The 45910-nt window shown below is 44.7% G+C and carries 45 protein-coding genes, 1 tRNA gene and 1 riboswitch; of the genes, 4 read left to right on the plus strand and 42 right to left on the minus strand.

Going from position 1 to position 45910, the window contains the following annotated elements:
• The 20 genes from RT269_RS17775 to RT269_RS17870 form a co-directional block, all read right to left on the minus strand.
• The coding region (locus tag RT269_RS17775) for an iron chelate uptake ABC transporter family permease subunit (protein WP_313184570.1) at positions 1-467 on the minus strand (467 nt) is incomplete at its 3' end.
• Positions 442-1080: a nucleoside-triphosphatase gene (locus RT269_RS17780; protein WP_313184572.1), complete on the minus strand. Its 639-nt coding sequence runs from the start codon at positions 1078-1080 to the stop codon at positions 442-444. The genes RT269_RS17775 and RT269_RS17780, both read right to left, overlap by 26 nt.
• A complete protein-coding gene (locus tag RT269_RS17785) occupies positions 1080-2111 on the minus strand; it encodes an XdhC family protein (protein ID WP_313184573.1) in 1032 nt (343 codons plus the stop codon). The genes RT269_RS17780 and RT269_RS17785 overlap by 1 nt, the downstream gene beginning before the upstream one ends.
• Positions 2108-3037 (minus strand): NTP transferase domain-containing protein, encoded by a 930-nt coding sequence (locus RT269_RS17790; protein ID WP_313184575.1) that lies wholly within the window; start codon positions 3035-3037, stop codon positions 2108-2110. Before RT269_RS17790 ends, RT269_RS17785 begins: the two co-directional genes overlap by 4 nt.
• A gap of 161 nt (positions 3038-3198) precedes the next feature.
• Complete coding sequence (locus RT269_RS17795; RefSeq protein ID WP_313184577.1) at positions 3199-4797, minus strand: C40 family peptidase; 1599 nt, start codon at positions 4795-4797, stop codon at positions 3199-3201.
• Between the two features lie 252 nt (positions 4798-5049).
• Complete coding sequence (locus tag RT269_RS17800; RefSeq protein WP_313184579.1) at positions 5050-5847, minus strand: ABC transporter ATP-binding protein; 798 nt, start codon at positions 5845-5847, stop codon at positions 5050-5052.
• Between the two features lie 2 nt (positions 5848-5849).
• On the minus strand, positions 5850-6764 hold the full coding sequence (locus RT269_RS17805) for an ABC transporter permease (RefSeq protein WP_313184580.1): 915 nt from the start codon (positions 6762-6764) through the stop codon (positions 5850-5852).
• A 175-nt stretch (positions 6765-6939) separates the two neighbouring features.
• Entirely contained in the window at positions 6940-7977 is a 1038-nt protein-coding gene (locus RT269_RS17810; protein WP_313184582.1) for an ABC transporter substrate-binding protein, read from the minus strand.
• Between the two features lie 212 nt (positions 7978-8189).
• Entirely contained in the window at positions 8190-9053 is an 864-nt protein-coding gene (locus RT269_RS17815) for a YitT family protein (protein ID WP_313184584.1), read from the minus strand.
• Positions 9054-9200: 147 nt separating this feature from the next.
• Entirely contained in the window at positions 9201-10718 is a 1518-nt protein-coding gene (gene galT / locus RT269_RS17820; protein ID WP_313184585.1) for a UDP-glucose--hexose-1-phosphate uridylyltransferase, read from the minus strand.
• Between the two features lie 105 nt (positions 10719-10823).
• Positions 10824-11339, minus strand: a complete 516-nt coding sequence (locus RT269_RS17825) for a Gx transporter family protein (RefSeq protein ID WP_313184587.1) — start codon at positions 11337-11339, stop codon at positions 10824-10826.
• 113 nt (positions 11340-11452) lie between these two features.
• Positions 11453-12340 (minus strand): DegV family protein, encoded by an 888-nt coding sequence (locus RT269_RS17830; RefSeq protein ID WP_313184589.1) that lies wholly within the window; start codon positions 12338-12340, stop codon positions 11453-11455.
• Positions 12341-12374: 34 nt separating this feature from the next.
• Positions 12375-13778, minus strand: a complete 1404-nt coding sequence (locus tag RT269_RS17835) for a sensor histidine kinase (RefSeq protein ID WP_313184591.1) — start codon at positions 13776-13778, stop codon at positions 12375-12377.
• A 42-nt stretch (positions 13779-13820) separates the two neighbouring features.
• Positions 13821-14510, minus strand: a complete 690-nt coding sequence (locus tag RT269_RS17840; protein ID WP_186422964.1) for a response regulator transcription factor — start codon at positions 14508-14510, stop codon at positions 13821-13823.
• A 36-nt stretch (positions 14511-14546) separates the two neighbouring features.
• On the minus strand, positions 14547-16202 hold the full coding sequence (locus RT269_RS17845) for a Na/Pi cotransporter family protein (protein WP_313184592.1): 1656 nt from the start codon (positions 16200-16202) through the stop codon (positions 14547-14549).
• 101 nt (positions 16203-16303) lie between these two features.
• Entirely contained in the window at positions 16304-17296 is a 993-nt protein-coding gene (locus RT269_RS17850; protein ID WP_313184594.1) for a dipeptidase, read from the minus strand.
• Between the two features lie 132 nt (positions 17297-17428).
• A complete protein-coding gene (locus RT269_RS17855) occupies positions 17429-18607 on the minus strand; it encodes an ABC transporter permease (protein ID WP_313184630.1) in 1179 nt (392 codons plus the stop codon).
• Positions 18591-19250, minus strand: coding sequence for an ABC transporter ATP-binding protein (locus tag RT269_RS17860; RefSeq protein WP_313184631.1), 660 nt, complete (start codon positions 19248-19250; stop codon positions 18591-18593). Before RT269_RS17860 ends, RT269_RS17855 begins: the two co-directional genes overlap by 17 nt.
• 71 nt (positions 19251-19321) lie before the next feature.
• Positions 19322-21127 carry an efflux RND transporter periplasmic adaptor subunit gene (locus RT269_RS17865; RefSeq protein WP_313184595.1) on the minus strand — a complete coding sequence of 602 codons (1806 nt, stop codon included), beginning with the start codon at positions 21125-21127 and terminating at the stop codon, positions 19322-19324.
• Between the two features lie 22 nt (positions 21128-21149).
• Positions 21150-22238, minus strand: a complete 1089-nt coding sequence (locus RT269_RS17870) for an S-layer homology domain-containing protein (RefSeq protein WP_313184597.1) — start codon at positions 22236-22238, stop codon at positions 21150-21152.
• A gap of 294 nt (positions 22239-22532) precedes the next feature.
• Here RT269_RS17870 and RT269_RS17875 point away from each other — a divergent pair, with 294 nt between their 5' ends.
• Positions 22533-23207 carry a response regulator transcription factor gene (locus tag RT269_RS17875; RefSeq protein WP_313184598.1) on the plus strand — a complete coding sequence of 225 codons (675 nt, stop codon included), beginning with the start codon at positions 22533-22535 and terminating at the stop codon, positions 23205-23207.
• Positions 23204-24472 carry a sensor histidine kinase gene (locus RT269_RS17880; RefSeq protein WP_313184600.1) on the plus strand — a complete coding sequence of 423 codons (1269 nt, stop codon included), beginning with the start codon at positions 23204-23206 and terminating at the stop codon, positions 24470-24472. The genes RT269_RS17875 and RT269_RS17880 overlap by 4 nt, the downstream gene beginning before the upstream one ends.
• A 48-nt stretch (positions 24473-24520) precedes the next feature.
• Here RT269_RS17880 and RT269_RS17885 read toward each other — a convergent pair whose 3' ends face one another.
• From RT269_RS17885 to RT269_RS17905, 5 genes are all read right to left on the minus strand, one after another.
• Positions 24521-25231: a GTP pyrophosphokinase gene (locus RT269_RS17885; RefSeq protein WP_092250145.1), complete on the minus strand. Its 711-nt coding sequence runs from the start codon at positions 25229-25231 to the stop codon at positions 24521-24523.
• Between the two features lie 26 nt (positions 25232-25257).
• Positions 25258-26094, minus strand: a complete 837-nt coding sequence (locus RT269_RS17890) for an Mrp/NBP35 family ATP-binding protein (RefSeq protein ID WP_313184602.1) — start codon at positions 26092-26094, stop codon at positions 25258-25260.
• On the minus strand, positions 26087-26905 hold the full coding sequence (locus tag RT269_RS17895) for a Cof-type HAD-IIB family hydrolase (protein ID WP_313184604.1): 819 nt from the start codon (positions 26903-26905) through the stop codon (positions 26087-26089). Before RT269_RS17895 ends, RT269_RS17890 begins: the two co-directional genes overlap by 8 nt.
• A gap of 272 nt (positions 26906-27177) precedes the next feature.
• Complete coding sequence (locus tag RT269_RS17900) at positions 27178-27750, minus strand: folate family ECF transporter S component (protein ID WP_313184606.1); 573 nt, start codon at positions 27748-27750, stop codon at positions 27178-27180.
• A 60-nt stretch (positions 27751-27810) separates the two neighbouring features.
• Positions 27811-27908: riboswitch (THF riboswitch) on the minus strand.
• Between the two features lie 35 nt (positions 27909-27943).
• Positions 27944-28492, minus strand: coding sequence for a phosphatase PAP2 family protein (locus RT269_RS17905; protein WP_313184632.1), 549 nt, complete (start codon positions 28490-28492; stop codon positions 27944-27946).
• Positions 28493-28736: 244 nt separating this feature from the next.
• On the opposite strand from RT269_RS17905, the gene RT269_RS17910 reads away from it, so the two are divergent.
• Both RT269_RS17910 and RT269_RS17915 read left to right on the plus strand, forming a co-directional pair.
• A complete protein-coding gene (locus RT269_RS17910) occupies positions 28737-29108 on the plus strand; it encodes a CidA/LrgA family protein (protein ID WP_313184607.1) in 372 nt (123 codons plus the stop codon).
• On the plus strand, positions 29101-29793 hold the full coding sequence (locus RT269_RS17915; RefSeq protein ID WP_313184608.1) for an LrgB family protein: 693 nt from the start codon (positions 29101-29103) through the stop codon (positions 29791-29793). Before RT269_RS17910 ends, RT269_RS17915 begins: the two co-directional genes overlap by 8 nt.
• A gap of 169 nt (positions 29794-29962) precedes the next feature.
• Here the strand turns inward: RT269_RS17915 and RT269_RS17920 are convergent, their stop codons facing one another.
• From RT269_RS17920 to RT269_RS18000, 17 genes are all read right to left on the minus strand, one after another.
• Complete coding sequence (locus tag RT269_RS17920; RefSeq protein WP_313184609.1) at positions 29963-31219, minus strand: metal-dependent hydrolase family protein; 1257 nt, start codon at positions 31217-31219, stop codon at positions 29963-29965.
• Positions 31220-31223: 4 nt separating this feature from the next.
• Positions 31224-31928, minus strand: coding sequence for an amino acid ABC transporter permease (locus RT269_RS17925; RefSeq protein ID WP_313184610.1), 705 nt, complete (start codon positions 31926-31928; stop codon positions 31224-31226).
• Between the two features lie 5 nt (positions 31929-31933).
• Positions 31934-32641, minus strand: coding sequence for an amino acid ABC transporter permease (locus RT269_RS17930; protein ID WP_313184611.1), 708 nt, complete (start codon positions 32639-32641; stop codon positions 31934-31936).
• Positions 32642-32662: 21 nt separating this feature from the next.
• On the minus strand, positions 32663-33565 hold the full coding sequence (locus tag RT269_RS17935) for a transporter substrate-binding domain-containing protein (protein ID WP_313184612.1): 903 nt from the start codon (positions 33563-33565) through the stop codon (positions 32663-32665).
• Between the two features lie 62 nt (positions 33566-33627).
• A tRNA-Cys gene (locus RT269_RS17940) sits at positions 33628-33699 on the minus strand.
• A gap of 550 nt (positions 33700-34249) precedes the next feature.
• The gene (fliB, locus tag RT269_RS17945; RefSeq protein ID WP_313184613.1) at positions 34250-35410 is read right to left on the minus strand and encodes a flagellin lysine-N-methylase; all 1161 of its coding nucleotides are present in this window, start codon (positions 35408-35410) and stop codon (positions 34250-34252) included.
• Between the two features lie 94 nt (positions 35411-35504).
• The gene (locus RT269_RS17950) at positions 35505-36125 is read right to left on the minus strand and encodes a manganese efflux pump (protein WP_313184615.1); all 621 of its coding nucleotides are present in this window, start codon (positions 36123-36125) and stop codon (positions 35505-35507) included.
• A gap of 136 nt (positions 36126-36261) precedes the next feature.
• Entirely contained in the window at positions 36262-37695 is a 1434-nt protein-coding gene (nagE, locus tag RT269_RS17955; protein WP_313184616.1) for an N-acetylglucosamine-specific PTS transporter subunit IIBC, read from the minus strand.
• Between the two features lie 71 nt (positions 37696-37766).
• Positions 37767-38009: an HPr family phosphocarrier protein gene (locus RT269_RS17960; RefSeq protein WP_313184617.1), complete on the minus strand. Its 243-nt coding sequence runs from the start codon at positions 38007-38009 to the stop codon at positions 37767-37769.
• 20 nt (positions 38010-38029) lie between these two features.
• Positions 38030-38524 (minus strand): PTS sugar transporter subunit IIA, encoded by a 495-nt coding sequence (locus RT269_RS17965; protein WP_313184618.1) that lies wholly within the window; start codon positions 38522-38524, stop codon positions 38030-38032.
• Between the two features lie 19 nt (positions 38525-38543).
• Complete coding sequence (gene licT, locus RT269_RS17970) at positions 38544-39371, minus strand: BglG family transcription antiterminator LicT (RefSeq protein ID WP_313184619.1); 828 nt, start codon at positions 39369-39371, stop codon at positions 38544-38546.
• Positions 39372-39656: 285 nt separating this feature from the next.
• Positions 39657-40529, minus strand: a complete 873-nt coding sequence (locus RT269_RS17975) for an ABC transporter permease (protein WP_313184620.1) — start codon at positions 40527-40529, stop codon at positions 39657-39659.
• Positions 40530-40545: 16 nt separating this feature from the next.
• The gene (locus RT269_RS17980; RefSeq protein ID WP_313184622.1) at positions 40546-41490 is read right to left on the minus strand and encodes an ABC transporter permease; all 945 of its coding nucleotides are present in this window, start codon (positions 41488-41490) and stop codon (positions 40546-40548) included.
• Entirely contained in the window at positions 41483-42502 is a 1020-nt protein-coding gene (locus tag RT269_RS17985) for an ABC transporter ATP-binding protein (RefSeq protein ID WP_313184623.1), read from the minus strand. Before RT269_RS17985 ends, RT269_RS17980 begins: the two co-directional genes overlap by 8 nt.
• A gap of 3 nt (positions 42503-42505) precedes the next feature.
• Positions 42506-43507 carry an ABC transporter ATP-binding protein gene (locus tag RT269_RS17990; protein WP_313184624.1) on the minus strand — a complete coding sequence of 334 codons (1002 nt, stop codon included), beginning with the start codon at positions 43505-43507 and terminating at the stop codon, positions 42506-42508.
• Positions 43504-45186, minus strand: a complete 1683-nt coding sequence (locus RT269_RS17995; protein ID WP_313184626.1) for an ABC transporter substrate-binding protein — start codon at positions 45184-45186, stop codon at positions 43504-43506. Before RT269_RS17995 ends, RT269_RS17990 begins: the two co-directional genes overlap by 4 nt.
• Positions 45187-45490: 304 nt before the next feature.
• The coding region (locus tag RT269_RS18000; RefSeq protein ID WP_313184628.1) for a sigma-70 family RNA polymerase sigma factor at positions 45491-45910 on the minus strand (420 nt) is incomplete at its 5' end.

Below are 45910 nucleotides of genomic sequence, written 5' to 3' on the forward strand. Positions count from 1 at the left end.
AGCACCAGTCCCAGCACGGGATTGTACTTTACCCGGCTGCTGATGAGGCAGACAATCCCAACCGCGCCAAGACCAAAAAGAAAGGCGCTGATCGTTACTCCGTTATAACCAAATGAAAAAAACAATCCCAGGGCAGCACCTAATCCCGCACCAGAGGATGCACCCAGAACATCCGGTGATACCATGGGATTTTTAAAGATCCCCTGATAAGCGGCTCCTGCACAGGACAATCCTCCTCCGATCAATGCCGCCATAAAAACTCTTGGCAGTCGGACCTGGAAAACAACCGTCTCTGCCTGAGCCGGCCAAGTGGATTTTATGGGAAAAACCACCGAAAGAAGGATCTTTAATAGCGTGTCCGGGTAAACCGGGTACCGTCCAAGCAAAAAGGAGCCCAAAAAGCAGACAATAAATAAGAGCACGATGATTCCAAAACGCCTTTTATAAATCCAGTCCCTTTCTACCATGTGTTTCCCTTCCTTCCTCTTCCGTACATTCTCTCAAAAATTCCATAATTTCTGTCCGAATGTGTTCTTTTTTTTCGCGGTCAAACGTAAGAATTCGTCCATTTGACCGTTTTACAAGCTTTTCTTCCAAATCCCGAAGAAGCTTGTCCGGTTCCGGCTCTGTTGGAATTCTGGTTCTCATGGACTCAAGATTTTTCTGGCTTTTCAAAACTCCGATGCAGGGCACCTGGCTATCAATGCAGCAAAGAACCTCTTCCATAAATTCCGGTACAAAAAGTTCTATCCCGCCTATTTCATCCAGTAGGCAGATCTTATGATGAGCGTAAGAACGAAGAATTTCTATTCCATCGTTTTTAAAGAACGGAAGGTTTTTTTGAAATCCATGTTCCATCCGCTCGATAAAGACATTCGTCATTCCTTTTTTATAGGGAGCTGCCGGAATCCATTCTTCCTCTGCCGGGACCATACGAAATCCCATGGTCATCCCATCTTCATTCAGCAGACGTTGGGAATAAAATCCTCCAACCATCTCTTGCCAGGGTTTCAGGCATTCAAAAAGCAGGGTCGTCTTTCCTTCTCCGGAATCACCTTTTAGAAATAAAAACTTCCCCATTACTTTTTTCGCCCTTCCCGCAGGGCTCTGACAGCAATTAATTCTCCTGCCACGCTGATGGCAATTTCAGCGGGTGTTTCTGCGTAGATTTCCAAGCCGATGGGGCTGTGACAGTTGTCGATTTGTTCTCTGGTAACGCCGTCCGCCATAAGCTTTTCAGTCAAAGTTTCCAGTTTCCTGCGGCTGCCGATCACACCGACATAGCAGGCATTTTTCGTAAGGACCTGTCTCTGGACAACGTAATCCGACTGATGTCCTCTGGTCATAACACAGACATAATCGCATTCCCTTAATTCGAGGGAATCAAAAATCCTTTCATAATCCCCCACAATGGTCCTCTCTGCCTGGGGAAACAGTTTTTCATTGGCAAACTCCGCCCGGTCATCAAAAACAGTACACCGGAATCCTACATGCGCCAGCACCGGTACCAATTCCTGTGCCACATGTCCGCCTCCGAAAATATAGACGCAGCCGGCCCGGACCAGAGGCTCGCTGTAATACTTACGTTCACCAAAGTTTTTTTGAACCGCTTTATGTTGAAGGAGGATTTTTCTTTCTTCTTCATCAACTCCCTTTATTCCTGATAATCCCGCTGATTTGCTGTAGATACCCAGTCCCCATGTGGTTTCGTTGGTAATATCCATAAGCAGCCAGCTGTCTTCATCCTTGTTATAGGCTTCTTCTATCTTCCTGCATAAGTCCTTAAATTCCTGATTATCATGATCCAGATACTGGAAGTAAACCACAACATCGCCGCCGCAGATCATACCCAGATCAGCTACCTGCTCCTTTCCAAGTACAAAGCTGTGCATATAAGAGGTCTTTTCCTCAATCGCTTTCTGTGACTTCTGAATGGACCGGTATTCCACCGCTCCGCCTCCGATCGTTCCTTCGGTGGTTCCGTCCCTCCTTACCAGCATATGGGATCCTGCACCTCTGGGAGTGGATCCAGAACTTGCAATAATGGTTACCAAAACCCCATCTTCGCCTTTTTCCAGCGTTTCTAAAACTGTTTTGAACAGCTTTCTCATTTCAATTCCCCCTCAAAATATTTTATAAACAATTCTTCTGTTTTTTCATTTAATTCTTTTTCCATGCTTAAGAACCGGTTTAGAAAATCCTTTGTTTTAGGTGTGAGTTGGGAAAATCCTCCCTCCGCTCCGCCTGACCGGGTGATCAAAAGAGGATATCCAAGCTGCTTTTCTGCCTCTTTTATGATCTTCCAGCCTTTGCTGTAGGACATGTTCATCTGCCGGCAGGCCGTCTGCATGGATCCATTATGCTCGATCAGCATCAAAAACTGGGCGATCCCCGGCCCAAAAAAGATCTCGTCGCATTCCAGAAACAGACTTGCTGTCGGATGCATGGAAGCCCGTCCCGTATCATAGTTTTTTGCATCATCCACATCCGTTTCTATGGATTCTATGATTCCTTTATCATCTACTGGGATTTCTTCAATTAAAACATCTATTTCCGTCTGCCTGAAAGCTCCCCACAGCCCTTGTCTTCCATCGTATGACAGGAGGGCAGGGATCAGTTCCTTTCTGATCATGATCGGATGGCCTCTGCGGCCGTCAAAGACCGGACAAGCAGCCAGCCGGCTGCTATTCATAACTTTTTTAATGGTTTCCGGCAACAGCATGGGGAATTTTACCGGAAGAATAAGAACCCGGTCGCATAAATCCTCAATGTAATTAAGGCCTGTACAGATGCTGTCAAACATCTGGGTATTTTCATAATTCTCATTCCTGAGGCAGATCACTCTTAGCTTGGAAATGTGTTTTTCCAATTCCTTTGCATCTTTTCCGGTTATGACCACGACAGGATCTACACCGGACCTTTTAAGCGTCATGATGATCCGTCTAATGACGGTTGTACCTCCAATGGGCATCAATGGTTTAAATGTACTGGTGGCGCTTTTATGCCCCGCCGCGAAAATGACTGCTCCTGTCTTCATATCGGATCCCGCCTTTCCGTTATATTTTAGAAAATATAACGGCTCTATTTATTATAATCCTTTTTCCAGAATTTGTAAACCAGATAAAAAGTAAAAAACAAAAGGTCCCCGGATTGAAATTTAATCAGAACTCGATTAAATTTCAATCCGGGGACCTTACATCAATCACCGATCATGTTACGGATCTTTACCGGTGTCCGGTAATTCCATGTAGAAATTTTAATACCGCTTCGTCTGCTGGCCGCATGGACGATCTGTCCGTTACCGATATACATGGACACATGGTTGATGGTCCCTTTACTGTCTGCATAATAGATCAAATCTCCAGGCCTCATCTCGCTGGATTTTACTGCCTTACCCATACCGGCCTGAGAGCCGGAATAATGAGGCAGTCCAATGCCAAAATGAGCATAAACAGACATGGTAAACCCAGAGCAGTCGGCCCCCTTCGTTAAGCTGGTTCCGCCCCATACATAAGGATTTCCCAAAAACTGCAGGGCATAATTAACGATTTGGGCCCTGAATGATGCCTGTGCATTGGCTTTTTCCTCTAAAGGAGAGAATTTGATTGCCTCAGGAAGAGCATACCGGACATCAACATAATCCGTGGATACATAGGCGCTGCTGTTTTCCTCCAGCTCGATCTGTATCCAGCCGTCAATCTGCTTTAAAACCGGATACCGTTCATTGTTGGATATCTGTGTCCATATCTTCGATTCAGTGGAAGGCTCGGCCCTGGCGTTTAACATATCCGTGTTGACGATAGCCATCAGCTCTGCAACCTGCAAAGCCTCATCCTTTGCTGCCGGTCCTGTCAGGATATAATCAGACTTCACATAGCCGGTAATGTTACCGGATTGAATCTTATACCAGCCATCCGTCGTCTCTAAAATATTTCCTGCGGCTTTGCTTGGCATCTTTGCAATGATCTTGCCGTTTTCATTCGGCTCTTCTCTTACGTTCAAGTAATTATCCACATCGGAAATACCGATATTCTTATAGAGATTGAATATCATGGCCTTAAGATCTTGTTTTCTGGCTTCATTCAGTCCATATTCCAATTTGACATAATCCGCGGATAAATATCCGGTCGGGATCTGTATCCAGCCCTCAGTCTGTCCTAAGACCTCATACCGCTCATTGGAAAGCGCCTGGCCTACCACATCCGAGCTGGTGGAGGGTTCCTTCCTGATGTTCATGTTATCGGTCTGAACGACAGCTCTTAACTTCACCAGATCCATTGCTTTCTTTTTTGCGTCTTCCCCTGTTAAAACAAATTCGGAATTTATATATCCTTCAATGCCGCCGGAAGATATTTTAAACCAGCCAGATTCCGTATTCTCCAGGATATCACAGGCACTGTCTCCCTGGAGTTTTCCGATTACATCCTCCTCGGTGCCCGGTGCTTTTCTCACGTTTAAATATCCTGATACCTGAATAATCCCTAAATTCTTGTAGGAATTTACAACTTTTTCTTTTTCGTCCTTTTCCTTTGCTGCCTGAGCTTCAGACTCGGCTTCTGCATTGAAGCCTGCTGATTCCTCCAGCTTTATAGCAGCGGCCTCCGATCCGGTTGCAAGCCCTGCCGGTTTTGCCAAGAGGTGATTCTTCATCGCCATCCCCACTGCAGAAATAACTGCTACACAAAGAACCGCTGTACCTCCCATTGTCAAAAGTTTCTTATAATCATTCTTACTGCGTTTTTTTCTTGCCTTATCCAAACGAATTATATAATCTTTTTTCTCGTTGTTATTTTCCATCCTGTACTTTCTCTCCATATTCCTTTTTTCTAGCGGAAAGCCGATTCAGACTATAAATCTATCTGCCTAAGTATAGCATAAAATGTCATTATTTGCGATATAACTACAGCAAAAAATTATTAAGATTATGTTACATATATTAAGAAAGATACATCCGGAATAGGCAGATTTGAATCATAAGCCTCCAGGCACCAGAACAAAAACAGGACAGGAAACCCTTATAAAAGGTTCCATGCCCTGTCATTTCACCGGCTATTTCGCCAGGATCATTCTGTCATTTGAAAATTCCTCACCGCTTGCCTCTTCGAATTTCTTAAGAAGGTCCTCCACTTCCAGCTTCTTTTTTTCTTCCCCTGACACATCATAGATGATGCGTCCTTCATGCATCATGACAAGCCTGTTGCCAATCTGGATCGCATCCTTCATATTATGAGTGATCATAAGAGTCGTGAGATTTTGCTCTTTCACAATCTCCTGTGTGATTTCCAGAACCTTTTTGGCTGTTTTGGGGTCAAGTGCAGCGGTATGCTCATCAAGAAGAAGCAGTTTTGGCTTTTTTAAGGTCGCCATCAACAAGGTAAGCGCCTGTCTCTGGCCTCCGGAGAGTAGCCCGACCTTATTGGTCATACGGTCTTGAAGTCCAAGTCCCAGTTTTTTTAGCGCCTCATAGTAAAATGCCTTTTCGCTGGTCCTTATTCCCCAGGCAAGACTTCTTCCCTTCCCCCGCCGATAAGCCAAAGCCATATTTTCCTGTATTTCCATTCCTGCGGCAGTTCCCAGCATAGGATCCTGGAATACCCTTCCGATATATTTAGCCCTTTTATACTCCGGGTCCCTGGAAATATTGATCTCATCAATCTGGATCTTACCGGAATCAATAGGGTACACTCCTGCTATCATATTTAACATTGTGGATTTCCCTGCTCCGTTACCGCCGATCACCGTGACAAAATCACCCTCGTTCAGATGGAGGTCAATGCCATTCAATGCTTTTTTTTCATTGATGGTATTCTTATTAAATGTTTTTCTGACATTCTTAATATCCAGCACAATTATTCTCCTCCTTCTGTATAAGATTTCCTGATGCGCCATTTATTCACCATGACTGGCACGCAAAGTGCCACTGCAACGATCGCAGCCGACAAAAGCTTCATATCATTGGCATCCATACCCATTCTTAAAACCATGGCACGGATCACAAAATATATGACGGAACCCACAACTGCTGAGATAAGCTTACTTGCAAAGGAACGGAGTTTCCCCATCAGCACATCACCAATAACAATCGCGGCAAGGCCAATGACAATCGCACCGGTACCCATACCAATATCCGCATATTTCTGGCTTTGACAGACAAGTCCTCCGGAAAGTCCTACAAGTCCGTTGCTGATGGTGAGGGCCAAAAGCTTTGTCCAGTTTGTATTAACGCCCTGAGCACGTATCATTGCCTGATTATTACCGGTAGCACGCATGGCACTGCCGATTTCTGTTCCAAAGAACCAGTAAAGAAAGGAAATCATTACGATTGCCAGGCCGATTCCGATGATCATTGCGGCGGCCTGCTTGCTTAACCCGGTTACTGCTATGAATTTAGACATAATTGTATCAGTCTTTAAAAGCGGTACATTACTCTTTCCGCCCATAATCCGCAGATTTATGGACCAAAGACCGATCTGTGTCAGGATTCCTGCCAGAATCGCCGGTATTTCAAAGATCGTATGTAATAAACCGGTCATTGCCCCGGCTGCCATCCCGGCCACCGCCGCAATCCCTAAGGCAATCCAGGGATCTACGTGAAAATTAAGTATCATAACGGCACACACACAGCCGCCCATGGCAAAGCTTCCATCTACCGTCAAATCGGCAATGTCCAATAGTTTGTAGGTAATGTAAACTCCTAAAACCATAATCCCCCATAAAACCCCCTGAACAACTGCATCCTGAAGGGATACCAACAAACCACTCATCAATCATTCCTCCGCGTATTTTCTCGTATCATATTTCCTGCAACGCCCAAAGGGCTTTCATAGACATAAATGCCTTACATAAAGAATGAACGCCCATCCTTTATGTAAAGCATCTATGGCTGGCAGGCGGGCCAGTTAAACAGGTCCCGCCTGCCGCTCATCTTTTTAAAACCGCCTATTTAAGGCTGGAAATATCAATTCCCAGGGTCTTTGCTGTTTCTTCATTGACAGTAAGCTTACACTTATCCAAAGGAAGGTATTCAATCGGCATCTTGGAGATATCCGCACCCTCTGTCAGGATCTTTACTGCCTGCTGTCCGGTTAAGTAACCCAGTTCATAATAATCAATGCCATAGGTAGCAAGACCGCCGGCATTTACCATGCCTTCTTCTCCGCAGATTACCGGAATGCCGTTTTCATTCGCTACCATGCTCACGGTTGCCATACCTGCGGCAATGGTATTATCGGTAGGAGTATAGAGGGCATCTACTTTGCCTACCATGGAGGTAACAACCGTCTGGATCTCGTTGGAACTGGAAACGGTGTACTCCACCGCTGTCATGCCTTCCGCTTCAATTGCATCTTTTGCCATCTTAGCCTGGATTTCAGAGTTGGATTCTGCGGAGCAGAAAAGAATTCCCACGGTTTTTGCATCAGGGAGTATCTTTTTTAACAGTGCTATCTGCTCTTTCACAGGAGTTAAATCAGAGGTGCCGCTTACGTTTCCTCCTGGGTTATCGTTGCTCTCAACCAGATCAGAAGATGCCGGATCAGTGACAGCTGTCAACAGAATCGGGATATCGCTTGAAGCCCCTGCCACAGCCTGAGCCGCCGGTGTTGCAATGGCAAGGATCAAATCGTCGTTGTCATTAACCAGCTTGCTGGCAATGGTCTGGCACGTAGGCTGGTCACCTGAGGCGTTCTGCTGGTCAACGGTATAGTTAAGACCTGCATCATCAAGGGCCTTTATAAAGCCTTTATTGGATGCATCTAAGGCTGCATGCTGTACAAGCTGAAGAACCCCGATTTTATACTGCTTTCCATCTGCTGTCTTTTCTCCCGTGGATTCTGCGGCTTCACTTGCTTTTTCCGCTGCAGTCGTGGTTTCCGGAGCTGAGGTCGCCGTGTCCGGCGCTTTGCTGCCGCATGCCGTTAAGGACAACATCATGGCGCCGGCAAGAACCAATGATAAAACATTTGCTGATTTCTTCATAATCTTCTCTCCTCTTCCTTCCAAAACTTCGCCCTTTTTAGAACTTAATTCGTATCATACTACAAAAAAGATTAGCCGTCAATTTTATTACTTTAATTTTATGTGTTTTTAAAGCGTTAAAGTGCATTTTTGTAAAAAATGACGATAACGGATCCCACATTTCCTGCCCTGTTCATAAAAAAAACCGGAGAATCAATGTTCTCCGGTTTTTTTTAATTGGCAAGAAATCCTTTTCCTATGATCTCGCTGGAATTAGATATCAGTATAAACGCTGTTGGTTCCACTGTACGTATATATTTTTTTAGCTTAAGTGCCTGTGAACGCTTCATGGTCGTCAGGATGACTGTCTTTTTATGATGACTGAACGCGCCCTGTGCCTCATAAACCGTGGCACTCCGGTTGAGTCCATGAATAATATAATCGCAGATGGGCCCCGGGTCATCACAAATGATGCTGAAACACTTGCACAGGTTAATGTTTTCGATGACATCCCCAATTACAAGGGACTTGGCTAATAAACCAAGGGAAGAGAATAACCCTGTCTCCGGTCCAAATACAAAATAGGCCAGAATGACTCCTGTCACATCCACCATCAAAAGCACGGTTCCAATATTAAGGCTGGTGTACCGTTTCAGTATCATGGCGATAATATCTGTACCCCCGCTGGAAGCTCCGGTGTTAAAAAGGAGCGCAGAGCCTACGCTTGGCAAAAGAATCGCAAAGATCAACTCCAAAAGCGGTTCCCTGGTAAGAGGCCTTGTAATCGGGTACAGCCGTTCCAAAAAGTAAAGAAATACGGACATCATAAGGGTGGCGTAAACCGTCTTAATCCCAAAACTCCGTCCCAGGAAGAGAAAGCCGGCCACCAGTAAAACTGTATTCACAATGGTTGTGAACTCACTGGCCGACCAATGGGTTAATGCACTGATAACCGTCGCAAACCCTGTGACACCTCCGAATGCAAAATTATTGGGGAATTTGAAGAAATAAATCCCCACTACCATAATCCAGATGCTGAACGTGATCAGTCCATACTCTGCAAGCGTTCTCAGTGTTTTGTTTTCTATCTGCTTCATGACTGTTTGTCTATCTCCCTCCGACTCCTTTAAGCCGGTTCTGTACTTTTTTGAGTGAATTTATAGTTCCCTTTCACTCCAACTCGACTATACCTCAAAGGGGCGGTAATTACAAACACAATTCCATCTGATATTCTCACAGTCTTTCTATTGTGAACAAGGTGTAAATCCGACACTGGCAAGGAACCGCCCAAACCCATTACGTCCCTGCTCATCGCATTTGTATACGCCTGAATCCTCCAAAACCCGTTCAAATACCAGGCCAACTTCCTTCTTTAATATTTCATCCACATTTTCCTTTGTCACTTCTTCATATGTTCCAAGGAAAGCCTCTGCCCAATCTGCGTGCTTTTCAATGGTTTCGTCATCTCTTATGCTTTTCCCTTCCACAATGCACTGAGCCAGCAGGTTCAGCTCTTCCTTCAGCCTGGAAGGCAGGACAGCCAATCCCATGACTTCAATTAATCCGATATTCTCTTTCTTAATATGATGAAGCTCCTGATGAGGGTGGTAAACTCCAAGAGGGAATTCTTCTGTGGTGATATTATTTCTTAAGACCAGATCAAGTTCGTATACACCATCCCGCATTCTGGCAATAGGAGTGATTGTATTATGAGGCTCTCCGTCAGTTTCTGCAAATATAAAGGCTTCCTCATCCGTATAAGCCCTCCAGGCATCAAGAATCTTTGTTCCAAGGGCAATTAGGTCTTCCGGGTTTTTGCTTCTGGTACGCAGTACGGACATCGGCCATTTCACGATTCCGGCTTCCACTCCCTCAAAGCCTTCCAACTGGAAACAACTCTCCATGGGAGCCTTTGCCATGGCAAAATCATAATTTCCTCCCTGAAAATGGTCATGGGACAGGATGGATCCTCCTACAATGGGAAGATCTGCATTGGAACCAAGGAAATAGTGAGGAAACAGTTTGACAAAATCAAACAGTTTGACAAAGGTATCTCTCTCTATCTTCATGGGGATATGCTTTCCGTTGAAAACGATACAGTGCTCGTTATAATAAACATAGGGGGAATACTGAAAGCCCCACTCACTGTTATTGATTTCAAGACGGATGATCCTGTGATTATTTCTGGCCGGATGATTGGTCCTTCCGGCATAGCCCTCATTTTCCATACAAAGCTGGCATTTGGGATAACCGCCTTGTTTCGCAAGCTTTGCTGCGGCAATCGCCTTTGGATCCTTCTCAGGCTTTGATAAGTTCACCGTAATATCCAAGTCTCCGTACTTGGTAGGGGTCACCCACCGCATATCCTTCTTTATCCGATACCGCCTGATATAATCGGAATCCTGGCTCAGTTTATAATAATATCCGGTTGCAGCCTCAGGTGACTGGCCCTGATACAGCTCCCAGAACGTTTTTTCTATTTCACTAGGTCTTGGCATCAGACAATTCATCAGCTTTGTATCAAACAAATCCCGGTATGTAACACTGTCTTCTTCTATGATTCCGGCCTGGCATGCATAATCAAGTAATTCGTGCAAAACAGCTTCTAAATCAATATCTTCCGGTACTCCCTCTGACTCCTCATACTCGTCCATCATCATTACATCAAGGATTTGGTTAAGGGCATAAAACCGGTCCGCTTCCCCGATCAAGCCTGTGTTACGTCCATATTGTACCAGTTTCTTAATTGCCTCGTAAATCATTGTGATGTTCCTCCTGGTTTCTTTTTATCCTAATATACCTATCCTAATATACCTATCCCATTATACATTTCCAACAGCGGCAAAACAATATCCTATCTATTGTTTTTATTGCATTTTTTTTATAAAATTACTGATCCGGCTTATAATCATGCCGCCCAGGATCCCTATGACAAGTCCGGCGGCTGTACCGGCTATCAGAAGGAAGGGAAGATAAAAGAATACTCCGGCCTGCTTGACCACAAGGGCAGCCACGCAAACCTGTCCGATGTTATGCCCCACGCCTCCAAGAATACTGATTCCCGTTGTGCCGATCCAGTTTTTTCTCTTGCAAAGAACCATTAGTAGCAGGCTTAAGCTCCAGCCTCCCAGGCTGTAGAGCATGGCAAACAAGTTTCCAAAGGTAAATCCGGTGAGAACGATCCGCAAAAGTGAAATGACAACCGTTCCGCCTGTCCCAACCGTATAGAGCCCCACAACCGTGACCAGATTGGCAAGCCCCAGCTTTACGCCCGGTATTCCAAGGGAAATGGGAATCAGGGTTTCTACAAAACTGAGAACAAACGCCAGTGCAATCAGCATTCCGTACAACGCTGCCACATGTGCTGAATTTTTTACTTTCATAAGAGCTCTCCTTTTTCCTGCATTCAGCATTTATCTTACCACACTTTGGCATTTATGTAAAAGAAAATCCCGGAGAGCATTCTCATTATTATGAGTGCTCTCCGGGATCGGAACTAATCTGTTCTTTTATCACCCCAGAAAAATAATGCCACAGTACCAGGTCCGGTATGGGAGCCGATGACTGCGCCAATGCTGTTTAACAGCACCTTTCCGGAAAGCTTTTGGAAGCGTTCCTCCACCAGGACCGCTACTTCCCTGGCATCATTTTCACAGGCGGAATAGGAAAGAAAGCATTTGCCGCTGTAATCTCTCCCGCCCTTTGCATGGGCTTCCATTGTGTTTATGATCTCCTGGATGGCTTTTTTCTTGGTACGGATCTTCTGCCTGGGAACCAAATGCCCCGTGTCGTCAACGCTCATGAGAGGGCAGATGTTAAGCACAGTGCCAAGCATTGCGGATGTGGCTGAAATCCTGCCTCCCCGCTTAAAACTAGTTAAATCCGTGGAGAAAAACCAGTGATGCACGAATAATTTATTATTCTCCGTCCACTCTGCCGCCTCTTCCAGGGAAACACCCTTATCCCTTAAGTCTGCCACTGAATCGGTTAAAAGACCATAGCCGGAAGAGGCACCAAGGGAGTCCACAATGACGATCTTTCTATCCGGATATCTGGAACTCATTTCCTCTCTGGCTACACATGCAGAATTGTAGGTTCCTGAAATACCGGAGGAAAGAGTGAGGTGCAATATATCTTTGCCTTCTTTTAAAAATGGTTCAAAAAAATCACAATATTCTTCCACATTTACCTGGGAAGTCACCGGGGCCGCACCTTTGGCGATCCGGTCATAGAACTCAGGAAAGGGAATACTCTGCCCTAAGTCATCCGGATAGGTAACGCCATCCATTGTATAGTGAAAACACACATAGGGAATCTGGCGCTGCTCAAAAAATTCCTTATTCATATCTACCGTAGAACAGCAGGTTAAAATAAAACTTCCCATATCTGCACACCTCCTATCATTTACTGAATCAATATTAACATATTTTCTCTTGAATTGGAATCTTTACCAAAAATTCCGTTCCTATATCAAGTTCTGACCGAACGGTAATGGTCCCATGATAGAAATTTACAATGTGTTTTACAATGGATAGTCCAAGGCCTGTTCCGCCCTGTTTCTTGCTCCGTCCTTTGTCCACCCGGTAAAAGCGTTCAAATATACGGCTTAAGGATTCTTTTGGAATACCCATTCCATTATCCTTCACACGGATGATTACATTGCGGTCCTCTTCTGTCACCGTGACCCAAACTTCGCCGCCAGGCTTATTATATTTTACCGCGTTGCTTATGAGGTTTCCAAAAAGCTCCTTCATTTGCTGTCCATTGGCGTAAATACAAAGTGGTTTGCAATCCACATGGACAGTGACTTCATGGGATGCGGCCAATGGTTTTAAGGATTCGACGATATCGCCAACAAGGATGGACAGGCGCACGTCATTTTTTAATACCTCTGCTTCCTTTGCCTCAAGCCGGGAGATCATGAGGATGTCATTGATGAGATGATTCATATTGACCGCTTCCTTTTTGATGCGTCTTATGAAATCAATCTTTTGTTCTTCATCCTGAATGATCCCGCTTTCTAAAAGCTCCGCATATCCCTGAACCGATGTGATTGGGGTTTTTAACTCATGGGAAGCATTGCTGAAAAATTCCTGGCGAATCTGCTTTTCAAGCTCGATCTGATTTAAATATTCTTTTACGTTCTTAGACATTTCCGTTGTTGTTTCCGCAATAATATTAATTTCCGGATACTGGTATTTTTCAAAAGAGAGGTCTGTATAATCCCCGTTTACTTTTAACATCTCCTGAGAAATTTCTTTTAACGGCTTTGTAATGGATTTTGAAAAGCTGTCCGCCGAAAACGCGGAATACATAATGGCCATCAGAAAGCTGAGCCAGATCGAAGGCAATAGAAGCATTAAGTATTCTTTCATGCCGGAATAGGGAATTGCCATACGAAGAATATAATCCGCCCGTGAGGAGCGGATCGCCACATAAAGCATATTTACCTTAAGGGTCTTGGAATAGCGTCTGGCTGTGCCGGTTCCCTCCGCAAGAGCTTCCTTCACTTCTTCCCTGTCCAAATGATTATCCAGGGAAGCGGCCGGTACATTCCCAGTATCGGCCACAATACTTCCATCCATGCGTATAATTGTAAAACGGCTCTCATTCTCACTGAGTGTCTGCTTTAAATTCCCTATTTCACCGGCAAGATTACTGGAATAATCCAGGATCTCATCCATAGCTCTTAAGGTGTATGTCATATCTTTTCTGGAATTTTTAAGCAGTGCGCTGCTGGAAGCAATATAAAAAACAGAACTGCTGAGTATCAGCACTACCAGAATGATCTGGATAAATTTTTTAAAGATCACGCTTCTCATAGATTCCCTCATTCTGCGGATACAGCCAGACGATTGATTGTCCTACTCTTCCGTCTTAATAAAACGATAGCCTACGCCGCGGATTGTCTTGATGCAGGAACCGCCGTTTTCTCCCAGCTTTTGCCGGAGCGTACGGATATGCATGTCCAGAGTCCTGGTCTCTCCATCGTAATCATACCCCCAGATGTGGTTTAAAAGCTCATCCCTGGTGACGACCTTATTATGATTCTCCATTAAATACTGCAAAAGCTCAAATTCTTTTAACGTCAGTTCAATCTTAACGCCGTCACAATAGACCTCTCTTGTTTTTTTATTTAAACTTAAGCAATATTGATTCAGTTCGTTTGCGTTTGCCTCTCCCCTGGTGCTTCGCCGCAAAAGGCTTCGGATTCTGGCTGCCAGTTCCATGACTCCAAATGGCTTTGTCATGTAGTCGTCGGCTCCGCCGTCAAGTCCTGCCACCTTATCAAACTCCCTGTCTTTCGCGGTAAGAATAAGAATGGGAATATCTTTTAAAGACTCATTTTTCCGAATTCTCCGAATGGCTGTCAGTCCGTCCATACCTGGAAGCATCAGATCAAACACAGCCAGTGCCGGTTTATCTGATTCAATATGCCTTAAAGCATCTTCCGCCATCTCAAAAGCGGATACTTCATAGCCAAAACCTTCCAGGGCAATTTTAATTAAATCCCTGATGTTGTCATCGTCTTCAATTACATAGATACGTTCCATACATTCTCCTTTCTTATTTCCTGCCCACGCGTTCTGTTACATCTCATCCCTCACGTAACCGGCGATATTATGGGCATGGTCTGAAATACGTTCCAGATTGCTCAGTGCATCCAAAAAGATAATTCCGTTTTCCGGTTTACATGTCTGAGCAGATAAACGTTCGATATGACGTTCCCTTAATTCCTCTTCCAGGCCGTCCACACGTTCTTCGCTTCGAATCACTGCGCGGACCTCTGACATGTCTCCTGTCTCCCTGGCTTTTATGGCATGCTCCAGAGAGGAGCGAACTTCCTTAAACATTTCCTTGATTTCATTTTCTGCACCCTTTGAAAATATTATGTTCCGATTGGTTTTTTCTATTGCCAGCTCGGATAAATTCTCACAGTGATCGCTGACCCGCTCAAAGTCGCTGATTGTATAAAATAAGTTTTTAACCAGAAGATGCTGCTCTTCGTTTAAGGACTGGTTATTAAGTTTAATCAGATAATCTGTGAGTATCTTTTCAAAACCATTGATTTTCTGTTCCATTTTTTCCACCAGCTTTGCCTCTGCCTTGTTGTTGCCAAGAAGAGCCGCCTCCGCAAGATCTAAGTTTTCCATGGCAGCATTTCCCATACTCACAACTTCATGGTTCACATTCTCGATGGCAAAGGAAGGGGTTTCTAAAATTCTTTCATCCAGATGGCGTTTCATCTGGGTATCAGAATCAACCGGTGATTCTTTCTGGTCTTCCCGTACAAGCAGGCCGGAAGCTTTTACCAAAAGCCCGGCAAAGGGGAATAAAATAATGGTATTGCTCACGTTAAATATGGTATGAAAGATGGATATTCCCACGCTGCTGATCCGTGAAGCCGCGAAAACCGGATTCAGTTTAAACACGACAAACATGACGCATCCGAAGATGACAGCACCCACCACATTAAAAAGAAGATGAATGACAGCGGCGCGTTTAGCGGTTTTGTTAGCTCCCACGCTGGAAAGCAGGGCGGTAACACAGGTACCGATATTTTGTCCCAAAGTGATAAATATGGCTGACTGCCAGTTCACAATGCCGTTGAGGGCCAGTGTCTGCAAAATTCCTACAGATGCTGAAGAGCTTTGAATGATGCCGGTAACAACAAGGCCTGCCAAAATTCCAAGAAAAGGATTTCTTCCTAAAACGGAAAAGGCCTGGCTGAAAATAGGTGCGTTCCGGTAAGGCGTAATGGAGTCTGACATAAAGGAAAGTCCTATAAACAGCACACCAAAGCCTACCAGAATTTCTCCAACCTGTTTTTTCTTCCCGCTTCCGGTAAAAAGGCTTAAAACAGCGCCCACGCCTACCAGTGCGGGAGCAAAAAACTCGGGTTTCATCATCTCTCCCCATTCACTCATGGATACGATCCAGCTGGTGACGGTTGTTCCGATGTTGGCACCCATAATAATACCAACGGCCTGCTGCAGATTGATGATCCCAGCATTTACAAAGCCTACCACCATGACTGTGGTGGCTGAGCTGCTCTGAATGATGGCGGTAATTCCAGTTCCCAAAAGCACACCCATGAGCCGGTTGCTGGTAAGTACTCCTAAAAGCTGCTGCATTTTATGACCTGCTGATTTTTGCAGCCCATCAGCCATAGCGTCCATTCCATAAAGGAACATTCCCAGCCCCCCGATGAATTTAAATAGCATTTGTAAATCTGCGATTGACATAGCATCCTCCGTTTTTCATGATAATACATTTTTGTAAATACTATATCAAATCCATGTAAAGTAAAATGCACACAAATGTAAAATTTATGTAAATTCTTGTCTTAATGTAAAATTTCTTTGTAGACACGAAGGACATTTCCATAAAAGACTGCCTCAATTTCGCTTTCCGAAAATCCCTCTTTTTTCATATAATCTTCCAATAGGGGTAAGTCTTCCGGAGATTTCAATTCTAAATTTCCCCCGATGCCGTCAAAATCCGATCCAAGCCCAATACACTGGATGCCACCCACCTTTTTCATATGCTTCATATGTAAAATCATATCTTCCACCCGGCTTAAGGCTCCTTCCCCCTTTTTCCAGTCATGAAGAAAATCAGCGCAATAATTGATTCCGGTCACGCCGCCTCGTTCGGAAAGCTTTCTAATCATATCGTCCGTTAAGTTTCTTGGGTTGGAGGCAATGGTTCTTGCATTGGAATGGCTGGCAACAAATGGCTTTTCCGTATACTTGAACATATCTTCTATCCCGGCATCCGACAAATGGGAGACATCGATAACCATTCCCAGCCGTTCCATCTCCTGAACGAATTCGATTCCCTTTTCCGTAAGCCCATGCTCCATCTCCGGCTCAAAAAAGGCATCTCCGTTTTCCTCCCAGATCCGGTTGGGATGCCCCAGTTCATTTTTATAGTTCCATGTAAGAGTCGCCATTCGGACTCCCAGCCGGTAAAAATTTCTTAAGAATGCCAGTTCTCCCTGGCAGACGCCTCCTTCTTCTATGGTAAGCATGGCAGACATCTTCCCATTCTTCCGGTTTTCTTCAATATCCCTGTAGCTTTTTACAATACCAATGATATCTTCATATTTCTCCAGCTCCGTATAAAAAAGGTCAACAAGCTTCATACAATATTCAAACGGATGCTCCTGCCTGGCGAGATTTGTATACAAAGCAAAGTTCTGTAAGCAATAATCACCTTTTTTCATACGCTCAAGGTCAATATGACAGTCATTTTTTAAGATGGAAAAGACCTTTCCTTCTTCCCTCCGGTAAAAAAGCTCTGAAATGGTATCGCAATGCATATCAACAACCTTCATAATTTCTTCCCTTTCTTATGATTCATTGAATGAACTCTATGCAAAAGGAGCAGCCCAAAAATGAGCTACTCCTTTGGTAACTATGCAAATAGTATCACCAATATGATATATTTGCAAGAAAATATTCGATATTTACTCGCTGCGCAGAGCGTCTATAGGATTCAGATCAGCAGCCCTTCTGGCAGGCATATAGCCAAATAAAAGGCCGATCCCTACGGATACGCTGAAGGAAACTATGACGGCGCCGGGTGTTGGTGTGGCATTCATTCCCATGGCAGTTCCAATGATGGTAGTTGCCACAGAGCCCACCACGATACCCACAACCCCGCCAAGAGAGCTGGTAACTGCGGCCTCTATTACAAACTGCTGCATGATGTTGCGCTTTTTTGCCCCCAGCGCCTTCCTGATCCCGATCTCCCTGGTACGTTCCGTTACCGACACCAGCATGATATTCATAACCCCCACTCCGGCAACCAAAAGAGAGATTCCGGCGATACCGCCAAGCATCATGGACATCATGGAGATCATGGAGTTTAAGGAGTCTAAAAGCTCACTCATGGCAGTAATCCGGTATAAGTCCTCATCCTTGAAGGTTCCATAAAGAAAAGTATTAATGGCCTCCTTAGCCTCTGTGGTATGGTCCATGTCGGCGGTGGCAAAGATATAGCTGTTTATATCAGCAGTGTTGTTCATCTTGGCGGCACTTGTGTAGGGGAGGTAGAGCACATCGTCTGAACCGCCGGCCTTGAGTTCAGTCTCATCCTGTCTGGAAATCACACCAACGATCCGATAGGCATATCCGTTTACTTTTATGGTCTGGCCTACGGCTTTTTCTGTTCCTCCATATAATTCCCATGCCACATAATAGCCTGCAACGCAAACCTTTTGCCTGGATAGGATATCTGAATACTGGAGAAACCGCCCCGATTCCAAGGTCTGATCCTTCATTTCTAAATATTCCTCACTGATTCCGGATACCGTAGTATTGGTCAATGATTCCGTTCCGTTTTTTAAAGTGGAGGACAGAGAAACCCTTGGTGTCATCTGAGAAAAAAGATTTCTGTTGTCCTCATAAAATTGATACATCTGATCCACGGTTACGGACCTGGATGAAAGATTTGTTACGTTGACATTAATCTGGTTGGTACCCATGCTGGCAAATCGTTCTGTCATATAGGACATTTGTCCGTTTACAAGGCTTACCAGAATAATGACCGATGCCACGCCGATAATAATTCCAAGCATGGTGAGAAAGGAACGCATCTTATTGCTCCAGATGCTCTTTAAAGCCATTTTAAAGGATTGCAGAATATTCATTTACGTCTCCATCGAAATTAATCTTACCATCGTGTACCCGAATCACCCGTCTGGCTTCCCGTGCTATGGCGCTGTCATGGGTGATCATGACGATGGTATTCCCTTCATCGTTCAGCTTTTTTAAGAAATCAAGGACTTCCCGGCTGGTTTTAGAATCCAGGGCCCCCGTAGGCTCATCGGCCAGAATCAGGGAGGGATCCCCTGCCAGCGCCCTTGCAATGGATGCTCTCTGCTGCTGGCCTCCGGAAAGCTGATTGGGAAAATTTTTCCACTTTTCTGACAGACCTACCCGTTCCAGAGAGGCCATAGCCCGTTTGTTCCGTTCATTGGTTCCTACCCCTGCATATAACAGGGGCAGTTCCACATTTTCCAGAAGATTCAGTCTGGGAAGCAGATTATACTGCTGGAAGATAAAACCGATCATCTTATTGCGTATCCCGGCCAGCTGGTTATCCGACATCCTGCCCACATCCTCACCGCCCAGAAGATATTCCCCTGAGGTGGGAACATCCAGTGCGCCTATGATATTCATGAGCGTGGATTTTCCGCTTCCCGATTTTCCTACTATAGCTACAAATTCCCCGCGGCAAATGGTTAAGGACACGCCGTTGTTTGCACGAACCTCCTCCTCTCCCATCTGGTATACTTTATAAATATCCTTTAATTCAATCAAGGTATTTTCCACGCTATATAACCTCCTTGCGGCCCTTAGGGCTGACGGCCGCTGCTGCCGGAACTGCCGCCGCTGCCTGTACCGCGGCTTCCACTGCCGGAACCACTGCCGGAACCACCGCCTTCACTGCGGTACCTGCCACCAGAACCGGAGCCAGAGCCTCCTGGGGCTACGTTTATGCCGCCCATGCCGCCCGGCATCATGATATTCGTTGTAGTACCTACAGTGGTTTGAGCGACGTAAACCTCCTGGTTCTCTTCCAGGCCGCTGGTGATTTCCACATAATCATCATTGATCAGGCCTGTGGTGACCTCTACGGCCCTAAATCCTGCGGGAATGTTCCCCTGGGCATCCTTCACCGTTTCATCCTTTACATAAACACGATTTCCCCGCATCAGTGCATCGGCAGGTACAGCCAGGACGTCGGCCGCTTTGTCCAGAATGATCACTCCGTCTACGTTCATGCCGGGGAGAAGCTCATCCATGCCGTCATTTAAAGTAACAGTAACCGGATAATTGGTGACCCCGTTGGAAGTAGAGCTTTCCAGGCTTACATTGGTAACTGTGCCGGAAAAGGTTTTACCAGGTACGGCGTCAGCTGTAATATTCACCTCCTGGCCTACTTTCACGGACTTGACATCCAATTCATCCACAGACATTTTAAACGTATAGCCGGACATATCGTATATGACTGCCAGTATGGTGCTTCCGCTGGAACTTTTGCTGATCTTATCTCCTGCCTTCACGGTTTTCGTAATGACCTTTCCGGATATGGGAGCAGTAATGGTGTAGTTCTCATAAGTATTCTGGGTGCTCTCCAGTTTGCTTTTTGATCCTTCCAGAGTTTCCTGGGCCTTTTCCATTGTATCTTTGTAAGAACGCAGCAGCTTATCCGCAGACTTGCTTTCCATTGTAAAGATAGGAGTGCCTTTTGTTACATAATCACCTTCATGCACCAGCAGGGTTCCTACCTCCACGCCGGAGGATAAGTCCGCTTTCATGGTCGACTCAAGCTTGGGCTCAAAGGTTGCTTCCACACTGCATACATAATCGCCTATCGCTGCCGTAGCCGGGGTTTCCGTGGTAAGACCGCCTGGATTTGTAACCTCAATGGTGACATAACGAACGATACGCCCTCCTGTTAAGGTTACATCCATATTGCTGACAGAAGTGACTGTGCCCTGGATCTGCTCTCCCGTGTCTGTAAGGGTCAGAACCGCCGCCTGTCCGGCCGCGATCTGGGCTGCCTCCCCGGAAAGGAACGGAAGCTTGATCTTCATGGTTTTATCATCATAAATAGAGGCAATTTCCGTATTGTTCCCTACTTTATCCCCTTCCTTAATGGAAAGCGATTTTATGTACCCGCTCTCTGTGGATTTATAGGTATTTCCGCTGTAATCACCTAAAGCAGAATTATAATCATCCAGCGCCGTTTGATAATTTTCCTGGGCTCTGGTCAGGGAATTATTCACCGATGTCATCTCCGATTCCATGGATGACGTATCGATCTGGTAGAGGATCTGTCCCTTTTCTACCTCGTCTCCTTCTTCAAAATCTGCTGCAATGACTTCTCCTTCCACCAAAGAGGTTATGTCATAGGTATTCTGAGGAGAAATGGTTCCCGAGGAGGATAGCTCAGAAACAATGTCCTGCTTCGTAACTTTTGCAGTTCTTATGCTCTTTGCTTCGGCGGATGCTTCCTTTGACTTTTTAAAGCTTGCCGCCGCCATCACTCCTGCCAGCGCCGCAAGGATTATGATAAGAAGGATCAAAACCTTTTTCCCCTTTATCCGTCCTTTTCTTTTTTCTTTTGAAAATAATTTCTGAATGACTTTTTTCATTCCGGCTTCTCCTGTTAATCTTCTATTCTATATAATCAATGACAGTCCGGGTTTCATTTCCTTCTTTATCTACAGACAGGGTATAGACCAGATTCACGGTATCACCTACCCGAAGGTCCCCATAGGAAGAAAATGCAAACTTCATCTCAGTGCTGGTAAGCTCGTAGGTATTGCCGTCATCCAGAATGATTGCTCCCGGAGTCATTAAATCCGCAGAATCATAGACAACGTTTGTGATTTCTCCAAATATGGCGGAGCGTCCGTTTTCATTTTCGTTTCCAATGGTATAAAGCCACACGGTTTTAGAAATGGTATGATAATATACTAAAACTCCGTCTTCGCTTTCCAAGGAAACATCAATTGCATTGCTGGAATTATTAACAGGTTCCCCATCAAGATAAATATTGGCATCGCTAAGCTTAAAAGGCAGAATGGATTTGAGCCTGCTGCTGCTTTTTGCGGTCTTCGGTCCCTTGATGCTGTTGTCGACCATAGAAAATGGATCGATCTCCCCGTCACTGGTCAATTCACAGTTCAGGCTTTTTCCAAACATGGTTCCGGATTTCGTATCTGTCTTTAACAGATTATAAAACAGGTTGATGCAATCTTCTTTATTTAAGACTTCCAAAGCCTCTTTATTCAGATTTTCATCCAATTCCAGAAAATGATATTTGGAAAGCCTGGAACCGGTCTGGTCACCGGTAAAATCAGAATTTGCATAACCCAAAAGCCCTAAAACTCCTTTTACCCCTTCCTGAAGTGTTATGGAATCGTCCGGTTTAAAATTTCCTCCCAGATATCCGTTCATCCACCCCTGTTCCGCTGCAATCCGGATTTGGGCTGCATATTCATGGTTCCTTGGCACATCGGCAAATACGGAAGTGTTGCTGGTCTTGCCGGCCGTGCTCCGGTAGGAGGAAGCATTTACCAGCATACTGGCAAATTCCCCCCGCGTCACCGCCAGATTTAAATTCCCAGTGTTCATGATTCCCGAAACTCCGACTACCTTTTTCCTTAAATCAAAGCTGCTTGATGCCTCTGTTATCATAGGGCTGGCTGCCGTCGCGGCCATTACAAAAGCCAGGGAAGCCGCTATTTTACGTCCGTTCATCCAGTTTCTCCTCTCATCATTCAAATCTGAAGCTTATTTTAACAGGCGCTTATGTCTGTTTTGTGACAGTAAGCTGAAATTAAACTGAAACTTTGTTTTATTTGTTTAAAAAAACTCCTATACTCATTAACAATAGCAGACTCTGGCTATGATATTTCAGCCTATTTTAAGGTTAATCCATTATGATATTCGTACGTCTCATTGCCACGTAAAATGTAAGATTGCCTAACAAGCAGTCTCAGCTTATAATAGATGTCAACAGGTTCATAATAATAAATATAGGAGAATCGGATCATGAAGGTATTGATTGTAGAAGACGAAGTAAGGCTGGCCGATGCTTTGGGACAGATTATGAAGGAACAACATTACCAGGCTGATATTGTGTATAATGGAACTGACGGTTTGTCCTGCGGTCTTTCCGGGGAATATGACGTCATTGTTTTAGATGTCATGCTGCCGGGGGAAAATGGCTTTCAAGTGGTGAAAAAACTGAGAGAGGCCCGCATCCAGACTCCTGTTCTCATGCTGACCGCACGGGATGACATTCAGGATAAAGTAACCGGGCTTGACCGGGGAGCTGATGACTATATGACAAAGCCCTTTATTCCAGAAGAGCTGTTAGCCCGCATCAGGGCTCTCTCCCGCCGCCAGGGAGAAGTGATCGTAGAAGAAATGAAATTTGGGGACTTGACCCTGAATCTCTCTGCCAATGATTTATGCTGCGGCACCAAATCCATACATCTTGGGTATAAGGAATTTGAAGTGTTAAAGATCCTTATGAGCAATTCCGGAAGGATCGTTTCAAAGGAAACTCTCATCTCTAGGGTATGGGGCAGTGATTCCGACGCAGAGGACAACAATGTTGAGGCTTATATTTCCTTTTTACGCAAAAAGCTGAATTTTGTGGGTTCAGGGGTAGAAATCAGCACCCTCCGCAAGGTCGGATACCGCCTGGAGGAAACAACATGATAAAAAAATTAAGAATACGGTTTGTTTTGATTAACATGATTTTTGTGATAAGCATTCTTTCCGCAGTTCTTGGCATCTTTTACTACGCCAATTTTAAACGCATCGAACGTCAGACCGTCATGGCTCTTTACCAGGCCGCCGACCGAAACCGGTCGGACCATCTGCCGGATAAGGTGGAAATCACCCGTAGACCCCAAAGGAATCTGCCGCCTCTTGTCCCTGTTCTCGTGGTTAATTTAAACAACCGCAATTCCATAGAGAACATAAGGGAAAACAATTTAACAGTTACCAGGGAGCTGGCTTCCACCCTGGTGGAGCTTGCAAAAGCAAATGACTCTTCCCAGGGGGAGCTTAAGGATTATTCCCTTCGTTACCTTAAAGTTTCCTCCGCAGAGGGTACGAAAATAGTATTTGCAGACCAAAGATATGAACGGAATAATTTAAAAGCTCTTTTGATCAATTGTCTGCTGGTCTTTCTAGCGGCGGTTTTTCTCTTTTTGATCCTGAGTATTTTCCTGTCCCGTCTGGCCCTAAGGCCTGTGGAAACCGCATGGCGGATGCAAAACCAGTTCATAGCCGATGCATCCCATGAACTAAAGACACCTCTTACCGTAATCCTAGCCAATCTACAGATCCTTTCCCATCATAGGGAATGCACCATCATGGACCAGCAGAAATGGCTGAACAACACAAAAGAAGAGGCTGAACGCATGAAGCAGCTTGTAGAAGAACTGCTCTTTTTGGCCCGTTCCGATACTGGGGCCGTCCATGCCTCCCAGACGGCAATGGCACCTCTGGATTTCAGTGACATCGTATTAAACGGAGTCCTGCTTTTTGAATCCGTTGCCTTTGAAAATAAGGTGAACCTGGAAAATAAAATTGACCCAGGCATTATCCTGGAAGGCTGGGAAGTCCAGCTGAAGCAGGTAATCAACATCCTGTTAGACAATGCCTGCAAATACGCAGGAAAACATGGTTCCGTATCTGTCAGCTTAAAAAAATCATCCCATCATGCCGTCTTGACCGTTCAAAATACGGGAGACCCTATTCCTGAAAAGGAACAGATCCATGTCTTTGAACGTTTTTACCGGACGGATGAATCAAGAGTCCGTAAGGATGGAGGCTATGGACTTGGCCTTTCCATTGCAAAGACCATTGTTGAACACCATAAGGGGAAGATTAACCTGACCAGCAGCCTTGAAACAGGAACTATTTTTACCGTCAGCCTTCCCCTTTCTTCCCGCCAGCACATAAACAAAACTTAAAAAAGGGAGCAATTGCAGGCTTTTCCCACAATTGCTCCCTTCTCTTATTTATTTAGAAACTGCAATTCCATGATCCTCAATTCTCTTTCTGATCCCCAGCATTCTTTCGTCGGTCTGTGCGATCACGTCCGCACATTCCCGCAGTTCTTCACTGATTTCCTGGGAATACTCTTCCACTTCTTTTTTATATTTTAATTGGTGGTCCAGACTGGCCCAGAAATCCATGGCAATGGTCCTGATCTGGACCTCTGCCCTCATCCATTTTTTCTGGTCGGAAAAGAACACGGGGATCTCTACGATCATATGATAGCTGCGGTACCCATTTTTCTTAGGGTGGCGGATGTAATCCTTAATGGCAATGATATGTACATCATCCTGGCGGGCCAGCATATCTGCCACCGCATAAATATCATCAAGGAAAGAGCAGATTACGCGGATTCCTGCAACATCATCCAGATTTTCCATCATGGATTCCAGGGAAACCGGCAGCCCTCTGCGCTGCAGCTTTTCCACAATGCTGATAGGCTTCTTTACTCTTGATTTAACCATTTCAATTGGGTTTCTGGAGTTCCTTACTGACAGTTCATCATTTAGGACCTCCAGCTTTGTCTTGATCTCCCGGATGGCACAGGTATACATCATCATAGCTTCCTGAAACTGGTATGCCTGCTTCATAAGCGGGTCTGGAACCTGAACCAGATTGGGAACATTCACAATGGACTGGTTCAATTCACTATTGGGGTTCATACTAATATTCATTCTTATCCCTCGAAACTTACATTACTTTAAGCTTTCTCTGCTGCCGAAACTGCCTCGTTAAGCCAGTTCACCTCTAAATACTCGACCGTACCGCCATCCACTGCGGCGGCGATCTGTGGATCAATGGGGATTTTAGCCAGAACAGTAAGGCCACTGGCTTTGGCTGCTTCATCAACGCGGCTCTCCCCAAATACAGAAATCTGCTTTCCACAGTCCGGGCAAATTAAGTAACTCATGTTTTCCACCAGCCCCAGAATCGGTATGTTCATCTTTTTCGCCATATTTACCGCTTTTTCAACAATCATGGTAACCAGCTCCTGAGGGGAGGTGACAATGATAATTCCGTCCACTGGAAGGGACTGGAACACGGTTAAAGGCACATCTCCGGTACCCGGAGGCATGTCCACGAACATATAGTCAATATTATCCCATAGGGCTTCCTGCCAAAACTGTTTCACAGCCCCTGCAATGACCGGACCTCTCCAGATGACAGGATCTGTCTCATGATCCAGAATCAGATTCGCTGACATCACTTCAATTCCTGTTGCCGTGGTAGCCGGGATCATAAGGCCACCAGGCGTCATGCCCACACCGTAATCCGAAAGACCAAAGGCCTTTGGAATGGATGGGCCGGTGATATCCGCATCAAGGATTGCCGTTTTATAACCTTTCCCGTTCATGCCTGCAGCCATCAGGGACGTTACCAGGGATTTACCCACGCCGCCCTTTCCGCTTACAACCCCGATTACCTTTTTTACTGTGCTGGCAGGGTTAAGGGGTTCTAAAAAGCTCACCTGTTCCTCACGGCTGCCGCAGCTCTCCTGGCAGGTATTACAATTATGAGTACAATTTACCTCACTCATTGATGATTCCTCCTAATAAATTATAGTCTAATATATGGAAGACGGCTTTTTTTAGGCCATCTGTTTCTATCGAATCCGTAACATAACCGGCTGCTCTCTTTACCTCGTCAGAGGCATTTCCCATGGCAATTCCAAGGCCTGCTCCGCTTATCATGGAAATATCGTTATTGCCGTCGCCAATGGCAGCCATCTCACCGGCAGAAAAGCCGTAATGCTCTGCCATCTTCATGATCCCGTTCCACTTACTACCGCCTGCGGGAATCACATCACAGCCCATCTCGTCATGCCAGCGCATGAACTCACAGCCGCAAAGATACTTCTTCAGCTTCTGCTCCATGTCATAGGATACATAAGGTATTATCTGGTAAATACGCTGGTTTTTGGCCCGTTCTACATTTAGAACAGGAGGAATCATGGTTCCGATTTCCATCTGGACCTTTTCCACTATATGATTCACCATATTGATGTACATGCGGTCCCCTTCCATAAACATGCAGGGAAATGGCTCTTCCTCCAAAAACCTTAAAGTCCGCTCCACTTCACCAGGATCTATGGGCAGATCATAAATGATCCTGTCTCCGCAATAGCAATACTGGCCGTTTAGCGTCACATATCCATCAAAGAGGATTCCCTCCAATAGGTTTTCTTCTTCCATTTCAAGCTTATGGCGTCCTGTTGCAATAAACAGCAGGATTCCTGCCCTTCTGGCTTCCAAAAGTGCCTCTTTTGCGCTGTCCGGGATCCGTTTTGTTTGAAAATCCCGAAGCGTACCATCAATATCAAAAAAAATGGCCTTTATCTTCTTTTCCATTTTTCCATCATTCCTTCTTAATCTGATTCTTCTTATCTGTGTCCGTCAAAACATACAAACACTTAAGATTATAATATATCTTAACTGAACTTGCAACGCAAAGGAAGATAAAAGGGCGTTTTGGGCCGTTCTGACAATCTGCGATAGCAGCTATGAGGTTATGCCTGGTGAAGCGGGGCACGCTGTGAGCAAGCAGGGTCGCGGGTTGGGAATATCCGGTTGACTTGGCAAAAGGCCTGTGCCGTCATCAATGACGCTACAGGCCTTTGTTTTTATTTTGTTCCCGCAGTCTGGGCCTTACGGATTGTTTTAAAAACCCCCATGGTATCCAGCGCTTTTGCCATGGAATAAAAAATCATGGAATCAATTGGCCACATGACCAGGTTTTTAAGTGCCCTTGCCGGTAAAAGTACCATAAAGCCCTTTCCGTACAGGATAGAAAGACACATAGTATTTAGAATCACATTACATACCAGCATGACTAAAAGCTTGGAAACCAGAACCCGTTTTAAGGTGACAGGCTTTCTGTAATACATGCAGCCATACATGATACCTGCCAGAACAGTTACCAGGGTCAATCCCGGGAAAAATGCACCCGTAGGCTTTAAGAGGTATTTAAGCACATCCATACTTCCGGAAAACAGGCCTCCTACTACCGGACCAAACAGGTATGAAACCATTCCATTGGGAATGGAAGAAAAACTGATCCGGATGTAATTTCCCATATTAATGGAAAACATGCCCAAAACAATTGCTACTGCGCCAAACATGGCGGCTGTGGTAATGGTCCTTACAGACTTCAGCTCTCTGTAAGAATCGGTGAACAAAGTGACGAATTTTTTCATAAAAAATACCTCCTTTGCAGACCTCAAACTACAACCGGAGATAATATTCCTATCTTCTGATGCAGCGGGATGCGACCGGTGTACCGCAAGAAAATCTTTTCGTCCGGCTGACAACTCCCTGTTCAGCTGGCACTTAACGCACACGGGTCTACTCTGCGATTATTATATTGTATTTTGTAACGCCATCAGTATATCATAGATTTCCCGGAAAGCAAATATTTTTTTTAGAAATTCTACCTTTCTCCACTATGGAATGGACCAAAAAAGCGATCAAAACGCCAAGAATCAGCCCTCCCAGCACATCGGTGGGAAAATGAACAAACAGATACATTCTGGAAATACCGATAAGCGCCGCCAGTATCAGGGCTGCAGTTCCCCATTTCCGGTTGTAAAGCCAGATGCTCACAGCTCCTTCAAAGGAAGCAAGGGTATGACCGGAGGGGAAGGAATAGTCTCTGGGGTTATGAATTAAAAGGGGCACGCTGCTGTCGATCCAACAAGGCCTTTCTCTGGCAATCACGTTCTTAAGGAACGTATTTCCAATCAAAAAGCCGGCTGCCAGAGATAAAATAACACAAAGGCCCATGATTCTTGTCTTTCTAAAACACAGTAAAATAACTCCGGTGAGGATCCAGAAAATCCCGTGATCTCCCAAACTGGTAATCTCCTTCATAAACACATCCAGCCAGGGAGTATGTAGCGATTGTAAAAAATACAGAATATCAAATTCCGTACCAGCCATCATAATTCTTTACTCCTTTTCATTCATGCGCCTATGATGCCAGGCAATGAGCCAGCCACCGCCTTAGCGGCATCAGGCAGATGCAACAAAATATTAGGCGCTAGCGTCTATTATACCTTGTTCTCCTTAAATTTACCATCAAAAAAAACTCGCCATGATAATAAAACCATTTGACAAGCCCAAAATTTAAGTTTAGGATAAACCATAGTTGAAATGTCAGGAAGGACACTAAGGAGGCTATTTAATGAAATACATCAGACAATTCACTATTATTCTATTTATATCTCTGGCAGGAGAAATCATACATCTGCTGGTTCCCCTTCCGGTCCCTGCAAGCATCTATGGTCTGCTTGTCATGCTGATCGGGTTAAGGAAGAAATGGATCCCATTGGAGGCAGTTGAGGAAGTCAGCATATTTCTCATAGACATCATGCCATTGATGTTTATTCCGGCGGCCGTCGGACTTCTGGATTCCTGGGGAATACTTCGGCCCATTTTAGTTCCTTTTCTGGTCATCACCCTGCTTTCCACAATCATCGTGATGATAATTACCGGAAAAGTGACTCAGTTATTTATGAAAAACGACAGAAATGGAAAGGCAGAAAAAAATGAGTAATACAGTAAGTGATTTTTTGTTTTTTGGTGCAGTGCTCAGTCTCTTAAGCTATGAGCTGGGACTCCGTTTAAAGAAAAAATTCAAATGGGCTATCTTCAACCCTCTTTTAATATCCATCTGTGTTGTCATGGTATTTCTGTCTGTATTTCACATTGATTATGAGGTGTACGACAAAAGCGCCAAATACATCAGTTATCTTCTGACCCCGGCCACCATTTGCCTGGCAATCCCTCTTTACCGCCAGATGGAACTGCTTGAGAAGCATTCCAAAGCCATTATAGCAGGAACCCTGACCGGGGTTTTCACCACAATGACCACCGTACTGCTTCTGGCTCTGGTCTTTGGGTTAAATCATCAGGAGTATGTTACATTTTTGCCAAAGTCCATTACCACAGCCATTGCAATGGGAATTACGGAGGAAATGAAGGGATATGTGACCATAACGGTAGCCAGCATCATCATCACCGGCATCCAGGGAAGCATCATTGCGGAAGCTGTGTGCAAGATATTTAAAATTACGGACCCCATTGCCAAGGGCATTGCCATCGGTTCAGCTTCCCATGCAGTGGGAACCACAAAAGCCTTGGAAATGGGTGAGATCGAAGGCGCTATGAGCAGCCTTGCCATAGCAACCTCCGGACTTTGTACCGTTATATTTGCTTCTGTATTCTCTGGCTTCCTGTAAATATCTTCCCATTCCCAAAGAATTCTACTTGAGAAGGAATTGACTGAAACTGGAAATTCACCAAGTACCATTTTAAAGAGGTTTGCAGCATAATTTCAAAAACCATGCTGCAAACCTCCAGTTATCTGTTCTGTTAATTCTATATTCATTTTAAATATTGCTAAATATTTTATAGATTATCTTTATAAATCTTCCCATCCTTCATGATCAGTTTAATATTATTCCTGTCTGCCAATATATCCAGATCTTCAACAGGATTGCCTTCCACGATACACAGATCTGCAAAAGCCCCTTTTTCCAGCACTCCTATTTTTCCTTCCGGATAAGGATTCTGATAGGTCATAAGCTTCGCCAGTTCATTAATATTCCCTGTTGCTGCCACAAGCCCTTTAAAACTGCCAAATCTTTTTTTAAAAAAGGAAAAATCTTCTAACTGGTATTTGTCTACCCGTTCCGGATCTCCAAAAGAGTCTGTTCCAAATAATATTGGAAGATTATATTTATGGATCAGCTCTGTGGTAAGCGCTTCTCCCTGTTTTACCAGGGCTGATTTTCTCTTTATGGATTCCGGTGTATGCTCATTATGCCAGTTCCTGCCGCATTGCGGACCGGCTGTTACCCATATTCCATTGGCGGCTATGACCTTGGCCGTTTCTTCATCCATCATAGTCGCATGTTCAAAACTTTTAACGCCTGCTCTTGCGGCCCTTTGCATGGACTGGGGCGTATAAAGATGGGCCATGACATAAGTTCCGTAGTCCGCCGCCGCTGAAACTGCCGCTTTCATTTCCTCCAGGGTAAACTGAATCGTCTGAATCGGGTCATAAGCAGAAGATATCCCTCCTCCTGCCATTATTTTAATTTGTGATGCCCCAAGAAAAAGCTGTTCTCGTACCGCTCTTAGCATTTCTGCCACTCCGTCCGCTAATACAGTGCCTTTACTCTGTAAGGTTGCAGAGACATAGATACTGTCAGTCAGCCGGTACTCTGCTCTGCTTGCTCTTGTATCTCCATGGCCGCTTGTTTGGGAGATAAATGCATTTGATGGTAAAATCCTTGGCCCCTCTAAATATCCGTTATCAATATTTTTCTTCAACCCGTAGGTCACGCCTCCTGCATCCCGAACCGTAGTAAACCCCCGAAGAAGCATATCACGGGCAAAACGGACGGAACGGACTGCATTTTCATCCTGCCTCATGGCATCAGAAATTCCGGCTCCATTAAAAAACAAATGAACGTGAGCATCTGTCAGGCCTGGTATCACCGTTTTATTTTGTGCATCGATGATTTGATCAAAATTCTCCTCTGAGAATGCTCCCTCAAGGATCTCTTTTACAAGGTTGTTTTCTATTACAATCCATGCATTTTTCTTTAACTTCTCATGCCTGCCATCAAATACATTGGCATTTTTTATAAGTTTTTTCATATACTTAAAGCTCCTTTCTGTATCTTCCAAGATGTCGTTCCAGGGCATTGCCGCTCCACTGTATAACCAGGCTGAACATCCAATAGATCATAGCTGCTGCAAGATAAGCTTCAAAGAAACAGTAAGCTGCATTGGCATATTTTAAAGCGCCATTTAATATGTCCATAACTCCAATCAAAATTACCAGGGAAGTGGCTTTAATAATAGAAATAATGCTCCCTGTCAGGGCCGGAATCAAAACCAGCAAAAACTGAGGAAAGACAATCCGGCGGAACGTTTGATTTGGGGTCATGCCAACGGAATACCCTGCCTCATACTGCCCCTTCGGAATAGAAGAAAGTGCTCCTCTTATATTTTCAGATAGCTGAGTGGTGCAGGTAAAAGACAGTGCGAAAACTCCTACATAAAGCATATTGATATCATTAACCCGGACTGCCAGCCTGAGTGCTTCTGCCAAATCATTAAATTTCATTGCAAATATAAGCCCCGATGCGACTATGATTAGATTCACAGGAACTGCTTTAAAAATAGCAATATAAAGGTCAAGGAAAAAGGATAATCCTTTGATGCGGTATGTTCTTCCAAGGGCAATCAGTGTACCGAATACAAATCCAATAATCAGTACCAAAGCTGCAATATATAGAGTGCTGGGGATATATTTAACCGCATTCCAGAAACATTCCAAAATATAATTTAACTTAATATTCATTTTCTTCACGCCTCTTTTATTTTACTTTCAAAATTAAACCGCGTTAAAAGATGGGCAAAAAAATGTTCCAGCATAAAGCTTGCCAATACAAAGATAACCGCCGCACAAAAATATCCCTCTAACGAATGGAATGTAACGGTACCAATAGCTCTGACCTTCCCCATCATATCCGTAACACCCAGCATATAGGCCAGGGAAGTTGCAGGAAGAAGTCCCACCAGCATGGTGCTGAACCCCGGAAGCAACACCCGGAGAGCCTGAGGCAGGACAATCCGGAAAAAAGTCTGATTTCCGCTTAACCCTACGGAGTATCCGGCTTCCGTCTGCCCTGCCGGCACGGATAATATAGCTGCACGTATATGCTCCGATAAAAAACCAGCTTCGTTTAAGCCGTAGGCTATGTAAACAAATATCAGCTTATTCCATTTTGATGTGATATTACTCCCTACAAGGGCCGTAATAAAAAGCGGCATACCATAATACACCAGAAACATTTGTACCAGAATGGGCGTCCCTCTTACAAAAGAGATGTATAAAGCCGCCATTTGGCTTAATACAGGCAGCTTTTTGATGCGGATCATAGCAATTGCAGTGGCAAGTATAATTGCTATTGTAATAGAAACCAATACGATGTTAAGAGTAACCGGTAGTTTTGAGAGCACTTTAGGAAAATATGTTACCACTCTATGAAAGGAAAAAAAATCACCTGCCATGATTATCTGCTCCTTCCTATCTTATTTGCTTAAATTAACGGTATAATCAGCACCCAGTATTTTCTCGGAAAGTTCCTTTTGCCAACCGGAATCCAACAGTTCCTGCTGTGCTGCATCTATATCCTGCTTAAGCTGCTCATCACCATAGTTATAGATAAAATAGCAGCCGTTTCGCTTTTCATAATCATAAAAGAGTCCGGAACCGGTAACATCAAAAATATCTCCATATGCTGCTTTATCCAGACTGTCATTAAATGATGTACTAAGAAGTCCATCATAAATACCGCTGTTTAAGCTGGCCAAATGCTGTTCCGTCGTTCCGTCGTCATAAATGATTGTAATTGGATTGTCGGGGTGATCGGCATTAAATTTTTCTGTCAAATAGGCTACATTGGAGGATGTGGACACCGCAATTTTTAGCCCGCCTAAGTCTTCTTCACTGCCAATCACAATACTGGAGCCTTTTGCAACTCTGAACGTATATCCGCCATAATCAAAGTTTCCCACCTCGCCATATAAGTACTTTTTTGCCCGTTCTTCATTCCAGCCGTAATGATGAACAGCAATGTCGTAATTGTCCGTATCAAGGCCTACTAATATATTTTTAAACTCCGTAGGCTCATATTCAAATTCATATTGCGGAAGCAGTTCATCAATCTTTTTTAAGGTTTCATAATCATAGCCTTGTAAATTTCCATCCTCATCCACATAGCACATAGGATTAAAGCTGTTTCCTATTCCGATTTTAATAGTTTTTACATCCGTCACTGTACGTTCCGTTGTTGTGCTTTCTGCCGCCCCGCCGTCAGCAGGTGCGCCACTTTTTGAATTGCAGCCTGCTGTAGCAGCCATTGCCGCTAACAATACTACTGCCGTTAATACTGCCATCATTGCTTTCCTGGATTTTTTAACACTTTTTTTCATTTTTCATTCTCCTTTTTTTGTATTCTTTAATTTATATAAACAGCTAAGTTTTTATTTATCAGCGGTACCGGTCGGATTTGAACCAACAATCTAAGTTTTGCAGACTCTTGCCTTTTCCTTCTGGCTACGGCACCCTATCTTCTGTTATTTGTGAATCAGCCAAACTGCTCCAATATGCAATAAGGACTTGGACTTTCATCCAAATCCTCTAGTTTTCTAGTCAGATTTATGCCAATTTTATGATAGTTCCTCTATCATAGAATAATCAGATTCAAAAAACCCGGCCCGGCCATCTTGAGCAAATCAATCAGGTATCTGCCTTCTGACTGGGGAAATTACCATAAATAAAAAAAGAACAACCTTCCTCTGATATGCATTACTGCTTATCAGAACCTCCAGTTGTCCAGTCAGCTCTTTAATCTGATTCGATTTCATTTGCACGATCTTGCGGTTTTAAGTGAAAATAGAAATCAATATTCCAGTATTTTATGAAATGAAATGTTTTGCTGTGTGTTCTTCCTTTTCATTACCTACTATATCTATATGTTTATATGCGTTATATTATAATCTTAACCTTTTTAATTGTCAATACTTTTTTTAGAATATTCGAGCTTCACTAAGTACTGATGAAATTGCATTCATCTGAAAATTCATATCCACCGGATATTTAAAAATCAGTATCCCCTAAAGCATCTGGAGAATCTCCTCTAGACCAAAGCTTTTATCTGCCCGGAATATTCGTTCCATTTCATTGAGGTTTACATCCGAATGCTCTACCTCTCTGGAAAATCGGTGGGACAGATGAACAAATTCCTTAAAATTCAGGCTGCCTTCATTTCTCTTAAATACTGCCAGGCCCATTTCCTGAATAAGAATTGTGCTCACTGCGGCAAGCTTTACTTTAACATAGGGGTGTTCATCATAAACAGCTCCGCAGAAATAGGTGAAGATAAAGTATACCATAAGCTGTTCGCTCCACTGCTCCCATTGACGCTTACGGCCTTCATCCTCCATTAAATACCGGTGAAAAGCTTTCCTGTTTTCCTCATAGCTTTCTGCACCGGCATCAAACAATATCCCTTTAAGAGTTCCCAAATATTGGGGCCAGCTCTCATTAAGAACTTCAAGCTTTCCAAACAGAGAGAACCACTTCTTCATCTTTTCATAACGGATCCTGTCTTCTATCCTGCGAACAGCCATTTTCTTTTCCACGATCTCGGCTCCGGCCGTCCCTTGATACCGTTTCATCAATTCATCCAGCTCATATAATTTTTCCTCATTGATTCTCCGTTGCATATCATGAGAAAACCCAAGTGCCATGGCAGCGCGCAGACGGCAATCCATGTCCCGGTTTTGCAGGAAGGATAAGATCAGATCCCTTGCATCCATAAGCTTTGTAAACAATAAAAAATCAAAATCAGGATAGGACTCCTCCCTTTCATCCTCTTTTGTAAGAAAACGGACAGGTTCTTCACAACCAAGAATCAGACCGGCAGCTTCCTCACAGGATAAGGACAGAGAAATTTCCCTGACTCCTTCATATTCTTCTATATGCCTCGGATAATCCCGGCAGGTTTTGCATAGCATTCCCGGACCGGCTTCTTTATAGATATCGCATAGATTGTCCTTATTTAGAAACGCACACCGGCCGTCACACTGCCTAAAGGAGCCATTTTTCCAGTCTATCCACTGATTAAGCCTTCTGCCAAAAGAATCCTTTCGCATTTGGTATCGTTTCTTTGTAAGATCATCGATCATGATGGCCCAGCCTGCACAGCAGGTATCCGGGCACTCTCCTGCCACACAGCGGAATTTATTATAGTAATGAGGTATTGTAAACTGCATAAATGATTGCTCCTGTTTTTTGATAACGATTATACCGCATTTAAAAACGGGGTGCAACCCATGAAAGAGTGTACCCCGTTTTTAAATCAGATAATCATAATTTTCCAAATGCAAGAAACAAGAACAGTATGCCGCTGACCCAGGACAAATCCCAGTTCTTTAAAGCTGCAAGCTTATGTCCCAGAAACAGGCCGATATACATGACGGCAGTTCCCACAATTAGAGCGCAAAGGGTCGTAAGCCCCGGAGGTATCATCAAAAATCCTGATAAAGCACCGGCGATCAGACTATCTAAGGACATGGCCAGGGAAAACATGATGGTTTCCTTCCAGGACAAGGATTTGGAATGGTCCCAGTCTGCTGCCAAAGGATTACCATAAATATTTATGATGATGCTCAGACCGGAAATAGAAAATGTCAGATTCTTTTGAACATTCACATGGCTGTTAATATACTTCTTTATGGTATAGTCAAGAAGTTTTATTACACCCAGAAGAAACAGACAGGAAAATGCCGCCCCCTTTGCAAAACCTTCCGGTACCAATCCGCTGATCACGCTTCCAAATACAAGAGCAGCGCCCAGACAGCCGCTGCAGATCATATTCACTGCAATAACCTTTCCGCAGGAAATCTTCAGCCGGTTCGCCCCATAAGCAATGCTGGCAACAAAGGTGTCGGTACTAAGTGCCAGCACAAGAATTAATATATCACGCATATCCCGGAATCTTACCTTTTTATTTTAATATATTCATTCAAGTCCCGTTTGGGACCCCGTAGGCTGACGGATTTTTGTCTCATATCCAGAATAAGAAAGCAGGGGCTGCTATATGCCCCTGCTTTTTGCCTGTTTATTACTGGCACAGCTTCTTAAATTCATCTGCAACAAACTGTACCTGGGTTCCTACGATAACCTGTACGCTGGTCTTACCTGGCCTGATTACGCCGGCAACGCCTGCGGATTTGATCTTCTTTTCGTCTACCAGAGTATAATCTATGACCTCCAGCCTTAATCTTGTAATACAGTTATCGATGCTGGTGATGTTATTCTTACCGCCAAGTCCTTCCAGAAGAATGGAAGCAACTGCCGTATAGTCATTATTGGAAAGAGTGACTGTGTTTTCATCTATATCATCATCTTCCCGTCCCGGAGTCTTAAAGTTAAACATTAAGATTGCAAGGCGGAATACGAAGTAGTAAACAGCTGCATAAACAAGGCCCAGCGGGATAATAAGCAACGGATTTACAGCCATAGGAGCCTTAAAGCTCAAGAACCAGTCAACGAAACCTGCACTGAAGTTAAAGCCTGCACGTACGGGAAGCAGGGAGCAGATCGCTAAGGAAATACCCGTTAAAATTGCATGGATTAAGTAAAGGCCTGGAGCAAGGAACATGAAAGCGAATTCCAGAGGTTCTGTTACGCCTGTAAAGAAGGAACAAACTGCTGCTGCAAGCAATAAACCATATGCATTTTTCTTTTTACCAGGCTTTGCGGTATGATACATAGCCAAAGCTGCGGCCGGAAGACCGAACATCATAACCGGGAAAAATCCTGTCATGTACTGACCAGTCTGGCCCAGGACACCATTTCCTGACCAGAAATTACCAAGGTCGTTTACTCCTGCAACGTCAAACCAGAATACGGAGTTCAGTGCGTGATGGAGACCTATCGGGATCAGAAGACGGTTGAAGAAACCATAAATACCAGCTCCTATTGCGCCCAATCCCAGGATGCCCTTACCAAATGCAACCAATCCTGAATATACAACCGGCCAAATGAAGAATAAAACAAGGCAGGCTACCAAAGAAACAAGTGCGGTAACAATGGCAACAGACCGTTTGCCGCTGAAGAATGCCAACGCATCAGGAAGCTTGGTATTCTTAAACCTGTTATAGCAGCTGGAACCGATGATACCGGATACGATACCGATAAACTGGTTTCCAATCTTACCAAAGGCAGGATTCACTTCGCTGATATCAATTCCTTTCAGCATGGCAACCACTCCAGGTGAAAGAATTGTCTGAATCATCAGCCAGGAAACAATGGCCGCAAGTGCTGCGGTACCCTCATGGTCATCAGCCATACCAACACCAACACCGATTGCAAACAGAACTGCCATGTTATCGATAATGGCGCCCCCTGCCTTAATTAAAAAGGCAGCAATGGCACTGTTAGCCCCCCAAGTGGGGTCTATCCAGTAACCAATTCCCATCAGGATGCCTGCCGCAGGCAAACATGCCACCGGAAGCATCAATGACTTACCTAGTTTTTGCAAATACTTCATCATAATAAAGAAACCCCTTTCTTTTTGTCCTACCGGACATTTTTTATCCATTCCTGCTGCCAAGCAGGTTCAGATCACATTTCTTCCAAAACGGCGCGAAACCCGGTCATGGCCGCCTCCTCATCCTCTCCGTCAAACCGGAACCGGATGGTGCTTCCTCTTTTGGCTCCAAGCCCCATTAATGCCAAAAGACTTTTGCAATCCGCTTTGTCTGATTCCCACTGGGCTTCTATGCTGCACGAATATTTCCTTGCTTCCATAAAGATCATGGAAGCCGGCCTGGCATGAAGTCCCAGGGGATCTTTTAATTCATACAAATACTCCCTCATTTTAATACCTATAATTCGATGATTGGTTCCAGTTCCTTTACCTGCATCCCTGTATGGCATACCATATCCGGATAATTCGGCGTATTACAAACGATAACCGGAGTAATCACCTCATACCCTGCTTCCTTTATGGCTGCCATGTCAAATTCAAGAAGAAGCTCCCCAGCTTTCACTTTGTCTCCTTGCTTTTTATAAGCAGTATAATGCTCCCCTTTTAAATTGACCGTATCAAGTCCTACATGGATAATGATCTCAGCGCCTTCCGGAGTCGTAATGCTGACAGCATGCTTTGTCTCAAACACCACCGTCAGGATTCCGTCGGCCGGAGCCACAATTCTACCTTTTGCGGGAATAATGGCGACTCCTTTTCCAAGGATCTCCTGGCTGAACGTGGGATCATTCACTTCACTTAAGGGCACTACTGTTCCTTCAACCGGGGCCAGAATTTTTTCTTTTTCTTTTTCTCCCCCTCCACCGAATATTTTCTTTAATGAATCAAACATATCATGATTCTCCTTTCTGTTATAGCCTCATTCTCTTGATGTGAACCGCCAGATATGCGGTCTCTTCTTCCGTTACATCGTGATGGTATGTTTCCATTATATAATCCTTGATTTTCAAACTGCACCTGTATTCCTCCGGGTACATCTCGGATATCAAATGGTTAAATTCAACATTCCCGCTGTTTAACAGCTCCTTTGTAACGATTCTTTGTGCCAGAAACCTTAAATGGGTAACAAACCGCTGATAATTTAAAGACATTTCATCAGGTTCCATTGAAAAATATTCTTTCACAATCCCTACGGTATTCTGGATCAGGTTTGTGATATCAATGGTATCACGCATGGCGGTATTAAATTCCGCATTGACGATGTGAAACGCAATGAAACCTGCCTCGTCAACAGGAAGGGATATTCCTATCCTCCGCTCAATTAATGCGATGGCGTATTCACCGATTAAGTATTCCTCTTTGTAGAAGGTTTTTATCTCATTAAGCAGAGGGTTTGAAAATTTCATCTTCTGCTTAAACCGGTGAATGGCAAAATTGATGTGGTCTGTCAGCGTTATGTATATGTTTTGATTAAGACTCCTGTTTAATACGCTTTTCGCGTAATTTATGATTTCCGTAGAAACCTGGATGTGTTCAAGGGGAAGGTTCACCAGCAATTCTTTGAATTTGTCAACATTGTTCTGGCTGTCCAGACGGAATACTTTTTCAACTGCGCGCTCCGGAATCTCTTTTCCCGGCTTCATACCGAAACCGATTCCCCTGCCCATGACTATAATTTCCTTTCCATCCGGCTCCAGCGCACTGACAATATTGTTATTGATTATTTTGTCAATTTTCATACAATGTCCCATCCTATAAAATAAAAAACCAACTTCGACCACGAAAATAAAATTTCATTTTCCATAATCAAAATTGGTTTTGCCTGCTTTCCAGTAACAATCCACTTTATATATCCTTGCTTTAACTATACCAGTTATTTCAAAAAAGTCAACAAAATTTTATACATTTTTTATATTTTTTATCATTCCTCGTTTTTCAGCCTGAAATCCTCTCTCCTATCCTCAAATCAGAATTTTAGCTAAAAAACAGACTACGGCCCTGTCCCATACACAGCGGTCTGTTAATCAATTTCCCGAAGGATCGAAAGCATCTCTTAACGCATCTCCGATGAAATTAATACTGACGACCAGCAATATGATCATCAGTCCCGGCGGTACCCACAACCATGGCTTGGAAGTGAGGATGGAGATGGACTGGGCTCCGTTTAACATATTACCAAGACTGGACTGAGGTGGTTGTATTCCCATACCAAGAAAGCTTAAGGCTGCTTCATCCAGCATCGATATGGCGATAACGGAGGTCGCATATACCAGAATGGGTGCGACCGTATTGGGAAGTATCTCAGAAAACAGGATATAACGCTTTGGCATTCCTGCGACGCGGTCCCCCTGAATAAAATTCATCTCCCGGATGGACAGGACATTCCCTCTGACCAGCCGGGCAATTCCGGGCCAGTCAACAAAACCGAGAATCAAAATAATATTTAAAAGGCCCGGGCGAAATATCGCAGCAGAAACTAATACAAGCAGGATATAAGGAAAGGACATGACCATATCAGTAAACCGCATGATAACCATATCCAGGATCCCTCCGAAGAACCCGGATACCAGGCCCAAAACCACACCCACAACCGTGGATACAGCTGTAGCGGCAAATCCTACCAACAATGAGATCCGGACGGCGTATAGCATTCTGCTTAATACATCCCTTCCCACCTGGTCGGTTCCAAGTAAGTTCTTTAAGGAAGGGGGATCGCTGAATCCGCCGACCACCTTATTCGGGTCATAAGGCGAAAGAACCGGCGCCAGCAGCGCACATAGGAGGATTATAGCCAGGAATACGGTGCTGGCCACAGCCAATTTGTGTTTTAAGAACCGCCTCAATACCGTATTGCGGTATGCATTATCTACACTGATGATTGTTTTATCACTATTCATTCATTTTCTCCTGCTTTTAATACGTAATCGTCGGATCTACCAGTGCGTAGATGATATCTGTCAGCAGGTTTGCCACCAGAACAACAATGGCGGACATCAGACAGACGCCCATAATGACCGGATAATCTCTGCTGATAATTGCACTCATGGTCATCATGCCGAGCCCTGGCCAGGAAAATACCTGTTCAATGATGATGGCTCCGCCAAACAAGATCGGTATATGCATTCCGAATACGGTAATGACCGGAATTAACGCATTGCGAAGCGCATGCTTATTAATGACCAGAAAGCGGCCAATCCCCTTTGCCCTTGCCGTTCGCAGATAATCCATCCGAAGTATCTCAAGCATGGAACTGCGGATATAGCGGATATTGGTCCCCGCCATGGAGGTCGCCAATACAATCACAGGCATGATCATATGCTTTAGGACGTCTACGGCACTTTTCTGCGCTCCCAGGGTATACATACCGCTGGAGGGCAGCCAGCCAAGCCTGACGGTAAAAAAATAGATCAGCACCAATGCCAGGAAAAAACTGGGAACGCTGCTTCCAAGAAAGGAAAGCGTGACTACGGTATAGTCCTGCGGTGTATATTTGTGGACTGCGCTATAGATTCCTGCCGGTACCGCAATCAGCATACTGACAAATAACGAGACGGACATGAGCAGTAACGTTGGCCCGATATAGGTTTTAATCATTTGGCTTACCGGTTGGAAACTCTTCATGGAATATCCCATGTTGCCCTGAAGAAGATTTGTCAGCCAGATCCAGTATTGTACATAGACAGGCTTATTAAGACCTAAAGCTATTCTTTTCGTTTCGATGGCAGCCTCGGACACTCTGGGGCCCTGGAGCAGTTCCAATGGACTTCCTACCATAGTCATGATCATAAAATCAATGATGGTTATGCCAATGAGGACCGGAACAGCGATAAGAATACGCTTGATAATATATTTAAGCATCCCCATCCTCCTTTGGCCGATTACCCAGGGTCAGCACCGGACAGGCCGCCAGATGCCCGCTTCCCGGCTGCACCTGGATCAGCGCCGGCTCCGATCGTTTGCATTCCTCTATGGCGTAGGGGCACCGGCTGTGAAAATGACAGCCGGAAGGAAGATCCTTATTGGAAGGCAGTTCCCCCTGCAATATCACTCTTTTTCTGCCTCTGGCCTCGGGATCAGGAATGGGTGCCGCACTGCATAATGCCTGGGTATAAGGATGCACCGGATTTTCAAACAGCTCCTTTGCATCCGCAAGCTCCACAATCTTCCCGAGATACATGACTGCGATTCGGTCACTGATGTATTTGACCGCCTCCAGACCGTGGCCAATAAACAGATAGGTAAGCTTTAGCTCCTTTTGCAGATCACGAAGCAGATTAAGAATCTGAGCCTGTATTGATACATCAAGGGCGCTGACCGGCTCATCGCAGATGACCAGTCTGGGGTTAAGAGACAGCGCTCTTGCGATCCCAATCCTTTGCCGTTGCCCGCCGGAAAATTCATGAGGATAACGCCCCTTCGTATTTTTCGGAAGTCCCACCATATCAAGCAGACGGTCAACTTCCCTATGGACATTTTGTTTTGTTGTGACGCCATGATACAGCATTGGATAGGATAGAGTTTCAAAAATACGTTTTTTCGGATTAAGGGAGGTATAAGGATCTTGAAACACCATCTGTATCTGGGTACGGATCTGCCTCATACCAGCAGCTGACCGGTCCGTGAACGGATATCCTTCATATACAATGCTGCCCTCTGTGGGAGTTTCCAACGCTGCCAGCTGCCGCCCTATGGTGGATTTGCCACAGCCGGATTCCCCTACCAGTCCCAGAGTTTCCCCCGGATACAGTTCAAAATCCACACCGTTCACTGCATGGATGTACCCAACTGTATGGGGAATAATTCCGTCGCGAACCGGATAATATTTTTTCAAGCCCTTTATCTCTGCCAGAGGTTGTCGTTCCTTTTGCATTTGTTAATTCCTTCCTGACACCTGCGTCTTCCTCTTCCGGATTTCCTCCGCCCGCCAGCATCTTGTCCCGTGACTATCTTCTATCTCAACCAGGCTTTGCTCCAGATCACAGCCATCGGTCATATACGGACATCGGTTTGCAAAGCGGCAGCCGGTGATCTCACCGTAAAACTCTGGAACAGCACCCTCAATCGTCAACAGTTCTCTCTCTTCTTTATCTCTGATGCTGGGAATGGATTTCAGCAGAGCCTGTGTATAAGGGTGTCCCGGTCTTTTAAACAGATCAAGAACACCTGCCTCCTCCACAATCTGTCCGGCATACATAACCATAACCCGGTCCGCCATTTCAGCTACCAGTCCCATGTCATGGGTAATTAAAATGATTGACATATGAAGCTCCTCACGCAAGTTCCTTAAGAGTTCCATAATCTGTGCCTGAATCGTAACATCCAGCGCAGTGGTTGGCTCATCCGCAATGAGAAGCTTCGGATTGCAGGCAAGCGCCATGGCGATCATTGCCCGCTGCCGCATTCCTCCAGACAGTGTATGCGGATATTTGTTCATAATAGAAGAAGGATCCGGAAGCCCCACCTTATCCAGGAGGAGCAGTGCCCGTTCCTTCGCTGTTTTCCTGTCCAGGTTCATATGAATCCGCATGGCTTCCATGATCTGGTTCCCAATGGTGAATAACGGATTTAAGCTGGCCATGGCGTCCTGAAAGATCATGGTCATCTTACTCCCGCGAATACGGTCCAATTCCTCCTCCGGCAGATGAAGCAGTTCCTGCCCGTCAAAGACCACCTTACCTCCTGTGATTTTACCATTTTCTCCAAGCAGACCCATGACTGACAGAAGCGTAACGCTCTTACCGGAGCCGGATTCTCCAACGATGCACAGGATCTCACCTTGATCTACATGAAGGCTGACCCTGTCTAAGCATTTGATATCTCCGGCACCGGTGGAGAATGCCATTTCCAGCGAATCTACTTCCAGCAGAGGTGTCATTGCGTCACATCCCATTCGTGGACGTTATTAAAAGAGCCATATACATCCGGCGCCGCATTCTCCACCCTTTTATTCACAGCTCCGATTGCACTTATGATATAGGCAGAAATCATCGGGACCTCCTGCTGCATGACGTTATCGATCTTTCGATATTCTTTCTTGATTTCATTCACGTCACTGGTCGCCTGGGTCGCCGCCAGGGCCTGTGTTACGGTATCATTTACATAGCCGGTCCAGCCGTCCGCAGATAATAACCAGTTAACGTCCGGATAAGGATCTACCGGTGCATAGGTATACTGCACTGCCAGCAAATCAAAATCCTTACTTCCCGCCTTGCTCATTAAACTGGATAAGTCCACGGTTGTCACCTGAATCTTAAGTCCGATTTCCTGCAGCTTCGCAGCAATATAATCTGCGGCCTGGCAGAAAGTGGAATCTCCGCTGTTTACATAGAAATTTAATGTCCTTGAAGCATCCCAGCCGTCTGCGACTGCCTGTGCGACCAATTCTTTCGCTTTCTCCGGATCGTAAACAGTGGGCGTCAGGCCCTCGTCATAAAAAGGTCCCGCACTGGATAGGAAGCCGTCAACCACTTCGCCTTTTCCGTTTAAAAGACCAGTTATTATGGACGGGCGGTCAATTCCATAAAGAATTGCCTGACGGATGCGGGGATCCGTTACCGTGGTGGTATTAAAGAAGATCGACTGGTTGATAACAGGAGCACCATAGTTGACCGTCACATTCCCAAGGGCTTCTACGCTGGCATAATCCTCCTGCAGGATGTTACCGGTGGTCTGCTGTACAAAATCAATCTCTCCTGATTGCAGCCCGGTCAGCAATTGTGCCGCAGGTACGATCTTGATATTTAACCTGTTAATCTTTGGAGCGCCCTTCCAGTATGTATCATTTGCCTCATAGGACACATAATGCTGCAAATCAACGGAAGTGATACGGTAGGGTCCGTTAACTACTGTCGGAGCGTTGAACCAGTCATAACCAGCCAGGTCCTCATCCGCTACGCTCTCAAGAACATGTTTGGGCAGTGTCAGTATATAGCGTCCATATGTATTCTGGAAGGTGGTAAGAGCCATCTGATATTTGGTCGTGAATTCGACGGTTTTATTGTCAATTGCCTTAACGCCGGATATCTCCGTCGCTCCCGCCTCTGAAAAACCGTCGTCGCCCACGCCTTCAATGGCATAGAGCGCCATGCTTGCATTGGCACGGACGGGGCTTGACAGCTTAAGAACGGTGTATACGACGTCATCTGCAGTTACTGCCTGACCGTCGGACCAGTTTGCATTCGGATCAATATTCACGGTGAAATGTATATTGTCCTCCGTAGTAATAGAAGAAGCCAGCATTCCCTCAAACTCCAGATTGCTGTTTAATTCAACAAGAGGCAGGAATTCCATTGCCGTGGAGGTCTTCATGATCTCAGTTGCATCCATCAACAGGGGGTTAACGCTGCTGATAGAATCGGTCATTCCAATATTAACGATCTTATCCTCTGTACTCTCTCCCTTTGCGGAATTATCCTCTGCCACATTACCCTTAGCCGGATTCTCAGCTCCCGGATTGGGATTTGACTTTGCACAAGCCGCAAGAGATACCACCATACCGAAAACAAGCATAGATCCAATTACCTTATGCAGTTTTTGAAAGACTACTTTTTTCATAATTGTCCTCCTCCTTAAATAAACATAAAATTTTCTCAGATATTTGTGCTGCGCATTGTACGCATTTCTTATATTAAAGAATACATATATGTTTAGTATGAAATATCCTTTTTTACATAGTATTATGATTTTGTTTTTTTGTCAACCATATTAATCACAATTTGCAGCAAGTCTTTATAAGAACACCCTGACCGGCCAACGCATTGTTTCATGACAGCAAAGAAGTCCGGAACGCCCTGTTTATCGGGCCTCCCAGACTTTTTACTCAACCATCAGAGATGGGATAATTTAATAATGCTTCTTTTTAAATACAATTCTTTTTAAGTTCGTCTCTCAACCGCTCCAAAGCCTTTTTTTCCAGCCTGGATACGTAGGATCTGGATATTCCCATGACATCCGCGATCTCCCGCTGCGTATACTCTTTTCCTCCATGCAGACCGTACCTCATTCCGATTATGGTTTTTTCATTTTCCTTAAGACAACTGTCAAAGGCCTCATACAGTTCCTTAATATCCTGCTTTAAAATAATAGATTCCAGAGTCTCCTTATTTTCCATTTCAATGACATCCACTAAGCTTACAGTCTCTCCATCCTTGTCTACGCCAATGGGTTCAAACAAAGAAACCTCTTTTGAATATTTCTTGTTCGCACGAAGAAGCATTAGGATTTCATTCTCCACACACTTGGCCGCATAAGTGGCTAGTCTGGAGCCTCTGTCCGGGTG

This window comes from Lacrimispora sp. (genome assembly GCF_032078915.1).
Classification (GTDB): domain Bacteria; phylum Bacillota; class Clostridia; order Lachnospirales; family Lachnospiraceae; genus Lacrimispora.

Excerpts from the sequence above, each read along its gene's own strand:
- RT269_RS17995 (WP_313184626.1), bottom strand. The coding sequence starts at position 45,186 with ATGAAAAAAGTAGTCTTTCAAAAACTGCATAAGGTAATTGGATCTATG.
- nagE (WP_313184616.1), bottom strand. The coding sequence starts at position 37,695 with ATGATGAAGTATTTGCAAAAACTAGGTAAGTCATTGATGCTTCCGGTG.
- RT269_RS17910 (WP_313184607.1), top strand. The coding sequence starts at position 28,737 with ATGAAATACATCAGACAATTCACTATTATTCTATTTATATCTCTGGCA.
- RT269_RS17885 (WP_092250145.1), bottom strand. The coding sequence starts at position 25,231 with ATGAATATTAGTATGAACCCCAATAGTGAATTGAACCAGTCCATTGTG.
- RT269_RS17980 (WP_313184622.1), bottom strand. The coding sequence starts at position 41,490 with ATGCTTAAATATATTATCAAGCGTATTCTTATCGCTGTTCCGGTCCTC.
- galT (WP_313184585.1), bottom strand. The coding sequence starts at position 10,718 with ATGATTTACGAGGCAATTAAGAAACTGGTACAATATGGACGTAACACA.
- RT269_RS17895 (WP_313184604.1), bottom strand. The coding sequence starts at position 26,905 with ATGGAAAAGAAGATAAAGGCCATTTTTTTTGATATTGATGGTACGCTT.
- RT269_RS17905 (WP_313184632.1), bottom strand. The coding sequence starts at position 28,492 with ATGGCTGGTACGGAATTTGATATTCTGTATTTTTTACAATCGCTACAT.
- RT269_RS17805 (WP_313184580.1), bottom strand. The coding sequence starts at position 6,764 with ATGAGTGGTTTGTTGGTATCCCTTCAGGATGCAGTTGTTCAGGGGGTT.
- RT269_RS17950 (WP_313184615.1), bottom strand. The coding sequence starts at position 36,125 with ATGCGTGATATATTAATTCTTGTGCTGGCACTTAGTACCGACACCTTT.
- RT269_RS17815 (WP_313184584.1), bottom strand. The coding sequence starts at position 9,053 with ATGAAGCAGATAGAAAACAAAACACTGAGAACGCTTGCAGAGTATGGA.
- RT269_RS17865 (WP_313184595.1), bottom strand. The coding sequence starts at position 21,127 with ATGAAAAAAGTCATTCAGAAATTATTTTCAAAAGAAAAAAGAAAAGGA.
- RT269_RS17840 (WP_186422964.1), bottom strand. The coding sequence starts at position 14,510 with ATGGAACGTATCTATGTAATTGAAGACGATGACAACATCAGGGATTTA.
- RT269_RS17900 (WP_313184606.1), bottom strand. The coding sequence starts at position 27,750 with ATGAAAAAATTCGTCACTTTGTTCACCGATTCTTACAGAGAGCTGAAG.
- RT269_RS17810 (WP_313184582.1), bottom strand. The coding sequence starts at position 7,977 with ATGAAGAAATCAGCAAATGTTTTATCATTGGTTCTTGCCGGCGCCATG.
- RT269_RS17790 (WP_313184575.1), bottom strand. The coding sequence starts at position 3,037 with ATGAAGACAGGAGCAGTCATTTTCGCGGCGGGGCATAAAAGCGCCACC.
- RT269_RS17780 (WP_313184572.1), bottom strand. The coding sequence starts at position 1,080 with ATGGGGAAGTTTTTATTTCTAAAAGGTGATTCCGGAGAAGGAAAGACG.
- RT269_RS17830 (WP_313184589.1), bottom strand. The coding sequence starts at position 12,340 with ATGGGAAGTTTTATTTTAACCTGCTGTTCTACGGTAGATATGAATAAG.
- RT269_RS17920 (WP_313184609.1), bottom strand. The coding sequence starts at position 31,219 with ATGAAAAAACTTATAAAAAATGCCAATGTATTTGATGGCAGGCATGAG.
- RT269_RS17890 (WP_313184602.1), bottom strand. The coding sequence starts at position 26,094 with ATGAGTGAGGTAAATTGTACTCATAATTGTAATACCTGCCAGGAGAGC.
- RT269_RS17875 (WP_313184598.1), top strand. The coding sequence starts at position 22,533 with ATGAAGGTATTGATTGTAGAAGACGAAGTAAGGCTGGCCGATGCTTTG.
- RT269_RS17880 (WP_313184600.1), top strand. The coding sequence starts at position 23,204 with ATGATAAAAAAATTAAGAATACGGTTTGTTTTGATTAACATGATTTTT.
- RT269_RS17915 (WP_313184608.1), top strand. The coding sequence starts at position 29,101 with ATGAGTAATACAGTAAGTGATTTTTTGTTTTTTGGTGCAGTGCTCAGT.
- RT269_RS17930 (WP_313184611.1), bottom strand. The coding sequence starts at position 32,641 with ATGGCAGGTGATTTTTTTTCCTTTCATAGAGTGGTAACATATTTTCCT.
- RT269_RS17845 (WP_313184592.1), bottom strand. The coding sequence starts at position 16,202 with ATGTCAATCGCAGATTTACAAATGCTATTTAAATTCATCGGGGGGCTG.
- RT269_RS17935 (WP_313184612.1), bottom strand. The coding sequence starts at position 33,565 with ATGAAAAAAAGTGTTAAAAAATCCAGGAAAGCAATGATGGCAGTATTA.
- RT269_RS17965 (WP_313184618.1), bottom strand. The coding sequence starts at position 38,524 with ATGTTTGATTCATTAAAGAAAATATTCGGTGGAGGGGGAGAAAAAGAA.
- RT269_RS17975 (WP_313184620.1), bottom strand. The coding sequence starts at position 40,529 with ATGAATAGTGATAAAACAATCATCAGTGTAGATAATGCATACCGCAAT.
- fliB (WP_313184613.1), bottom strand. The coding sequence starts at position 35,410 with ATGCAGTTTACAATACCTCATTACTATAATAAATTCCGCTGTGTGGCA.
- RT269_RS17860 (WP_313184631.1), bottom strand. The coding sequence starts at position 19,250 with ATGGGAGAGGAGGAGGTTCGTGCAAACAACGGCGTGTCCTTAACCATT.
- RT269_RS17850 (WP_313184594.1), bottom strand. The coding sequence starts at position 17,296 with ATGAAGGTTGTTGATATGCATTGCGATACCATTTCAGAGCTTTTTTAC.
- RT269_RS17990 (WP_313184624.1), bottom strand. The coding sequence starts at position 43,507 with ATGACACCTCTGCTGGAAGTAGATTCGCTGGAAATGGCATTCTCCACC.
- RT269_RS17925 (WP_313184610.1), bottom strand. The coding sequence starts at position 31,928 with ATGAATATTAAGTTAAATTATATTTTGGAATGTTTCTGGAATGCGGTT.
- RT269_RS17835 (WP_313184591.1), bottom strand. The coding sequence starts at position 13,778 with ATGAGAAGCGTGATCTTTAAAAAATTTATCCAGATCATTCTGGTAGTG.
- licT (WP_313184619.1), bottom strand. The coding sequence starts at position 39,371 with ATGAAAATTGACAAAATAATCAATAACAATATTGTCAGTGCGCTGGAG.
- RT269_RS17825 (WP_313184587.1), bottom strand. The coding sequence starts at position 11,339 with ATGAAAGTAAAAAATTCAGCACATGTGGCAGCGTTGTACGGAATGCTG.
- RT269_RS17795 (WP_313184577.1), bottom strand. The coding sequence starts at position 4,797 with ATGGAAAATAACAACGAGAAAAAAGATTATATAATTCGTTTGGATAAG.
- RT269_RS17985 (WP_313184623.1), bottom strand. The coding sequence starts at position 42,502 with ATGCAAAAGGAACGACAACCTCTGGCAGAGATAAAGGGCTTGAAAAAA.
- RT269_RS17870 (WP_313184597.1), bottom strand. The coding sequence starts at position 22,238 with ATGAACGGACGTAAAATAGCGGCTTCCCTGGCTTTTGTAATGGCCGCG.
- RT269_RS17785 (WP_313184573.1), bottom strand. The coding sequence starts at position 2,111 with ATGAGAAAGCTGTTCAAAACAGTTTTAGAAACGCTGGAAAAAGGCGAA.